This window comes from Micromonospora xinjiangensis (genome assembly GCF_056150165.1).
Genome location: NZ_JAXCFO010000013.1, coordinates 55577 through 99439, shown reverse-complemented (window position 1 = coordinate 99439; position 43863 = coordinate 55577). Strand labels below are relative to the sequence as shown.

At 74.2% G+C, this 43863-nt stretch carries 41 protein-coding genes and 1 rRNA gene (1 of these 42 running past the window's edge); 31 read left to right on the top strand and 11 right to left on the bottom strand.

Annotation, left to right across the window (positions count from 1 at the left end; translation table 11 throughout):
- Window positions 1-98 (top strand): 5S ribosomal RNA (gene rrf, locus SM573_RS29650); the annotation flags it as partial.
- Between the two features lie 343 nt (window positions 99-441).
- Here rrf and SM573_RS29645 read toward each other — a convergent pair.
- Entirely contained in the window at window positions 442-1125 is a 684-nt protein-coding gene (locus tag SM573_RS29645; RefSeq protein ID WP_474614633.1) for a hypothetical protein, read from the bottom strand.
- 70 nt (window positions 1126-1195) lie between these two features.
- Between SM573_RS29645 and SM573_RS29640 the strand changes: the two genes are divergently transcribed.
- Genes SM573_RS29640 through SM573_RS29630 form a run of 3 tightly spaced genes read left to right on the top strand, consistent with a single transcriptional unit; the run spans window position 1196 to window position 5501 of the window.
- Window positions 1196-3814 (top strand): valine--tRNA ligase, encoded by a 2619-nt coding sequence (locus tag SM573_RS29640; protein ID WP_474614632.1) that lies wholly within the window; start codon window positions 1196-1198, stop codon window positions 3812-3814.
- On the top strand, window positions 3811-5145 hold the full coding sequence (locus SM573_RS29635) for a bifunctional folylpolyglutamate synthase/dihydrofolate synthase (RefSeq protein WP_474617548.1): 1335 nt from the start codon (window positions 3811-3813) through the stop codon (window positions 5143-5145). Before SM573_RS29640 ends, SM573_RS29635 begins: the two co-directional genes overlap by 4 nt.
- Window positions 5142-5501, top strand: coding sequence for a DUF4233 domain-containing protein (locus SM573_RS29630; protein WP_474614630.1), 360 nt, complete (start codon window positions 5142-5144; stop codon window positions 5499-5501). The genes SM573_RS29635 and SM573_RS29630 overlap by 4 nt, the downstream gene beginning before the upstream one ends.
- Before the next feature lie 48 nt (window positions 5502-5549).
- On the opposite strand, the gene SM573_RS29625 is transcribed toward SM573_RS29630, so the two are convergent.
- Window positions 5550-6896 (bottom strand): VOC family protein, encoded by a 1347-nt coding sequence (locus tag SM573_RS29625; protein ID WP_474617547.1) that lies wholly within the window; start codon window positions 6894-6896, stop codon window positions 5550-5552.
- A 143-nt stretch (window positions 6897-7039) separates the two neighbouring features.
- Between SM573_RS29625 and ndk the strand changes: the two genes are divergently transcribed.
- Complete coding sequence (gene ndk / locus SM573_RS29620) at window positions 7040-7465, top strand: nucleoside-diphosphate kinase (protein ID WP_474614628.1); 426 nt, start codon at window positions 7040-7042, stop codon at window positions 7463-7465.
- Between the two features lie 66 nt (window positions 7466-7531).
- Here ndk and sigJ read toward each other — a convergent pair whose 3' ends face one another.
- Both sigJ and SM573_RS29610 read right to left on the bottom strand, forming a co-directional pair.
- On the bottom strand, window positions 7532-8452 hold the full coding sequence (gene sigJ, locus SM573_RS29615; protein ID WP_474614627.1) for an RNA polymerase sigma factor SigJ: 921 nt from the start codon (window positions 8450-8452) through the stop codon (window positions 7532-7534).
- Entirely contained in the window at window positions 8449-8889 is a 441-nt protein-coding gene (locus SM573_RS29610; RefSeq protein WP_474614626.1) for a carboxymuconolactone decarboxylase family protein, read from the bottom strand. The genes sigJ and SM573_RS29610 overlap by 4 nt, the downstream gene beginning before the upstream one ends.
- A 327-nt stretch (window positions 8890-9216) precedes the next feature.
- On the opposite strand from SM573_RS29610, the gene SM573_RS29605 reads away from it, so the two are divergent.
- Complete coding sequence (locus SM573_RS29605; RefSeq protein WP_474617546.1) at window positions 9217-9912, top strand: lysophospholipid acyltransferase family protein; 696 nt, start codon at window positions 9217-9219, stop codon at window positions 9910-9912.
- A 51-nt stretch (window positions 9913-9963) separates the two neighbouring features.
- On the opposite strand, the gene SM573_RS29600 is transcribed toward SM573_RS29605, so the two are convergent.
- Window positions 9964-11724, bottom strand: coding sequence for a hypothetical protein (locus tag SM573_RS29600; protein ID WP_474617545.1), 1761 nt, complete (start codon window positions 11722-11724; stop codon window positions 9964-9966).
- Between the two features lie 205 nt (window positions 11725-11929).
- Here SM573_RS29600 and SM573_RS29595 point away from each other — a divergent pair, with 205 nt between their 5' ends.
- From SM573_RS29595 to SM573_RS29545, 11 genes are all read left to right on the top strand, one after another.
- Window positions 11930-13915 (top strand): TIGR03960 family B12-binding radical SAM protein, encoded by a 1986-nt coding sequence (locus tag SM573_RS29595; RefSeq protein ID WP_474617544.1) that lies wholly within the window; start codon window positions 11930-11932, stop codon window positions 13913-13915.
- A 177-nt stretch (window positions 13916-14092) separates the two neighbouring features.
- Entirely contained in the window at window positions 14093-14536 is a 444-nt protein-coding gene (locus SM573_RS29590) for a hypothetical protein (protein WP_474614622.1), read from the top strand.
- A gap of 10 nt (window positions 14537-14546) precedes the next feature.
- Window positions 14547-16043, top strand: coding sequence for a hypothetical protein (locus tag SM573_RS29585; RefSeq protein ID WP_474617543.1), 1497 nt, complete (start codon window positions 14547-14549; stop codon window positions 16041-16043).
- 10 nt (window positions 16044-16053) lie between these two features.
- A complete protein-coding gene (mycP, locus tag SM573_RS29580; RefSeq protein ID WP_474614620.1) occupies window positions 16054-17490 on the top strand; it encodes a type VII secretion-associated serine protease mycosin in 1437 nt (478 codons plus the stop codon).
- A 244-nt stretch (window positions 17491-17734) separates the two neighbouring features.
- Window positions 17735-18448, top strand: coding sequence for a TIGR03936 family radical SAM-associated protein (locus SM573_RS29575; RefSeq protein WP_474614640.1), 714 nt, complete (start codon window positions 17735-17737; stop codon window positions 18446-18448).
- Between the two features lie 135 nt (window positions 18449-18583).
- Window positions 18584-21700 (top strand): Rne/Rng family ribonuclease, encoded by a 3117-nt coding sequence (locus tag SM573_RS29570; protein ID WP_474617542.1) that lies wholly within the window; start codon window positions 18584-18586, stop codon window positions 21698-21700.
- 157 nt (window positions 21701-21857) lie between these two features.
- The gene (locus SM573_RS29565; RefSeq protein ID WP_474617541.1) at window positions 21858-22376 is read left to right on the top strand and encodes a hypothetical protein; all 519 of its coding nucleotides are present in this window, start codon (window positions 21858-21860) and stop codon (window positions 22374-22376) included.
- A 165-nt stretch (window positions 22377-22541) separates the two neighbouring features.
- On the top strand, window positions 22542-22856 hold the full coding sequence (gene rplU, locus SM573_RS29560; RefSeq protein WP_120331153.1) for a 50S ribosomal protein L21: 315 nt from the start codon (window positions 22542-22544) through the stop codon (window positions 22854-22856).
- A gap of 11 nt (window positions 22857-22867) precedes the next feature.
- The gene (rpmA, locus tag SM573_RS29555; protein WP_474614617.1) at window positions 22868-23122 is read left to right on the top strand and encodes a 50S ribosomal protein L27; all 255 of its coding nucleotides are present in this window, start codon (window positions 22868-22870) and stop codon (window positions 23120-23122) included.
- A gap of 87 nt (window positions 23123-23209) precedes the next feature.
- Entirely contained in the window at window positions 23210-24673 is a 1464-nt protein-coding gene (obgE, locus tag SM573_RS29550; RefSeq protein WP_474614616.1) for a GTPase ObgE, read from the top strand.
- Window positions 24674-24743: 70 nt separating this feature from the next.
- Window positions 24744-25193: a GNAT family N-acetyltransferase gene (locus SM573_RS29545; RefSeq protein WP_474614615.1), complete on the top strand. Its 450-nt coding sequence runs from the start codon at window positions 24744-24746 to the stop codon at window positions 25191-25193.
- Between the two features lie 23 nt (window positions 25194-25216).
- On the opposite strand, the gene SM573_RS29540 is transcribed toward SM573_RS29545, so the two are convergent.
- Together SM573_RS29540 and SM573_RS29535 are read right to left on the bottom strand one after the other, a co-directional pair.
- Window positions 25217-25891: a DUF6766 family protein gene (locus SM573_RS29540; protein ID WP_474614614.1), complete on the bottom strand. Its 675-nt coding sequence runs from the start codon at window positions 25889-25891 to the stop codon at window positions 25217-25219.
- Between the two features lie 125 nt (window positions 25892-26016).
- On the bottom strand, window positions 26017-26499 hold the full coding sequence (locus SM573_RS29535) for a DUF4383 domain-containing protein (RefSeq protein WP_474617540.1): 483 nt from the start codon (window positions 26497-26499) through the stop codon (window positions 26017-26019).
- Window positions 26500-26756: 257 nt separating this feature from the next.
- On the opposite strand from SM573_RS29535, the gene SM573_RS29530 reads away from it, so the two are divergent.
- From SM573_RS29530 to SM573_RS29510, 5 genes are all read left to right on the top strand, one after another.
- Window positions 26757-27518 carry a hypothetical protein gene (locus SM573_RS29530; RefSeq protein ID WP_474617539.1) on the top strand — a complete coding sequence of 254 codons (762 nt, stop codon included), beginning with the start codon at window positions 26757-26759 and terminating at the stop codon, window positions 27516-27518.
- 32 nt (window positions 27519-27550) lie between these two features.
- Window positions 27551-28000, top strand: coding sequence for a phage holin family protein (locus tag SM573_RS29525; protein ID WP_474614611.1), 450 nt, complete (start codon window positions 27551-27553; stop codon window positions 27998-28000).
- Window positions 27997-28647, top strand: coding sequence for a DUF3618 domain-containing protein (locus SM573_RS29520; protein WP_474617538.1), 651 nt, complete (start codon window positions 27997-27999; stop codon window positions 28645-28647). Before SM573_RS29525 ends, SM573_RS29520 begins: the two co-directional genes overlap by 4 nt.
- 185 nt (window positions 28648-28832) lie before the next feature.
- Window positions 28833-29468 (top strand): SRPBCC family protein, encoded by a 636-nt coding sequence (locus SM573_RS29515; protein WP_474617537.1) that lies wholly within the window; start codon window positions 28833-28835, stop codon window positions 29466-29468.
- Window positions 29465-30640 (top strand): zinc-dependent alcohol dehydrogenase, encoded by a 1176-nt coding sequence (locus tag SM573_RS29510; protein ID WP_474614608.1) that lies wholly within the window; start codon window positions 29465-29467, stop codon window positions 30638-30640. The genes SM573_RS29515 and SM573_RS29510 overlap by 4 nt, the downstream gene beginning before the upstream one ends.
- 16 nt (window positions 30641-30656) lie before the next feature.
- Here SM573_RS29510 and SM573_RS29505 read toward each other — a convergent pair whose 3' ends face one another.
- Complete coding sequence (locus SM573_RS29505) at window positions 30657-31904, bottom strand: cytochrome P450 (RefSeq protein WP_474617536.1); 1248 nt, start codon at window positions 31902-31904, stop codon at window positions 30657-30659.
- A 351-nt stretch (window positions 31905-32255) separates the two neighbouring features.
- On the opposite strand from SM573_RS29505, the gene SM573_RS29500 reads away from it, so the two are divergent.
- On the top strand, window positions 32256-32690 hold the full coding sequence (locus SM573_RS29500; protein ID WP_474617535.1) for a hypothetical protein: 435 nt from the start codon (window positions 32256-32258) through the stop codon (window positions 32688-32690).
- A 19-nt stretch (window positions 32691-32709) separates the two neighbouring features.
- Here SM573_RS29500 and SM573_RS29495 read toward each other — a convergent pair whose 3' ends face one another.
- Window positions 32710-32928 (bottom strand): DUF397 domain-containing protein, encoded by a 219-nt coding sequence (locus SM573_RS29495; protein ID WP_474614605.1) that lies wholly within the window; start codon window positions 32926-32928, stop codon window positions 32710-32712.
- 68 nt (window positions 32929-32996) lie between these two features.
- Here SM573_RS29495 and pepN point away from each other — a divergent pair, with 68 nt between their 5' ends.
- The gene (gene pepN, locus SM573_RS29490) at window positions 32997-35513 is read left to right on the top strand and encodes an aminopeptidase N (RefSeq protein WP_474617534.1); all 2517 of its coding nucleotides are present in this window, start codon (window positions 32997-32999) and stop codon (window positions 35511-35513) included.
- A gap of 127 nt (window positions 35514-35640) precedes the next feature.
- On the opposite strand, the gene SM573_RS29485 is transcribed toward pepN, so the two are convergent.
- Together SM573_RS29485 and SM573_RS29480 are read right to left on the bottom strand one after the other, a co-directional pair.
- A complete protein-coding gene (locus SM573_RS29485; protein WP_474617533.1) occupies window positions 35641-36846 on the bottom strand; it encodes an FAD-dependent monooxygenase in 1206 nt (401 codons plus the stop codon).
- A 161-nt stretch (window positions 36847-37007) separates the two neighbouring features.
- Window positions 37008-37655 (bottom strand): PadR family transcriptional regulator, encoded by a 648-nt coding sequence (locus SM573_RS29480; RefSeq protein WP_474617532.1) that lies wholly within the window; start codon window positions 37653-37655, stop codon window positions 37008-37010.
- 164 nt (window positions 37656-37819) lie between these two features.
- On the opposite strand from SM573_RS29480, the gene nadD reads away from it, so the two are divergent.
- The 7 genes from nadD to SM573_RS29445 all read left to right on the top strand — a co-directional run.
- Complete coding sequence (gene nadD / locus SM573_RS29475) at window positions 37820-38416, top strand: nicotinate-nucleotide adenylyltransferase (protein ID WP_474614601.1); 597 nt, start codon at window positions 37820-37822, stop codon at window positions 38414-38416.
- Window positions 38417-38526: 110 nt separating this feature from the next.
- Window positions 38527-38937 carry a ribosome silencing factor gene (gene rsfS, locus SM573_RS29470; protein ID WP_474614600.1) on the top strand — a complete coding sequence of 137 codons (411 nt, stop codon included), beginning with the start codon at window positions 38527-38529 and terminating at the stop codon, window positions 38935-38937.
- On the top strand, window positions 38934-39563 hold the full coding sequence (locus tag SM573_RS29465) for a histidine phosphatase family protein (RefSeq protein ID WP_474617531.1): 630 nt from the start codon (window positions 38934-38936) through the stop codon (window positions 39561-39563). Before rsfS ends, SM573_RS29465 begins: the two co-directional genes overlap by 4 nt.
- A 60-nt stretch (window positions 39564-39623) precedes the next feature.
- Window positions 39624-40496 carry a DegV family protein gene (locus tag SM573_RS29460; RefSeq protein ID WP_474614598.1) on the top strand — a complete coding sequence of 291 codons (873 nt, stop codon included), beginning with the start codon at window positions 39624-39626 and terminating at the stop codon, window positions 40494-40496.
- A 163-nt stretch (window positions 40497-40659) separates the two neighbouring features.
- Entirely contained in the window at window positions 40660-41427 is a 768-nt protein-coding gene (locus SM573_RS29455) for an SDR family NAD(P)-dependent oxidoreductase (RefSeq protein WP_474617530.1), read from the top strand.
- 126 nt (window positions 41428-41553) lie between these two features.
- Complete coding sequence (locus SM573_RS29450) at window positions 41554-42498, top strand: ComEA family DNA-binding protein (RefSeq protein ID WP_474614596.1); 945 nt, start codon at window positions 41554-41556, stop codon at window positions 42496-42498.
- Between the two features lie 173 nt (window positions 42499-42671).
- On the top strand, window positions 42672-43863 hold the 5' portion of the coding sequence (locus SM573_RS29445; protein ID WP_474617552.1) for a ComEC/Rec2 family competence protein. The gene runs 1160 nt beyond the window's last position; 1192 of the gene's 2352 nt are visible here — the first part of the coding sequence; it begins with the start codon at window positions 42672-42674; the stop codon falls past the right edge of the window.

Sequence of the window (43863 nt, the reverse complement as noted above, 5' to 3'; positions counted from 1 at the left end):
GGGAAACGCCCGGTTACATTCCGAACCCGGAAGCTAAGCCCTCCAGCGCCGATGGTACTGCACTCGTGAGGGTGTGGGAGAGTAGGACACCGCCGGACATCTTCCTTGTCAGGGCCATCCCGGTATCGGGATGGCCCTGACACGTATTTGGGGTCGACCCGCCGACGTCCACGAGCGAGGCTCCCGCAACATCCCCGAGCGTGTCGCCGCCGGTCTTCCGGAGACGGAATCTCCGGCATATCGCGCCGGCCCTCAGGAGTGGTGCGGGTTCCGTAGTGACCGTGACGTCGCATTCCCGGTGCCCCAGGGAAACGATGGGCCTCCGAAGGTGGAGAGGGCCGCTGGCTGCTCGACCGGACGGCGAGCGCGGGCGCGGGCGATTGCTGCCGGCAGGCCGGGTGCAGGGCGCCGCCGTGGTACGGAGGTGAGCCGGCGGGTCCGTCAGCCGCGGGTCTGGATCGTGTCCCGGATGTCGCGGAACATCGTGCCGGCGGCGTCCACGGTGCGCCCGGGGAACATCCCCATCACCACGCTGCCGTGGTCGGCCCACCCGCACACCGCGAAGTCCCCGCCGTCGCCGCTGGTCGTACCGCACTTCATGACGCCACCGAGGTCTCCGGCCGGGACCTCGCGAAGCCCCGTGACCTTGCCCGTCTCGTCGGCCATGAGGTTGAACAGGGTGTCCAGGTCGCGCTCGGGCTGCCACAGCAGTGTCGTGCCGCCGAAGAGGAGCACCGACCGCTTCTCGTCCGCCGGGTCCCGGTAGACCGTGCCGAAGCTGCGGTCCAGGTCGATGTCGGCGGCGAAGCCGCTGCGGAGGTAGTCCGCCGTGCTGCGGGCCCGCTCGCTGTCGTCGCGGGTCAGACCGGCCACCCCGTCCGGGCTCGCGATCTGGGTGTCCTTCTGCTGCGCGATCCGCCAGCCGAACGCACCGAACGCCCCGGCGCCGGCGAGCCCCACCACCAGCGCCACGGCCCAGATGATCCGCCGCCGCCGGGACCGGCCCGCCCGCCCCTCGGAGTTGCCCCCAGGGTCCCGATTGCTCAGCTGGATGGGCTCCTCGCTCAGCTCGACGGGCTCCGGTCCGTCGACGAGCTCGCGTTGGGTGAGATTTGCGTCGGACATAGCCGACACCGTACGCGAATGACAGGTGGTGCACGTCGGGTCCGCGGAAGCCCTCCGTAGACTTTCTCGGGTGACCGAGAGACTGGATGCCCGACGCCCCGACGCCCCCACCCTGCCCGGCCAGTACCAGCCGGGCGAGGTAGAGCAGCGACGGTACGAGCAGTGGGTAGCCGCCGGCCACTTCCGGGCGTCGGCGGAGAGCGACAAGCCCCCGTTCACCATCGTCATCCCCCCGCCGAACGTCACCGGTTCACTGCACATGGGGCACGCGTTCGAGCACACCCTCATGGACGCGCTGAGCCGCCGTAAGCGGATGCAGGGCTTCGAGGCGCTCTGGCTGCCCGGCATGGACCACGCCGGAATCGCCACCCAGAACCTGGTCGAGCGGCAGCTCGCGGGTGAGGGCCTGTCCCGCCACGACCTGGGCCGCGAGAAGTTCGTCGAGCGGGTGTGGCAGTGGAAGGCCGAGTCCGGCGGCGCGATCCTCGGCCAGATGCGGCGTCTCGGCGACGCGGTCGACTGGGACCGCGAGCGCTTCACCATGGACGAGGGCCTGTCCCGGGCCGTCCAAACCATGTTCAAGAAGCTCTTCGACGACGGTCTCATCTACCGGGCCAACCGGATCATCAACTGGTGCCCGCGCTGCCTCACCGCGCTCTCCGACATCGAGGTGGAGCACACGGACGACGAGGGCGAGCTGATCTCTATCCGCTACAGCGACGAGGTCGTGGTGGCGACCACCCGGGCGGAGACGATGCTCGGCGACACCGCGGTCGCGGTGCACCCCGACGACGAGCGGTACAAGCACCTGATCGGCACGGAGGTGGCGCTGCCGCTCACCGACCGGCGGATCCCGATCGTCGCCGACGAGCACGTCGACCCGAGCTTCGGCACCGGCATGGTCAAGGTGACGCCGGCGCACGACCCGAACGACTTCGAGATCGGCCAGCGCCACGACCTGCCCTCGCTCACCGTCATGGACGAGCGCGGCATCATCACCGCACCCGGCCCGTTCGAGGGCCTGGACCGGTACGAGGCCCGGCCGGCGATCGTCGCCGCCCTGCGCGAGCAGGGTCTCATCGTCAGCGAGAAGCGGCCGTACGTGCACGCGGTGGGCCACTGCTCGCGGTGCAAGACGACGGTCGAGCCGCGGCTGTCGCTCCAGTGGTTCGTCAACACCTCGCCGCTGGCCAAGGCGGCCGGCGACGCGGTCCGTGACGGGCGGGTGAAGATCGAGCCGGCCGAGCTGGCCAAGCGGTACTTCGCCTGGGTGGACAACATGCACGACTGGTGCATCTCCCGTCAGCTCTGGTGGGGGCACCGCATCCCCGTCTGGTACGGGCCGAACGGCGAGATCGTCTGCGTCGGCCCCGACGAGGAGCCGCCGACGGGGGAGGGCTGGCGACAGGACGAGGACGTCCTGGACACCTGGTTCTCCAGCGGGCTGTGGCCGTTCTCCACCCTCGGGTGGCCGGAGCGCACCCCGGACCTGGCGAAGTTCTACCCGACCAGCGTGCTGGTCACCGGGTACGACATCCTCTTCTTCTGGGTCGCCCGGATGATGATGTTCGGCCTCTACGCGATGGACGGCGTGCAGCCGTTCGACGTGGTGGCCCTGCACGGCATGGTCCGCGACGAGCACGGCAAGAAGATGTCCAAGTCCTTCGGGAATGTCGTCGACCCGCTGGACTGGATCGACCGGTTCGGCGCCGACGCCACCCGGTTCACCCTCGCCCGGGGCGCCAACCCGGGTCAGGACGTGCCGGTCAGCGAGGAGTGGTGCCAGGGCTCCCGCAACTTCTGCAACAAGCTCTGGAACGCCACCCGGTTCGCCCTGATGAACGGCGCGCACACCGAGGGGCCGCTGCCGGCCACCGAGCAGCTGTCGACCGTGGACCGGTGGATCCTCTCCCGGCTTGCGCACGTCACGGCCGAGGTGGACGAGCAGTTCGAGGCGTACGAGTTCGCGAAGGTCTGCGATCTGCTCTACCACTTCGCGTGGGACGACGTCTGCGACTGGTACGTGGAGCTGAGCAAGCCGGTGCTGGCCGAGGGCGGGCCGGCCGCCGAGCGCACCCGCCGGGTGCTGGGCCACGTGCTGGACCAGCTGCTGCGACTGCTGCACCCGGTGATCCCGTTCGTGACCGACGAGCTGTGGACGGCGCTCACCGGCGGGGAGAGCGTCATGGTCGCCGCGTGGCCGGTGGCCGACCGTACGCTCGTCGACGACGCCGCGGAGAGCGAGGTCGGCACCCTGCAGCGGGTGGTGACCGAGGTGCGTCGGTTCCGCTCCGACCAGGGGCTGCGGCCGACCCAGCGGGTCGCCGCCCGGCTCGACGGTCTCGCGGCGGCGGGCATCGCCGCGCACGAGCCGCTGATCCGGTCCCTGGCCCGGCTCGACGCCGTCGCCGACGGCTTCCAGGCGAGCGCGACGCTCGCCATGCCGGGCGAGGTGAGCGTCGCCCTGGACACCCGGGGGTCGATCGACGTCGCCGCGGAGCGGGCGCGGCTCACCAAGGACCGGGCCGCCGCCGAGAAGGAGGCCGCGCAGGCCCGGGCGAAGCTGGACAACCCGGCGTTCGTGGGCAAGGCCCCCGACCACGTGGTCGCCAAGATCCGGGAGCGGCTCGCGGTCGCGGAGGCAGACCTCGTCCGCATCGACGCCGCGTTGGAGGCGCTGCCCTCGTGACCGATCACAGCGCCTTTGCGGAGGTCGAGGCCGAGCTGGCCGAGCGGGGCTTCACCCGGATGGTCTTCGAGCTGGACCGGATCGAGTCCCTGTTGGATCTGCTCGGCAGCCCGCAGCGGGCGTACCCGTCGATCCACCTGACCGGAACGAACGGCAAGACGTCGACGGCCCGGATGATCGACTCGTTGCTGCGGGCGTTCGGCCTGCACACGGGCCGCTACACCAGCCCGCACCTGGAGACCGTCCGGGAGCGGATCAGCCTGGACGGGGAACCGGTCAGCGAGGAGCGGTTCGCGGCCACCTACCGGGAGGTCGCACCGCTCGCCCGGCTGGTCGACGAGCGCTTCTCGGAGCCCCTCACCTACTTCGACATGACCACGGCGCTGGCGTTCGCGACGTTCGCCGACGCGCCCGTCGACGTCGCCGTGGTCGAGGTGGGGCTCGGCGGCGCGGAGGACTCGACGAACGTGCTCCAGGCCGGCGTCGCGGTCATCACGCCCATCGGGTTGGACCACACCGAGTGGCTCGGCGACACCCTCGAGGACATCGCCCTGCACAAGGCCGGGATCATCCACACCGGCGCCACGGTCATCGCCGCGGCCCAGGAGGAGGAGGCGGCCCGGCCGCTTCTGGAGCGGTGCGCCGAGGTCGGCGCCACCATCGCCCGGGAGGGCTCCGAGTTCGGCGTGCTGCGCCGGGCCGTCGCCGTCGGCGGTCAGGTGCTGACCCTCCAGGGCCTCGGTGGCGTCTACGAGGAGGTGTTCGTACCGCTGCACGGCGCCCACCAGGCGCAGAACGCGGCGGTCGCGCTCGCCGCGGTCGAGGCGTTCCTCGGCGCCGGGGCCCGGCGTCAGCTGGACATCGAGGCGGTGCGGGAGGGGTTCGCGTCGGCCAGCTCGCCGGGGCGGCTGGAGCGGGTACGCAGCGCTCCGACGATCCTGCTGGACGGCGCGCACAACCCGCACGGCATGGCCGCCACCGTCACCGCGTTGCAGGAGGAGTTCGCGTTCAGCAAGCTCGTCGCGGTGGTGGGGGTGCTCGGTGACAAGGACGCGCCCGCCCTGCTGGAGCTGCTGGAGCCGGTCGTCGACCAGGTCGTGGTGACCCGGAACAGCTCACCGCGGGCCATGCCGGCCCGCGAGCTGGCCGCGCTGGCCGCCGAGGTGTTCGGCCCGGAGCGGGTGGAGGTGGCCGAGGAGATGCCGGACGCGATCGAAGCGGCGGTGGCGCTGGCCGAGGAGGACGTACCCGGCGAGTTGAGCGGGGTGGGCGTGCTGATCACCGGGTCGGTGGTGACCGTGGCCGACGCCCGCCGGTTGCTGAAGCGATGACCGGGCCGGAACAGCCGCGCCGGTCGGGGCTGCGCAACCCGGAGCGCGCCGTACGCGGCCTCGGCGCGGCGACGCTCAGCATCGAGGCGCTGGTGCTGCTGCTCGCCATCCAACCGATCCGGGTGGTCGGCGGTGACCTCGGCGCGCCCGCGATCGGCGCCGTCGTGGCGCTGGCCGTGGCGGCCGTGGCGCTGGCCGGGATGATGCGTCGCGCCTGGGCCTGGCACGCCGGCACCGTCCTCCAGGGACTGTTGATGCTCTCCGGCCTGCTGCACTGGTCGCTGCTCGTGCTCGGCATCATCTTCGCCCTCGTCTGGGGCTACGCCCTGCACGTACGCCGGGTCATCCTCGGCTGACGCCCCGCGCCGCCGCGGCGCGCCACGGCCCGGCCGGTGGCGCGCGCGTCAGGCGTCGGCGCGTTCCCGCCACTGGGTGAGCGCGATGCCGTGGCCGTCGGGGTCGCGGAAGGCCGCCGCCCACACCTCGAGCTTCGTGCCCCGGTTGACCACACGCGGGGCGTACGTGAAGCGGACACCGGAGCCGCGCAGCCGCTCGTAGGCCGCCTGGATGTCGTCGACCTCCAGGTTGACGTGCACGAGCCGGCGGCTGACCGGCGCGGCCTCGGTGACCTGGCGCAGCACCAGCCGGGTCGTGCCGGAGGAGAGGATGGCGTTGCCCGTGCCCCGGTCCACCTCGCTGAAGCCGAGCACGTCCCGGTAGAAGTCCAGCGAGCGCGACAGGTCGGTCACCAGCAGGGTGAGGCCCACCCCGCTGATCGGCGCGGCGGGGTCGACGGGCTCGTCCGCCGTGTCCTCCGCCGGGTCGTAGCCGAAGATCGCCTCGTCCAGGTCGGCCGGGTCGATCGCCTCGTCCCGCGTCTCCCGGGGCGGGTTCGGGTCGTCGAGCGGCAGGTCCAGCGGGTCGAGTGGGTCGTCCCGGCCGGGGGTGGCGGCCGCCGGGGCCGGGGTCTCGAAGTGCTCCTCGGCCGGCGGTCGCGGGGCCGGCGTCGCCCGCCGCGGCAGCGGGTTGGCCGACGGCGGCTCGACGAGCGTCCCCTCCAGCACGACCGGGCCACCGGGGCGCTGGTGCACCACCACCGGCTCGCGCTCCTCGGGCGGGACGGGCGGGTCGTCGCGCCGGGGCTCGCCGGCCAGCGGGTCGCCGAGCGGGTCGCGTACGGGATCCCCGAAGGGGTCGCGGAAGTCGTCGTCGGCGGAGCGGCCCGCCCACGGCGGGGCGTCCTGCTGGATGAGCACCTCGTCGACCGGGACCGTGTCCGCGTACTCCGGTGGCAGGTCGGCGGCGGCCGCCGCGGCCGTCTCGGCGTGCGTGGGCACCTCGTCCCAGAGCACCCGCACGTGCCGCTGGTCGTCGAGCGCCACCCGGATCGGCAGGGTCTGCCCGAGCGAGGGCCACTTGGACACCGGCACCCGCGGCTCGATGATCTTCTTGCTCCGCGGTGGCAGCCCCGGCGCGTCGATGACCAGTTGCAGCTCGCACCGGCCGAAGGCGTACTGGGTCGGCGGCTCGGACGCGCTGTGCACGTGCCCTTCGCCGACCACCCAGGTGCGGCCCCCGGCGCGCACCGTCGCGAGCGCGACTGCCAGCACCAGCAGGGCGGCGCCGAGCGCCACGATGGCCCAGCTCGTCATGCCGAGGCCGAACAGCATCACGAACGTGGCCACGGTGCCGAGCACCGCGGCGATCAGCTTGCGTACCGGCGCGATGGGTCGGCTCCCGCCATTCGCCACAGTGGACCTCCCGGGGGTCAAGGGCCAGGCTAGGCCGGAGGGGCTGCCGGGGGAAAGGCCAGCCGCCGCCCCGGCGCCGGGACCGGGTCGCTAGGCTGACCGTACCCAGCCAGACCCGCTTCCGCGCACAGGAGGAACTCAGCGTGTCCAGCAGCAGCCCGGATGAGCGCACGCTCGTACTGATCAAGCCCGACGCGGTACGCCGCGGGCTGGTCGGCGAGATCATCGCCCGCTTCGAGCGTAAGGGGCTGCGGATCGACGCCATGGTGACGCGGACGATGGACGCCGCGCTCGCCGACGAGCACTACGCCGAGCACGTGGACAAGCCCTTCTACCCGCCGCTGAAGGCCTTCATGACGGGCGGCCCCCTGGTCGCCCTGGTGCTCTCCGGGGACCAGGTCATCGAGGTGGTGCGTGGTCTCGTCGGCGCGACCGACGGGCGCCGGGCGGTGGCCGGCACCATCCGCGGCGACCTCTCCCTCTCCAACCGGGAGAACCTGGTGCACGCCTCCGACTCGGTCGACAGCGCGAAGCGCGAGATCGCCCTCTGGTTCCCCGAGCTGGCCTGACCCCGGCGGTCGGGTCCGACCCCGGCGGCGTCCCGGGCCCCCGTCGTCGGGTCGGACGGCGGGGGCTCACCCGACCGGTTCGGGCAGCTTCTCCGGGTTGCCGATGAGGTAGAGGCCGGTGATCAGGCCGTCCGCGGCGGCCAGCGTCACGGCGTAGGTGCCGGCGCCGGCGCGCTCGATGAGGGCGCCCGGCTGGCCGTTGAGCTCCACCCGGCGCACCGTGACGTCGTGCCCGGGGCCGTAGACGCCGGCGATGAAGCGGGCCACGCGGTCCGCGCCGACGACCGGCTTCCGGGCGGCCTTCACCCGCCCGCCGCCGTCGCTCCAGGCGATCGCGTCCCGGGCCACGAGCCGGGTCAGCGTGGCGAGGTCACCCTCGCGCGCCGCCGCGAGGAAGGCCTCCAGCAGCCGCCGCTGCTCCGCCCGGTCCGCGGTGAACCGGCGCCGGTCCTCGCGTACGTGGGCCTCGGCCCGGTGGTGCAGTTGCCGGCAGTCGGCGGGAGACCGGTCCAGGATCTCGGCGATCTCGCCGTACGGCAGGTCGAAGGCGGTGTGCAGCACGTAGACGGCCCGCTCCGGCGGGCTGAGCCGCTCCAGCACGTGCAGCAGCGCGGTGGCGAGGGAGTCGCGCTGCTCGGCCCGGTCGAGCGGCCCGAACGGGGACGGCTCCGTCGGCACCGGTTCGGGTAGCCACGGGCCCACGTACGTCTCCCGGGCGGCCTGCCGGGCCCGCAACCGGTCCAGGGCGAGCCGGGTGACCACCCGGGCGAGGTAGCGCCGGGGCTCGACCACCGCCGCCCGGTCGGCGTGGAGCCAGCGCAGGTACGTGTCCTGCAGCACGTCCTCCGCGTCGTGGCGGCTGCCCAGCAGGCGGTACGCCAGGCCGAGCAGCATCGGCCGGTGCGCGTCGAGCGCGTCGGCTGCCGCCACGGCGTCGGCGGCGACCGACCTTCCGTCGACCGCCGCCGGCGCGTCCGTGGGGCTCACTCCTCGGTCGGGGGCTGCTTCCGGGTCGGCACCGCGATCCTGTTCCACACGTTGATTGTGGCGATGGCGATGAGCAGATCGGCGAGTTCCTTCTCCGACCAGACCGCCGCGGCCGCGTCCCAGACGTCGTCGGGCACGCCGTGCTCGCCGAGGCGGGTGACGGCGTCGGTGAGCGCCAGCGCGGCGCGCTCCCGCTCGGTGAAGAAGGGCGCGTCCCGCCAGGCCGACACGGCGAAGAGCCGCCGGCTCGACTCGCCGGCGCGCAGCGCGTCGGTGGTGTGCATGTCGACGCAGTACGCGCAGCCGTTCAGCATCGACGCCCGGATCTTGATCAGCTCGTACACCGTGTAGTCGACGTTCGCCCGGGCGTACTTCTCCAGGCCCAGCACGGCGCGGTAGCCCTCCGGCGCCACCTCGGCCGCGTCCAATCTCTGCATGGCAACCTCCCTGGTCCGTCTGCCACCGCTACGACGGGCCGGCCGGGGCGGGGCGTGACAACCGGACCTGTGACGCCGATCATGCCCGTCGGCGGTTCGCGGTCCGGGCCGGTCGCCGGGGCTCGGGGCGGAGGTTCCGGCGGCACCTGCGGGTGACGCCGCCGCCGTACGCCGCGTACCGGGCCCGCCGATCGGGTACAGAGAGACGCGGCCACGTGCGGGGACGCGCCCGGGGACCAGCTCTCGGGCGGCCCGCCACCCGTTCGGGGCTCCGGGGCGGCGTCCGCTACCGTGACACCGCCCGCTCTCACATTCGCCGGAGGACCAGTGCCGCTGCTCTACACCATCGGCAAGCTCACCGTGGCGCCCGCGCTGCGGCTGGCGTTCCGTCCGACCGTGGAGGGGTTGGAGCACGTTCCGGAGACCGGCGGAGCGATCTTCGCGGGCAACCACCTCTCGGTCGCAGACGAGCTGTTCCTCGGCACGGTGGTGCCCCGGCACCTGGCCTTCTGGGCCAAGTCCGAGTACTTCAAGGGCGTCGGAGTCAAGGGGGCGTTCTCGAAGTTCGTCCTCACCGGGCTCGGCGCGATCCCGGTCGAGCGGGCGGGTGGGCGCGCGGCGCTCTCCGCCTTCGACGCGGCCATCCCGGCGCTGAAGGCCGGCGACCTGGTGGCGGTCTACCCGGAGGGGACCCGGTCGCCGGACGGCCGGCTCTACCGGGGGCGCACGGGCGCCGTCCGGCTGGCCGTCGCCGCCGGGGTGCCGATCATCCCGGTCGGCATGATCGGCACCGAGAAGGTGCAGCCCATCGGCGCGCGGGTGCCCCGTCCCGGCGCCGCCAAGATCACTGTCCGGTTCGGCAAGCCACTCGACTTCACCGGCCGCTCGGACGACCGGGCCTCGCTGCGGGCGATGACCGACGAGGTGATGAGCGAGATCCAGAAGCTCACCGGCCAGGAGTACGTCCCCCGCTACGCCCCCCCGCGCGCCCACCCGGACCCGACGCGCGACGGCCCGGCCTGACCCGTCGCGTCGGCGTGCGGGCGCGCGACCGCCGGTCGGCGGCGTCGCCGGCTAGTTCCCGTCGGTGGTAACGATCTGCCCGCGGAGGGTGTCGAGCAGCGCGGCGCTGTCCTGGACCGAGAGGCGGGTGAACACGGCGGTGGCGATGCTGCCGTGGTCCAGGGAGGTGCACACCACCACCGCGTCGCCGTCGGTACGCCCCACCGCGCAGCGCTGGTGCCGGCCGCGCACACCGGTGTCGACCTTCTGCACGGCGCCGAGCTGGTACTCCCCGCTCAGCCGCGCGATCTCGTCGTCCGCGGCGGACTCCGGGTTGAGCCGGAAACCCGTGCCGCCGAACACGACCACCCGCTTGCCGCTCGGGTTGGTGTAGATGCCCGCGAAGGTGTCCTCGGCCAGCAGGTGAGCCTCGCGTACCTCGGTCTCCAACTGCCGCGCCGCCTGCGTGCTGCGGGTGTCCTCGCGCAGCGAGAGGTCGGCCACCTGGGCCGGGAGCGCGGCGTGGGCCGGGTACTGCGACCAGATCGGCATGCCGTAGTAGGCCGGGCAGCCGCAGCAGCAGGCCAAGGTGAACAGCAGCAGCCACGGCCAGCGGCGCCGCCTGCGCACCGGGACCGGGACGTACCCCTTGGGGGCCTGCCAGCCGGGCGGTGGTGCGGCCGGCGGCGGGGGGCGCCGCTTCGACCGGCGTTGCTTCGGCGGCGCGGGAGGCGGTGTGACCGGCTGCGGAGCCCGTTGCGGTCCGACCGGCGGCGGGGCGGCCGGCGGCGCGGGGTGGGCCGGCGGTGACAGGTGGTGGGCCGGCGTCCCGGCGTGGGGCGACGGTGGCGACACCGGGCGGGCCGGCGGCGCGGGGTGGGCCGGCGGTGACAGGTGGTGGACCGGCGTCCCGGCGTGGGGCGGCGGCGACACCGGGCGGGCCGGCGGTGGCGAGACCGGGTGCGCGACCGGGGGCGGCGGCGACGGGGGCGCGCTGTAGGGCCGGGTCGGCGGCGGCGCCGGGTAGGGGGCGGTCGGTGTCATGGGCGGCAGCGGCGGCAGCTCGGCCGAGGGCAGGTCCCAGCCACCGGTGTCCGCGCCGGCCCACGGGTCGACCGGCACCTGGTGCTCCGGCTGCTCCGGCACGGCCGGCGGCGGGGGCGTGGGCTCGGCTGACTCGCCCCACGCGCGCCGCCGCGGCGGTGGGGGCGGGACCGGCGCGGAGCCGCTCCAGCGGGGCGCCGGGTCGGAAATCTCGACCGCGGGCATCCGGCGCGTGCCGGACGGGCCCACCGGTGGGGAGTCGGCCGCGCCGGCCGCCGGCGCCGACCCGTCGAGCCGCCGGGTGCCGTCGGCGCCGGCCGGGCTGTCGGTCGGGGCGGGGTCGTCGAGTCGGCGGGTGCCGTCGAGGCCGGTCGCAGTGTCGGTCGCGGCGGCGTCTTCGACCCGGTTGGTGCCGTCGGGGTCCCCGGCGCGTTCGGCGCCCGGGTCGGCGGCGAAGTCCGCGACTCGCCGGGTGCCGTCCGTGGCGGCGCCGTCCGGAACCGGATCGCCGCCGGTCGGGGCGCCGTCCGGATCGCCGCCGGTCGGGGCGCCGTCCGGATCGCCGCCGGTCGGGGCGCCGTCCGGGTCGCTCTCGGGAGAGGCGTCGTGGGCCGCGTCGTCACTGGCGGGGGTGTCGGAGGGACCTGCGGCCCGGCCCGCGCCGGCCACCTGCTCTGGCGGTGCGGGGGAGGAGGTCGGGCCCCCGACGGTGGCCGGATCACGGTCCGGCCCCGTGCCCGGGGGGCTCCCGTGGGCCGGCCGGTCCGCCCCCGGCTGCGGCTCCGGCATCGCGGCAATCTCCTCTCGCGCCGACCCGAGGTTAGTACCGCGTCGCCACCGGCGGGGAGCCGCCCACCGCGCTCCGGTGCGCCCGGAGCCTGCACCGGGCCGCTGAGCAGGGGCGGTACGGGACGGGCGGCCACTGGTCGGCCACCCCGGTCTCTGACCGCCGTGCGCGTGGCCGCGGTCCGGTGGACGCGTACCCTTGGGCATCATGAGCGTCCAGTCCACGACGCCGCGCCCTGTCGCGGCCAACTCCGTCTGGCCCCAGCTGGAGCCGCTGCTGCCCCAGGTGACCAAGCCCATCCAGTACGTCGGTGGCGAGCTGGGGGCGGTGGTCAAGGACTGGGACGCGGCGGCCGTGCGCTGGGCGCTGATGTACCCCGACGCGTACGAGGTGGGCCTGCCCAACCAGGGCGTGCAGATCCTCTACGAGGTGCTCAACGAGCTGCCCGACGTGCTCGCCGAGCGGACCTACGCGGTCTGGCCGGACCTGGAGAAGCTGATGCGGGCGCACGGCGTGCCGCAGTTCACCGTCGACGCGCACCGCCCGGTGCGCGACTTCGACGTGTTCGGCATCTCCTTCGCCACCGAGCTGGGCTACACGAACCTGCTCACCGCCATCGACCTGGCGGGCATCCCGCTGCTCGCCGCCGACCGCACCGAGGCCGACCCGGTGGTCCTGGCCGGCGGGCACGCCGCGTTCAACCCGGAGCCGATCGCCGACTTCGTCGACGCCGCCGTGCTGGGCGACGGCGAGGAGGCGGTCCTGGAGATCACCGCGATCGTCCGGGAGTGGAAGGCGGAGGGCCGCCCGGGCGGGCGCGACGAGCTGCTGCTGCGGCTCGCCCGCACCGAGAGCGTGTACGTGCCGCGCTTCTACGACGTCGACTACCTGCCCGACGGGCGGATCCAGCGGGTCGTGCCGAACCGGCCCGACGTGCCGTTCCGGGTGCACAAGCGCACGACCATGGACCTGGACGCCTGGCCGTACCCGAAGAAGCCCCTCGTGCCGCTCGCCGAGACGGTCCACGAGCGGTACGCGGTGGAGATCTTCCGCGGCTGCACCCGCGGCTGCCGGTTCTGCCAGGCCGGGATGATCACCCGGCCGGTGCGGGAGCGCTCGATCACCACTGTCGGTCAGATGGTGCAGCAGGGGCTGGAGTTCTCCGGCTTCCACGAGGTGGGCCTGCTCTCCCTCTCCTCGGCAGACCACTCCGAGATCGGCGACATGTGCTCGGGCCTGGCCCAGCAGTACGAGGGCACCAACGTCTCGCTCTCCCTGCCCTCCACGCGGGTGGACGCGTTCAACATCGACCTGGCGCAGGAGCTGTCCCGCAACGGCCGGCGCACCGGTCTGACCTTCGCGCCCGAGGGCGGGTCGGAGCGGATCCGCAAGGTGATCAACAAGATGGTGTCGGAAGAGGACCTCATCCGCACCGTCGTCACGGCGTACACCAACGGCTGGCGGCAGGTGAAGCTGTACTTCATGTGCGGCCTGCCCACCGAGACCGACGAGGACGTGCTCCAGATCGCCCGGATGGCGCACGAGGTCATCAAGGCCGGCCGCGAGGCGACCGGCTCGAAGGACATCCGGTGCACCGTCTCGATCGGCGGCTTCGTCCCGAAGCCGCACACGCCGTTTCAGTGGGCGGCCATGGAGCGCCCCGAGGTGATCGACAACCGGCTCAAGCTGCTCAAGCAGGCCATCAACGCGGACCGGTCGCTCGGCCGGGCCATCGGCTTCCGCTACCACGACGGCGAGCCATCGCTGATCGAGGGCCTGCTCAGCCGTGGTGACCGCCGCGTCGGCGCGGTGATCCGCAAGGTCTGGGAGAACGGCGGCCGGTTCGACGGTTGGAGCGAGCACTTCTCCTACCAGCGCTGGGTCGACGCCGCGGCCGAGGTGCTGCCCGCGTTCGGCGTGGACCTGGACTGGTACACCACCCGCGAGCGCGACGAGCTCGAGGTGCTGCCCTGGGACCACCTGGACTCCGGGTTGGACAAGGACTGGCTCTGGCAGGACTGGCAGGACGCGCTCAGCGAGTACGAGCAGGACGACTGCCGGTGGACGCCGTGCTTCGACTGCGGTGTGTGCCCCGCGATGGACACCGAGATCCAGATCGGGCCGACCGGGAAGAAGCTGCTGCCACTGACCCCGGTCAACGGCCTGAAGCTGCCGAGCGGCGCGCAGCGGTAGCGCCGACACGTCCGGAGCGCGGGAACCCGTCGGGGTTTCCGCGCTCCGTCGTCTCCGGTGGCCCGCCGTCGCGCGAACGTCCCGTGACGCGGGGTGGGGATGCCCCGACTGGCCGTCAATGGATACGCTGCCTCCCACATGGACTGATCGGCGGGTACGCACGGGGAGGGCAGCGCTATGGGCGACATCAGTCCGCCGAGCGTCGGGGATCTGAGGGTCAGCGTCGAGGACCTGGACGCCGCGGCGGCGTACGTCGAGAGACTGAAGCAGTACGTCGACGACACCATCATCTACGAGATGGACCGCATCAAGGAGCGGATGAAGGGCGACGGGACGAACGCGCAGACCGTGCCCAACGGCACGCCCTTCGGGGCGTACGAGGACGCCCGGATGCAGTGGCAGACGCTCACGACGTCGACGGCCAACATGGAGGGTCACCTGAAGCGGCTCTCCCAGAAGCTCGACGCGCTCAAGAAGGGCACCGAGGACATCGCGCAGGCGTTCCGCGACGTCGAGGCGCGCAACGCCGCCACCGGCAAGGAGATCGAGCGGATGCTCGAGTCCGCCGCGCCGCCGCCCGAGGCCGGCGCCACGCCGCCCACCTACCCGTACAACGGCTGAGGGGACGACCATGGCTGGAGGAACCTGGGAACGCTGCGTCCGCGAGGTGACGCTCTCGGCCGACCCGGAGACGGTCGGCTCGGTCGGTGCGGGTTGGCACAACCTCAGCGCCGGTCTCGGATATCTGCGCGACGCGCTCGTCGGCCGGTCGTTCATCGGCCCGGTCGCGACCGGTACGGAGCGCCCGCACACCGGCGGCCTGCCCGCCATGCTGGCGGGATGGAAGGGCAGCGGCGGTGACGCCTATCGGGAGCACCTCAGTGAGATCGGCAAGGAGATCGAGGATCTCATCACCAACGCGAGCAACGTCAGTGGGGCGCTGACGCGAATCGAGGGCGACATCCGCAAGGCGGTGGCCAGCATCCCGATCCCGCTGATGGACGACTTCGGTCTCAACGAGTGGAGCCTGCCCAACGGCACCGAGCTCGACGACGCCCGCGACGGCGAGAGCGCGTCGGGCTTCCTCGCCGCCCTGCGGCAGGACTACCAGAACAACCCGGCGTCCTACGCCGACGGGGCGTTCCGCGACAAGGCCGACGACCTCGAAGCGACCATGAAGATCGACGGTCGGGCGGCCGACAACGAGCGGGGCGGACTCTGGGACACCAGCTCCCACCTGGACAACTGGTACCGGGACAACCAGCAGGCGGCGAACGGCGCGATGTCGCCGCTGCCCAAGGCGGTCGTGGACGAGCGGCCGAAGCTGGCCGTGCCGGAGCCGAAGTGGGACGCGTCCGACGACTACCGTCCGGAAGAGCGGGTGCCCCCGACGGGCCGGCCGGACATCGGCGGCGGCTTCGACAAGCCGAACATCGGCAGCGAGCGTCCCTCCGTCGGTGACATGCCGAACATCGGCGACACCAGTCCGCCGCCCCCGCCCTCCTCCGTCGAGCCGGGGCCCTTCTCCCCGCCCTCGACGACCGGGCCGGGGGATCTCGGCGGCAGCGCCCCGCCGCCCGGTGGCTCGTACACGCCCCCGTCGACCGGGTCCGGCTACCCCGGCTACCCGGGAAGCGACGACGACTACGGCACCGGTCTGGCCGGTGCCGCGCCGAGCACCATCGGCGGTGGCGGTCTCGGCGGCAGCGGTCTCGGCGGCGCCGGGCTGGGCAGCGCGGGGCTCGGTGGGGCCGGTCTCGGCGGTGGTGCCGGTCTCGGCGGTGGTGCCGGCGTCGGCGCGGCCGGCGGTATCGGTGCCGGCGGTGGCGTGGGCGTGGCCGGCGGCATGATGGGCGGTATCCCCGGCATGGTGGGAGGCGGCAACGGCAAGGTGCCGCCGATGACCAGTGCGGCCACCGCATTGCGCAACGCGGCCGGTGCGGCCGGAGGGGCCGGTGCCGGGGGCGCCCGTGCCGGCATGGGCGCCGGGATGATGGGCGGCGGCATGATGGGCGGCCACGGGGGCGCCGGGCATGGCGGCGGCGGCAGCGAGCACTCGTCGTGGTTGACTGAGGACGACGATCCGTGGGGCACCGATGACGGTGCGTCCCCGGGCATCCTGCGGTGAGGATGGACGGATGAGGGTGAACGTCCTCCGGCCGGTCACGGCCGGGCTGGCGGCCGTGCTCATGGTGGTGGGGGCCGCCCAACCGGCGGCCGCCGCCGACCGGCGGGGCGAGCAGTGGTACCTGGACGAGCTTCGGATCGACCAGGCGCACGAGCTCTCCACCGGTCGTGGCGTGGTCGTCGCGGTGGTCGACAGCGGTGTGGACGCGACCCACCCCGACATCCGTGGCCAGGTGTTGCGCGGGGCGCAGAGCTTCGGCGCGTCCGGCGACGGCCGGACGGACGAAGAGGGGCACGGCACCCACATGGCCGGCATCATCGCGGCGACGAACGCCGCGCGAGACGGCGTGGACGGTATCGCCCCGGCCGCGAAGATCCTGCCCATCAGGATCTACAAGGACCGGGAAGGGATCGACACGAGCGCCTCGGCCCGGGGCATCCGCGCGGCCGTCGACGGCGGCGCGAAGGTGATCAACCTGTCCTTCGGTGGGCCGGGTGCCGCCGGCGCCGACGTGGAGAGCGCGATCGCGTACGCCCTGGAGCACGACGCGGTCGTGGTGGCCGCGGCCGGTAACACCGCGCGCGGGAGCGTCGAGGTCGACGCCCCCGCCAAGGTCCCCGGCGTGATCGCCGTGACCGGCACCACGCGGGGCGGCCGGTTCTGGTCGGGATCCGCGTCAGGGCCGGAGGCGGTGATCGCCGCACCCGGCGACAGCATCTTCAACATCGGCCCCGACCACGGCTACGGCTGGGGTGACGGCACCTCCGACGCCACGGCCGTCGTCTCCGGTGTCGCGGCCCTGATTCGGGCCAGGTATCCCGATCTCGACGCGCCGAACGTGATCAACCGGATCATCCGTACGGCCCGTGACGGCGGCGCGCCGGGTCGGGATCCGCAGTTCGGGTTCGGCCTTATCGACCCGGTCGCCGCGCTGCGCGCGGAGGTCCCGGCGGTCACCGCGAACCCGTTGCTCGACCCGGACGCCGCGGGCAGCCAGGGGCCGGCCCGGTCGGCCGGTGAGGACGAGGAGTTCGACGTCACGGAGTACGGCGACCGCGGCGGCCCCAGCGACCAGCAGGTCATGGTGATCGCCATCGGTGTCGCGGTGGCGGTGCTCGTGCTGCTGGGGCTGGTGATCTTCCTGATCTGGAACCGGCGCAGGTACCGGCGCGAGGCGAGCCTGGCGGCCGGGCTGGACGACCGGGCGGGCGGGGCCGGGCACGGGCCGACACCCGTCCCCGCCGGGCACGTCCCGTCGGGCGTACCGCCTGCTCCGGGCGGCTACGGCCCGCCCGGCGCGGGTCAGGCGACCGCCCAGGGCGGCGGCTACGCCCCGCCGTCCGGGTACGCCCCACCTCCCGGTTACGGATCCCCCTCGGCTCCGCCGGGGACGCCGCCCGCGCCGCCGGGGACGTACCCGCCGCCGGGGAGCGGCAACCAGCCCTGACCGTGGAAGGCCGGCCGGTGACCAGAGGGTCATCGGCCGGCCTTCGGCGTTCCCGGCCCCGCGCAGGTGGGACTCCCTGACGGGTCTGTCCCGGTTCGTCGGGGCACTCCGACCGCCCCGGCTGCGTACCGTCACGAGCCCTGCGCCAGGATGGGACGGACACACAGGTACACCCGAGGAGCTCACGATCGCCAGAAAGCCTCAACCCGAGGGCGGCCAGGCGCCGGTCGTCCAGCGGGTCCGGATCCGGTACGCCAAGCGTGGACCGCTGCGGTTCACCTCGCACCGGGACTTCGCCCGGGCCTTCGAGCGCGCGCTGCGCCGGGCCGGCGTACCGATCGCCTTCTCCCAGGGCTTCACCCCCCACCCGAAGATCTCGTACGCCTCGGCGGCCCCGACGGGGGTGGCGAGCGAGGCCGAGTACCTGGAGATCGGCCTGCGGGAGCGGGTCGACCTGGCGCAGCTGCGGGCCGCCCTGGACGCGGCGCTCTCGCCCGGGCTCGACGTGCTGGACGCGGTGGAGGCCGCCGGCGGGAGCCTGGCCGACCGGATCGAGGCGTCGCGGTGGCGGATCGAGCTGCCCGAGGTGGACCGGGGCGCGCTGGAGCGTGCTGTGGCGGCCTTCACCGCCGCCACGGAGATCCAGGTCGAGCGGATGACCAAGCAGGGACGGCGTACCTTCGACGCGCGGGCGGCCGTCATCGGCATCGATGTGCGGGAGCCGTCGGAGACGCCTTCCGGGGCACCGGCCGTACCGTGTGCGATACTCGAAGTGGTCGTGCGGCAGGTCACCCCGTCCGTACGACCCGATGACGTCCTTTCCGGCCTCCGCGTGGTGGCCGACCTGGAGCCGCCGGTTCCGCCACGGGTGATCCGGCTGGCTCAGGGCACGCTGACCGCGCAAGGCGAGATCGCGGATCCGTTGGATGCGGACCGCGACGGGGCAACCATCGTGTGAGCGCTGACCGTCGGTCGGTGCTCAGGTAGGCAGACTTCGGCGGTCGCGCACCAGCGCGCCGGCGGAACACTTTTGCGGCGACCCTGCGTGGCAGCGCTCACCCGCGCCCGGGGCAGCCAGAACTGGAGAACGTCCATGCTCGAGAACGAGCCCGAGGGCGGCGAACGGACCGGTTCACAGCCGGCCGGCGAGACCGCCGAACAGCACCACACCGCCGTCGCTGGCGCGGTGGAGAGCGGTGACGCCGCGGAGGGCACGGTCAGCGAGGCCGCCGCCGAGGTGGCCACCGAGAGCGCCCAAGCCGCCGGCGAGGGCGCCGCCGAGATCACTCCGCCCGCGCCGGCCCGGCGTGCCCGCGCCAGCAGGAAACGAGTCGCGCCGGTGACCCCGGCGGAGCAGACCGACGCCCCGGTCGAGGCGTCCGCCGCCGGCACGGGCAGCGGGGAGTCGCCGCAGGCCGAGGTCCTCGCGCCCGTCTCCGGTGACCTCGACTCCGCTCCGAAGACGCCGCGGCGCCGCCGCAAGGCGACCGCCGCGAAGACCGTCGAGGAGCCGCTCGTCGTGGCGTCCGCCGAGGAGGCCTCCGCGGAGATCCTCCCGCCGGTCAAGGTCACCCGCACCCGGCGGCGGAAGAGCACGCCGGCCGCCGAGGAGACGCCGACCGAGGCCGTCGACACGCCGGCCGAGCCGGTGCCCCCGGCGGCCGAGGCAGCGCCCCCGGTCGCGGAGGTGGCCGAGCCGGAGCTCCCGGCCGACGAGACGACCCCCGGGACCGGAGCGGGTCGGCCGGGTGCCGAGGCCGCCACCGAGCCCGCGGAGGCGCCGGGTGACGTGTCGCCCGGTGCCGCCGTCCCCGGCGTCAGCGAGCGGCTCACCGAGGCGGCCGAGGCGGCCGAGGTGGAGCAGCCGCGCACCCGCCGTCGGCGTGCGGCGCTCACCGCGCCCACGGTCCTGTTCATGCCCCCGCAGCCGGAGGCGGCACCGGTCGTCCGGGCCGTCGAGCCGGCCGCCGAGCCGACCGCCGAGGAGCCGGCCGAGCCGTCCCGGCGCCGCCGGCGCGGCCGGCGCGACGCCGAGGTGGCGGAGCCGGTCGAGGCGGAGCCGGAGCTGACCGAGGAGGCCGTCGAGGAGGCCGAGGCCGCCGAGACGGACGAGGACGAGGACGACACCGCCGCCGGCCGTCGGCGCCGTCGGCGCGGTCGTCGTGGCCGGGGCCGAGGCAAGGGCGGTGCCGACGAGGCCGAGGACGAGGAGTCCGAGGAGGCGGCTCAGGTCGTCGAGGCGGAGGCCGAGGACGAGGAGTCCGAGGACGAGGAGTCCGAGGACGGGATGACCCGCCGCCGGCGGCGTCGCCGCCGCCGGGGCGCCGGTGACGTCGAGGCCGGGGCGGACGACGGCGTCCCGACCGTGGTCAAGATCCGCGAGCCTCGTCGCACCGTGGACGAGGTGCAGGGGGTGTCCGGCTCCACCCGGCTGGAGGCGAAGCGCCAGCGCCGCCGGGACGGCCGGGAGCAGCGCCGTACGCGGCCGCCGATCCTCAGCGAGTCGGAGTTCCTGGCCCGCCGCGAGTCGGTGGACCGGGTGATGGCGGTCCGCCAGCGCGGCGACCGTACGCAGATCGCGGTGCTCGAGGACGGCGTCCTGGTCGAGCACTACGTCACCCGCAGCTCCTCCGGCACCATGGCCGGCAACGTCTACCTGGGCAAGGTGCAGAACGTCCTGCCCAGCATGGAGGCGGCCTTCGTCGACATCGGCCGGGGCCGCAACGCGGTGCTCTACGCCGGCGAGGTCAACTGGGACACCACCGGCCTCGAGGGGCGGGCGCGCTCGATCGAGCAGGCGCTGAAGTCGGGCGACTCGGTGCTGGTGCAGGTCACCAAGGATCCGATCGGGCACAAGGGCGCCCGGCTGACCAGCCACATCGCGCTCTCCGGCCGGCACCTGGTCTACGTGCCGAACGGCAACGCGTCCGGGATCAGCCGCAAGCTGCCGGACACCGAGCGCAAGCGGCTGCGGGACGTGCTGAAGAAGCTGGTCCCCGACGGCGCGGGCGTGATCGTCCGGACGGCCGCCGAGGGCGCCAGCGAGGACGAGCTGGCCCGGGACGTGAAGCGGCTCCAGGCGCAGTGGGAGGACATCCAGGCGAAGGCGGCCGAGGGCGGCGCCCCGGTGCTGCTCTACGAGGAGCCCGACCTGGTCATCCGCGTGGTCCGGGACCTGTTCAACGAGGACTTCCGTGAGCTGGTCATCGAGGGCGACGAGGCGTACGACATGGTCGACTCGTACCTGTCGCACGTCTCGCCGGACCTCGTCCCGCGACTGCGCCGGCACGCCGGCACCGCCGACGTCTTCGCCGAGTACCGGATCGACGAGCAGATCCTCAAGGGCCTGGACCGGAAGGTCTTCCTCCCCTCGGGCGGTCACCTGGTGATCGACCGGACCGAGGCCATGACGGTGGTCGACGTCAACACCGGCAAGTACACCGGTGCCGGCGGCAACCTGGAGGAGACGGTCACCCGGAACAACCTGGAGGCGGCCGAGGAGATCGTCCGTCAGCTCCGGCTGCGCGACATCGGCGGCATCATCGTGATCGACTTCATCGACATGGTGTTGGAGTCGAACCGCGAACTGGTGCTGCGCCGGCTGACCGAGTGCCTGGGCCGGGACCGCACCAAGCACCAGGTCACCGAGATCACCTCACTGGGTCTGGTGCAGATGACCCGCAAGCGGATCGGCGCGGGGCTGCTGGAGGCGTTCAGCGAGACCTGCGAGTGCTGCAAGGGCCGTGGCGTGATCATCCACACCGAGCCGGTGCCGGAGAAGCCGCGTACCGGCGGGGCGGGGGAGAAGGTCAAGGCGGTGGCCTCCGCGGTCGCCGGCCCGGCCGCCGAGACCTCCGGCACGTCGCGGCGCCGGGCGCGCAAGAGCGCTCCGGTGGAGCGGGCGGTGGCCGAGGTCACCGAGGCCGACACCGCCGCCGCGGCGCCGGTCAGCGGAGGTGCGGACGCCGTCACGGGCGCCGACACGACCACCGACGCCGACTACTTCGACACGATGGGCTACGACCTGTCGCGGTACGAGTCGGACACCGAGGCCGCGCCGGCGGTCGCCGACAGCCAGGAGGGCGACTCGGCCCGGCTGGCCGCGGCGGACGACCCCGACGCGATCGGCGACGACGGCGACGAGGCCGAGGGGAGCACCGGCCGACGCCGGTCCCGCCGCGGGGGCGCCCGGCGGCGTACCCGTCCCTGACGTGGCCTGACCGGCGGGGCGCGGCGTGCGCCGCCGCCCCGCCGGATGGACGGCACGGCCCCTACCCGGCATCCTGGCGGGGTGGGGGCCTCGCTCGTCCGGGTGGGGCGTCCCGGCCTCGACGCCGAACCGCGCGCCCGGCAGCGGAGGGAGCGGCATGCGCCGGCTGCTCGTCGCGACCGTACTGGTCGCCGCCGCCTGGCTGGTCGCGGGCTGCGACGGCGCGGAGCCGGTGACCGCGCCGACCGGAGACGCCGCCCCGACCGCACCCGCCGCGCCGACCGGAGGTGCCGCACCGGCGTCCACCGCACCGGCGGGGAGCACCCCGGGCGGCACCCTGACGGGCGGGAACACCCGTGAGGTCTGCGCCGCGGTCCGACTGGTGGAGGCCACCGCGCTGCGGAGGTACGACGAGGAGCTGGGCCGGATGGTCGCGGCGGTCGGCGCGAACAACCACGCGGCGGCCGATACCGCCCGGCGGAACGCCGAGGCGGCGCTCGCCGAGTGGCGGGCCGTGCTGCGCGAGCAGGCGACCCGGGCCACCGACCCGGAGCTGGGCGCCCTGATCCGCGCCCTGAGCGCCGAGGTGGAGGCGTTGGGCGCCGACGTCGGCGGGCTCGACGAGACCGCGCTGGACCGCCTGCGGCAGCGCTTCGACCTGCTCTGCCGAGGCTGATCGGCCGGGTCGGTTTGGGTACCGGCCCGGGCATGGCGTACTCTTGCCTGCGGTGCACTCTTGTGCGCCGAGTTCCCGCGTGCCCGCGCCGCCGTGCCACTGCTACCCGGCGAGCCGCCGTGGGGACGACCACCAGCAGCCTCAACGACAGGGAGTCCGCCTCCGATGTACGCGATCGTCAAGACCGGCGGCAAGCAGTACAAGGTCGCCGAGGGCGACGTGATCGAGGTCGAGAAGCTCGCCGGCGCCCCCGGCGACGCGGTGCAGCTGACCGCGGTGCTCCTCGTCGACGGTGACGACCTGGTGACCGACGCGGCCCAGCTCGCCAAGGTCGCGGTGTCCGGCGAGATCGCCGCGCACACCAAGGGCCCCAAGATCCGGATCCACAAGTTCAAGAACAAGACCGGCTACCACAAGCGCCAGGGTCACCGCCAGCCGCTGACCCAGGTCAAGGTGACCGGCATCTCCAGCGGGAAGTAGGTCGTCCTCAGATGGCTCACAAAAAGGGTGCGTCCAGCTCGCGTAACGGTCGTGACTCCGCGGCCCAGCGGCTCGGCGTGAAGCGCTTCGGTGGTCAGGTGGTCAGCGCCGGCGAGATCCTCGTCCGGCAGCGGGGCACCAAGTTCCACCCCGGTGACCTGGTCGGCCGCGGCGGCGACGACACGCTCTTCGCTCTGGCCGCCGGTGCGGTGCAGTTCGGCACCAAGCGCGGTCGCAAGACCGTCAGCATCGTGCCGCAGCAGTAGTTCTGCAGGCGTCGCGGGCCGGGGCTGGTGTCCCGGCCCGCTTCGTTTTTCTCGTGCGGGAGTTCTCCCGCTGGAAGGATTGACAGCGTGACGACGTTCGTTGACCGGGTCGTCCTGCATCTGCAGGCCGGCGACGGCGGGCACGGCTGTGTCTCGATCCACCGGGAGAAGTTCAAGCCGTTCGGCGGCCCGGACGGCGGCAACGGCGGGCACGGCGGAAGCGTGTCGCTGGTCGTCGACCCGCAGGTGCACACGCTGCTGGACTTCCACTTCCGCCCGCACGTCAAGGCGCCGAACGGCAAGGGTGGCGCCGGGTCGCACCGGGACGGCGCGAACGGCACCGACCTGGTGCTCAAGGTGCCCAACGGCACCGTGGTGCAGGCCCTCGACGGCACGGTGCTCGCCGACATGGTGGGCGCGGGCACCACCTTCGAGGTGGCCCGGGGCGGCCGGGGCGGTCGCGGCAACGCGGCGCTGGCCAGCTCCCGGCGCAAGGCGCCCGGCTTCGCCGAGCTGGGCGAGCCCGGCGACCGGCTCGACGTGGTGCTCGAGCTGAAGAGCGTCGCGGACGTCGGCCTGGTCGGCTTCCCGTCGGCCGGCAAGTCGTCGCTGATCTCGGTGATCTCCGCGGCCAAGCCGAAGATCGCGGACTACCCGTTCACCACCCTGGTGCCCAACCTCGGCGTGGTGCGGGTCGACAACCACACCTTCACCGTCGCCGACGTGCCGGGCCTCATCCCGGGTGCGGCCAGCGGCAAGGGCCTGGGGCTGGAGTTCCTCCGGCACATCGAGCGCTGCGCGGTGCTCGTGCACGTCATCGACACCGCGACGCTGGAGCTCGGCCGGGATCCGCTGGCCGACATCGAGGCCATCGAGTCCGAGCTGAACGAGTACGGCGGGCTCGCGGACCGCCCCCGGCTGGTGGCCCTCAACAAGATCGACGTGCCGGACGGCCGCGATCTCGCCGAGATGGTCCGCCCCGACCTCGAGGCGCGCGGCTTCCGGGTGTTCGAGGTCTCCACCGCCACGCGGGAGGGGCTGAAGGAGCTCACGTACGCGATGGCGGAGGTGGTCGAACAGGCCCGCGCCGCCGCGCCGATCGTGGAGCCGACCCGGATCGTGATCCGGCCGGCCGCCGTGGACGACGCCGGCTTCACCATCGAGGCGGAGGCGGACGGCTCGTACACGGTGCGCGGGGCGCGGCCGGAGCGATGGGTCCGGCAGACGAACTTCGACAACGACGAGGCGGTCGGCTACCTCGCCGACCGGCTGGCCCGGCTCGGTGTGGAGGAGAAGCTCGCCAAGGCCGGGGCCCAGCCGGGCGACCTGGTCCGCATCGGTGAGCGCGAGTTCGACTGGCAGCCGACGCTGTACGCGGGGGTCGACTTCGTCCCCGGTGTCCGCGGCGCGGACCAGCGGCTGGAGGAGAAGCCGACCCGGGCCAGCGCGGCGGAGCGGCTCGCCGCCCGCAAGGCGCGCCGGCAGCGGCCCGCGGACGAGATCGAGGCCGACGCGGCGGACGACACCGACGACGTCGACGACGCCGAATAGCTCGCTACCGTCCGCGATCGGGTCGATTGGCGGAAACCTGGCGGAAATCCGCCCGGCCTACCGTGAAGTGGTGCTGATCGAGTCCCGTGCCGTCACCGACCCGGAAGTCGCCGCGCTGGTCGCCGCCCAACAGCGTGAGCTGCGTGAGGCCGACGGCGGGCTGGACGGGCAGGTGACCGTCACGCACGACGACATCCGCTACCTCGCCGTGGTGGTCAACGGCCGGGCGGTCGCCTGCGGCGGGCTCCAGGCGCTCGACCCGGAGACCGGCGAGGTCAAGCGGATGTACGTCCGGCCGGCGTACCGGGGGCGGGGCATCGCCCGGCAGCTGCTCGCGGCGCTGGAGGAGCTGGCGTACCGGTCGGGGCACACCCGGATCTGTCTGGAGACGGGGACGTACCTGCCGGCGGCGATCGGGCTCTACACGTCGTGCGGGTACGAGCCGATCCCGGTGTACGGCGAGTACGTCGGCAACCCGTACAGCGTCTGCTTCGCGAAGCGGCTGCCCGTGCCGGCCTGACGGCGCGGGTCCGGTCGTCGCCGTCAGGCGCCCGTCTCGGCGTGTGCCCGGGTGACCGGCTTCGACTCCGGCGAGGCGTGCTGCCGCAGGAAGATGCTCAACACGATGAGCGTGCCGACCGCCAGGAACTCGCTCTGCCAGTTCTGCATCGACTGGAACCAGAAGTCGCTGGTGCCGAGGAACTGCCAGGCGCTGATCGGCGGCGCGCCGCTCTGCAACGCCTGCTCCGCGTTGTACGCCGCCGTGCCGCCGAGCAGGTGGCCGAGGAACGAGCCTCCGAAGATCAGCAGCAGCGCGAGGGACAGGCTGTTCCGGTAGATCACCAGCGGCAGCCCGCCGACGCGTACCGGCCACGGTGACGCCGGGGTGGCCCGCCGCTCGTCGTCCTCGGGCCGGTCGGTCTGGTCCTCCGGCTTCGACTCCGCCGACCCGCGCTGGACCAGATACGCGGTCAGCAGGACGTAGCCGCCCATCTGGAGGAACTCCGACTCCCAGTTCTCGAAGACCGCCTCGGCGAAGTGCCCGGTGCCCAGGTACGCCGGCCAGCTCAGCGGCGCGGCGCCGAACTCGACCAGCTCCTCGTTGTGCGTCTGCCATCCGAACACGCTCTGCAGTGCCAGGAAGACGAAGAACGCGCCGAACATGGCGATCGTCAGGGCGTTGTTCCGCAGCCAGCGCGGCATCTCGACCTCCCTCACCGGACGATCCGGTGACTCTCCGTTGCCCCACGGCGTCGTCGATCAAACGCGACCCAGCGCGGACGGGCGCAGGAGGAGTCCGGCGGACGCCGACGGCGGGTCGGGCGCGGGTGTCGGGGCGGCGCTCAGGGACGGTCGACCGGCGTGTCGAGCCGGCCGCCGGTGCCGTACCGGTTGGAGAGGAGCAAGCCGAGGCTGAGCATGCCGAAGCCCAGCCCGAGGTGCAGCCAGTTGTCGGGGTTGTTCACCGGCAGGAAGTTGGCCGCCCCGTCCTTGTTGATGGCGAAGCCGTAGAGCCAGATGCCGAGATACGCCGCGCCGCCACCGGCCAGGTAGAGCCGGGCGGCGCCCAGGGTGCGGGCCATCACCAGGCCCAGCAGGCCGAAGAACAGGTGCACCGCGTTGTGCAGGATCGAGATCTGGAACACGCCCAGCAGCTTGGCCTCGGAGTGGTGCCCGGCGGCGGCCAGCTCGTCGTAGTTGGTGGTCACCCCCGGGATGAACCCCAGCACGCCGGCCAGGAGGAAGACCGCGGCGACCACCACGGCGGCCAGCTGGACCCGGGGCTTCGGGCCCGCCGGTCGGCCACCGCGTGCGTCCCGTGCCATCGATGCCACCTCCGAGGATTCGTCCCGCCGCGGCTGCCGGGCCCTGATCGTGAGGACCACTCGTCTCGCGGTCCGTGGCGGCGACGTGACGCAGCCCGACGATCCTCCATTTTGAAGTTACGGCCGCCGGTGGCGCAGAGAAATGCCGGAACAGGTATGGACGCGGCGACGGAGGGTAGGTGAATCCGCGGCGGTGAGACGTCCCGCCACGGATTCCCCCAGCACAACCGCGACGACTTCCGAGCGGAAGGGACATCATGACTTACGATCTGTCACCCACGGCTACTCCGTACGGGCAGGAGTCGACCAACGGCGGCGGCGTGCGCGAGCAGGCCCGCCAGGTCGGCGCCGAGGCCGCCCACGCGGGCGGCGCCGTCGCCGAGACCGCCCGCGAGCAGGGCCGGGAGGTCGGCCGCGAGGCCGCCCGCCAGGCCCGTGACCTCTACGGCGAGGCCCGCACCCAGCTCGCCGCGCAGACCGGTGAGCAGCAGCGCCGCGCGGCCGGCGGGCTGCGGTCGCTCGCCGAGGAGATGCGCACCATGGCCGAGCACGGCGGCCAGTCCGGCCCCGTCACCGAGCTGGCCCGCCAGGCCGCCGACCGGGTGCACGGGGTGGCCGGCTGGCTGGAGGCGCGTGAGCCCGGCGACCTGATCTCCGAGGTGCGCGACTACGCCCGGCGGAACCCGGGCACCTTCCTCGTCGGCGCGGCCGTCCTCGGCGTCCTCGCCGGTCGCCTGACCCGCAACCTCTCCGCCGCCGGCGGCGACTCCGGCACCCCCGCCCACGCCGCCTACGACGACGACCCGGAGCGGACCGCCGTCCTCCCGACCCCGACCCCCGGACACGTGCGGAAACAGGTGCCGGGCGGCTACCTCGACCCGACCCCGGCCGCCTACCCCGACCCGGGGACGACCACCGGCTACGCCGACCCGGCCGGCGGCACCGGCCAGCCGCTGCCCCCGGTCACCCGCACGGATCCGCTGCCCGGCGTGCCGACCAGCGGCACGGTGCGTCCGTGACCGGGCGGGCAGACGCGAGGGGAGGCGGGAGCATGACGATGCCGACGCAGGCGCCGGGGCCGGACGCCGGTACCGCGCAGACCGCGGACGAGGTCCGGGGCAGCTCCATCGGCGAGCTGATGCGCCAGGTCACCACCGACCTGTCCACGCTGATGCGGCAGGAGGTGGAGCTGGCCAAGGCCGAGATCCGCCAGGAGGGCCGCAAGGCGGGCAAGGCCGCCGGGCTCTTCGGCGGCGCGGGCTTCGGCGGCTACATGGTCGCCCTCTTCCTCTCGCTCGCGCTCTGGGCCGGCCTGTCCAACGTGATGGACGCCGGCTGGGCGGGGCTGATCGTGGCCGTCATCTGGGCCGCGATCGCCGCGCTCCTCTACTCGATGGCGAAGCAGCACGCCCGGCGCGTCCGCGGTCTCCCGCGGACCAGCGACAGCGTGCAGCGGATCCCCGAGGCCCTCAAGCCCCGTCCGGAGGGAGTCACCCGATGAGCACCGATCCCGACCAGATCCGCCGGGAGATCGAAGCCACCCGCAACAACCTGAGCTCCGATGTGGACGCGCTGGCGTACAAGGTCAGCCCGGGCCGCATCATCGACGATCGCAAGCAGCGGGTCCGTACCGCGATGCAGAAGGTGAGGGACAGCGTCATGGGAACCGCGTCGGATCTCGGCCACAGCACCGGCCACGCCGCGCACTCGGTGGGCGACCGCGCCGCGTCGGCCGCGTCCGCGGTGGGGGACGCCGCGCAGTCGGCCGCCTCGACGGTGGGCCACGCCGCGCAGCGCGCGCCGCACGCCGTCCGGCGTACGTCGGAGGGGAATCCCCTCGCCGCCGGCCTCATCGCCTTCGGTGTCGGCTGGCTGGCCTCCTCGCTGATCCCCGCGACCCGCCGTGAGCAGCACGTCGCCACCCAGGTCCGGGAGAAGGTCAGCGAGCACAGCGGGGCGGTCACCGGGAAGCTGACCGAGGTCGCGAGCGAGCTGAAGGAGGAGCTGCGGGAGCCCGTCCAGCACGCCACCCAGTCGGTCAGGGAGACCGCGCAGGAGGCCGTGTCGACGGTCAAGGAGGACAGCCGGTCCGCCGCCCACGACGTGCGGGAGCAGGCGCAGCAGGCCCGCCAGAACGTCGCCTCCTGACCACCGGTCGCACGCCGCAGCTCGCGGCCACTCTCGCTGACGGGGCAGTGGCCGCGAGCTGCCGTGTGCGCCCGACGCCCGCCACCACAGTCCCGGTGCCGCGTGGTCGTTTCGACCGGTCGCTGCCGGGTAGCGCTGCCGGTACGGGCGTTCCGTCCCCGAGGACGCCCGGTCGAGGAGGCGTGATGACCAGCAGGGCGACGAGATGGGCACTGCTCGGCGCCGGCGTGGTGACCGTGGTCGGTGCGGGCCGGGTGGTGGCCCTGCGACGACAGCGGCACCAGCCGGAGCGACAGGACGGCTGGTACGTGGTGCGGCGCGGGATCACCGTGGACCGGCCGCGGGAGGCGGTGATCGGCTTCTGGACCGACCGGGAGCGGTTGGACCGGGCGCTGGCCGAGTGGGCGACCCTGGAGCGGCTCGACGGCGACCGGTGGCGGTGCGTGGCGAGGGACGCGGCCGGTGGTGCCGAGTGGCGGGCCGAGATCACGGTCGAGGGGCCGGGGGTGCTGCGGTGGCGGGTCACCGACGGCCCCGTCCCGCAGGAGGGGCGGGTGGAGCTCGTCGATGCCCCGCAGGACCGGGGCACCGAGATCCGCGCCGAGCTGCGCTACCGCTCCGGGCCGGTGCGCCGGGCGTTCGGCCTGGCCGCCGGGGACGAGCCGGACCTCCGGCTGCGGGACACCCTGCGCCGCGTGAAGTCCCTGATCGAGTGCGGCCAGGTGATCGAGACGCGGCGGGATCCGTCCGCGCGCAGTGAGCGGCAGGAGCGGGCCACCGACAAGGTGCGCGAGAAGCTGACGACGGGAGGCCGGGCATGAGGGCCCTGTGCTGGGAGGGCGTCGGCAAGCTGGCCGTACGCGACGTGCCCGAGCCCCGGATCCGCGCGGAGGGCGACATCATCGTGCGGGTGGGGGCGAGCAGCGTCTGCGGCTCCGACCTGCACCTGATCAACGGCTACCTGCCGGCGATGCGGGAGGGCGACGTCCTCGGCCACGAGTTCATGGGCGAGGTGGTGGAGACCGGCCCCGGTGTGCGGCGGCTGCGTGTCGGCGACCGCGTGGTGGTGGGCTCGGTGGTCGCCTGCGGCGGCTGCTGGTACTGCCGCACCGAGCAGTACTCACTCTGCGACAACTCCAACCCGCAGCCGGTCTTCACCGAGAAGCTGTGGGGGCACTCGCCGGCGGGCATCCTCGGCTACTCGCACGCCGCCGGTGGCTACGCCGGCAGTCACGCCGAGTACATCCGGGTGCCCTTCGGGGACGTGGGCGCGTTCCCGGTGCCGGACGGGGTGGCCGACGACGCGGTGGTCTTCGCCTCCGACGCCATGCCCACCGGCTGGATGGCCGCCGACTTCTGCGGCCTGAAGGGCGGCGAGGTGGTCGCCGTCTGGGGCGCCGGCGGGGTGGGCCAGATGGCGGCGCGCAGCGCCCAGATCCTGGGCGCCGAGCGAGTGATCGTCATCGACCGGCTCCCGGAGCGGCTCGCCACCGCGGCGGCGCGGCTCGGCGTGGAGACCATCGACTACGCCCGCACCGACGTGCTCGACGCGCTGCGGGAGATGACCGCCGGGCGGGGCCCGGACGCCTGCATCGAGGCCGTCGGCATGGAGTCGCACGACGTCGGGCCGAGCTACGCGTACGACCGCGTGAAGCAGGCGGCCCGGTTGCAGACCGACCGGCTGACCTCGGTCCGCCAGGCGATCATGGCGTGCCGCAAGGGCGGCACGGTGAGCATCGTCGGCGTCTACGCGGGCCTGGTCGACAAGTTCCCGCTCGGCGCGGCGATGAACAAGGCACTGGTGCTGCGGATGGGGCAGATGCACGCCCAGCGCTACATCCCGATGCTGCTGGACCGGATCGCCACCGGCGAGATCGACCCCGGTTACCTGGCGACCCACCCGCTACCGCTGGAGGAGGGGGTGCGCGGGTACGAGATGTTCGAGAAGAAGCGGGACGGCTGCCTGCGCGCGGTGCTGCACCCGCACGGGTGAGCCCGACCGGCCGGCGTCAGGCGGTGCGGCGGACGTTCGTCATGACGAAGCCGCTCGACGGCAGCGTCGGCATCCGCCGCAGGCTCACCGCGAGGTCCTGCGGCGGGACGTCGTACCGCATGGCGCCGGTCAGGTTGGCGACCGCCCGCCTCATCAGCTCGATGGTGAGCCACTCGCCCGCGCAGCGGTGCCCGGTGGTGTGCTCACCGCCGCCCTGCGGGACCAGGGCGAACGGGTCCGGCTCGCGGCCCGCGAAGCGTTCCGGGCGGAACCGCTCCGGCTCCGGCCAGACCTCGGGGTCGTGGTTGGTGCCGTACAGGTCGAGCAGCACCCGGCGGCCGCGCGGGAAGTGGTAGCCCCGCCAGTCGAACGATCGCCGTACCCGCGCGGCGGCGGCCGGGAAGAACGGGTAGTAGCGGCGCACCTCCTGGACGAACAGGCCGGCGGCCCCCTCGTCCTCCCGCACCCGCTGCCGCCACGTCGGGTGGTCGTGCAGCGCGAGCGCCGCGAAGACGATGAACCGGTCGACGGCCAGGGTCGGCCGCAGCACGTTGAGCAGTTCCACCGCGGCGATGCGCCGGGGCAGCGGCCGGCCCCGCTCGTCGCGGTGCTCGGCGATCACCCGCAGCGGGCTCCCTGCGGGCGCCGGCAGCGCCCCGGCCCGGGTGCGGTCGACGAGCTCGGCCAGCCAGTGCTCCCCCCGGCGCCGGGCCAGCCGCCCCTTCCAGTGCCGCGGGCCGATCGCGGCGCCGCTCTCGATCATCGAGTGCAGGTCGGCGGTACGCCGGTCGACCTGGGTCGTGGCCAGGGGCACCCCCGCCCACGCGCAGACCGCCCGGGTCAGCATCGGGCCCAGCTCGCGGTAGAGCACGACGGGCCCGGCCCCCTCCCAGACCGGGATGCGGGCCCGCCACTCGTCGTCGAAGAGCTGGCCCAGGTGCCGGATCGCGGTCGGCGTCATGAGCGACATCAGCATCGCCTTGCGGTCGCGGTGCGCCGCGTCGTCGAGGCCCTGCACCCCGCCGCGCCCGGTCAGCGTCCGCTGCACCCGCATCGGCATGGCGCCCGCCCGTTCGAACCGCTCCGGGTCGTAGAAGAGCTCCGCGGCGTCCCGCCCGCGCAGGCAGATGGTCCGCCGGAGCAGCAGCCGGGTCTGGACGACGTCGCTGCCCTGGCGGTCGCAGCGCGTACCGATGAACCGGTAGCCGTGGCGGAGCAGCGCGAGGCTGCTCTCCGGGCTGCGGTCGGCCGGGATGCTCGCCATCGGGCCTCCTCGGGTGGCGGCGGGTGCCGATCTCCTCGGCCGAGTGGCGTCTACCCAGGTCCGGGGCCGCTGAATCCCGCCGGTGGGGATCTCCCGGTGGCCCGGCGCCGGGCCGCCCGGACGGCCGATGACGGGGCGGCCGGTGCGGGAGGGGGCCAGCCCCGACGGGCGCCGGAGGGCGGATGACGGGTGGCCGGCGGGGGAGGGGGCCAGCGGATCACGACATCCGCTGGCCCCTCCCCGGAGCGCGGAAACCTGGTTGGCTGCGACGAGAACGGCCCGACCGCTGGGCGTCGACCCGGATGGGCGGGTGGGCGCGGCGGGGTCGGCGGTGTGATGGCGGGAGGCGAAATGCGGGCGAACGACTCGTCCCGGTGGCGACGGTGGCCCACCATCGGCGTGGCCGGTGCCGGACCGGGCGGCAGACCCGGAGCCGGGCCGTTCCGCCCCGCGCCGGGCGTGGCGGAGGCGCCGCTGTTCGCGCCGCCACGGCGGACCGCGCCGCCGCCGCGCTTCTTCACCGTGCACCTGGGCTTCACCGCGGCCGGCCTCGAGCTGGCCCGCGAGCTGGCCGTGGGCTATGCCGAGGCGCTCAGTCTGCTCCGGCCCGAGCTGGCGCTCGGCGCCGCCGCCCTCTCGCCCGCCGACGCCTGGCATCGGGCCGAGCGCCTCTTCTGCGGCGCGGTGGGCCCCGACGGCGAGCAGTGCGCGGACGTCGCCGGCCACCCGGGCTTCCACCACGCCCCCGGCCCGGGCGGCCTCGGCTGGGGCGACGGTGACGCGTGACCGCCCGGCGTGGGCGGCGTCAGTCCAGGTCGAACTCGCCGTCCTGCGCGCCCGCGACGAAGGCGTCCCACTCGGCCTGCGTGAACACCAGCACCGGCCCGTCCGGTTCGGCGGAGTTGCGCATGCCGATCAGGTCGTCGACGAACGCGACCTCCACGGCGCTGTCGGAGGCGTCACCCTCGGCCCGCTGCCAGACCGCGCGGGACAGGTCGAAATCGCCCTTGGGGTGCTGCGCCATGGTCAATCCTCCAGTGCACACGTCGCTGGGGGGAACACGTGCGGATCCCCATCGGGCAGGATAAGCGGATGTCCAGCCTGAGCCGTGTAGAGGCGACCGCGCGTGGCGCGGCGATCACCGTCGAGTCCTACGAGGTGGACCTCGACCTGACCGGCGGGGGAGACCGGTTCCGGTCCCACGTGACGATCCGGTTCCGGGCCACCCCCGGCGCCGAGACGTTCGCCGAGGTCAAGCCCGCGAAGCTGCTGACCGTACGCCTCAACGACGGCGACCTCGACCCCGCCGCGTTGACCGACAACCGTCTGCCGTTGGCCGGGCTGCGCGAGCGGAACACGCTCACGGTCGAGGCGGAGATGGCGTACTCGAACACCGGCGAGGGCATGCACCGCTTCGTCGACCCGGCCGACGGCGAGACGTACCTCTACGCCATGTCGTTCCTCGACGACGTGCAACGTATCTTCGCCGCCTTCGACCAGCCCGACCTGAAGGCGCCGGTCACCCTGACCGTCACGGCGCCACCGGAGTGGACGGTCGCGGCGAACGGGCAGCTCGCGGCCACGCCGCGGCCCGGGCGCTGGGAGTTCGCGCCGACCGCGCCGCTGGCCACGTACTTCTTCTCGGTGATCGCCGGGCCGTACCACGTCCGCCGCGACGAGCACGACGGCATCCCGCTGGCCGTCTACTGCCGGCGCTCCCTCGCCGAGCACCTCGACGCGGACATCGAGGAGATCTTCACCGTCACCCGGCAGTGCCTCGACCGGTTCCACCAGCTCTTCGCCGAGCGCTACCCGTTCGGCAAGTACGACCAGGCGTTCGTGCCGGAGTTCAACGCCGGCGCCATGGAGAATCCGGGCCTGGTCACGCTCCGCGACGACTACGTGTTCCGCTCGGCCGTGACCGACAGCCAGCGGGAGTTGCGGGCCACCACGATCGCCCACGAGATGGCGCACATGTGGTTCGGCGACCTCGTCACCATGCGCTGGTGGGACGACCTGTGGCTGAACGAGTCCTTCGCCGAGTACCTCGGCACCCGGGTGACCGCGGAGGCGACCAGGTTCGACGGCGCCTGGACGACGTTCGCGCTGCGCCGCAAGGCGTGGGGGTACGCGGCGGACCAGCGCCCCTCGACCCACCCGGTCGCCCCGGAGGAGATCGTCGACGCCGCGCAGGGCCTGCTCAACTTCGACGGCATCTCGTACGCCAAGGGCGCCAGCGTGCTGCGGCAGCTGGTCGCGTGGCTCGGCGACGACGCCTTCCTGGCCGGGCTGAACGCGCATTTCGCGGCGCACCGGTTCGGCAACGCCACCCTGGCCGACCTGCTCGCCAGCCTCTCGGCGGCCAGCGGCCGCGACCTGACCGGGTGGGCGGAGCGCTGGCTGCGGGAGGCGCAGGTCAACACCCTGCGCGCCGAGGTCGCCGTCGACGCGGACGGGAGCTACGCCGAGGTCGCCGTGGTGCAGACCGCCCCCGAGTCGCACCCGGTGCTCCGTCCACACCGGATCGGTGTCGGCCGGTACGCCGCCGACGGCACGGTCGACCGGATCGAGGTGGACCTCGACCCGGATGTCGACGGGGGCCGCACCGTGCTCCACGAGCTGACCGGGGTGCCGGCCGCCCGGCTGCTGCTGCTCAACGACGGCGACCTCACCTTCGCCAAGGTGCGCCTCGACCCGGCCTCGGCCGAGGCGGTGCCGCAGGTCCTGCCCGGCCTGACCGACCCGCTGGCGCGGGCACTGCTGTGGCGGGAGGCGCTGGACGCGGCGACCGACGGGGAGCGGCCGGTGGGCGGGCTGGTATCCCTCATCGCCACGACGCTCCCGGCGGAGACCGAGGTGATCGTCACCGAGGACGTGCTGACGCTGAGCCGGTCGCTGGTCGACCGCTACCTCGACCCGGCCGGCCGCGAGACCGCGCTCGCCCAGATCGCCGAGGCCTGCGCCACGGTGCTGCGCGGCGCGCCGCACGGCGGCTCGTTGCAGCTCGCCGCCGCGCGCGGGCTGATCGCCAGCACCACCGACGCCGACCTGCTGACCGGCTGGCTCGCCGGCCGAGACGTGCCGTCGGGCCTGGCCGTCGACGCGGAGCTGCGCTGGGCGGTGCTCCGTCGCCTCGTGGTGCTCGGCGCGGCGGGCGAGCCGGAGATCGCCGCGGAGGCGGCGGCCGACCGCAGCGCCGTGGGCGAGCAGCAGGCCGCGCGATGCCGCGCCGCGCTTCCCGACGCCGAGGCCAAGCGCGCGGCCTGGGAGATCATCGTGTCCAGCACGGAGCTGTCCAACCGGCTGGTCGAGGCGACCGCGGAGGGGTTCTGGCAGCCCGAGCAGGCCGAGCTGACGGCCGCGTACGTGGACCGGTACTTCGCCGAGATGCCGGGCGCCGCGCGGCTGCGTACACCCTGGACGGCCGATCGGGTGGCCGGGCTGGCCTTCCCCCGCTACGCCGTGGCGCAACCCACCCGGGAGGCGGCCGCGGCCCTGCTGGCCCGCGACGACCTGACGCCGGGCCTGCGCCGGGTGGTCACCGACGCCGACGACGACCTGCGTCGCGCGCTGGTCGCCCGCACCGCCATCGCCGCCACGGTGGCGTGAGGCCGTGGGGCGGCCCGGGGCTCGCGTTGCGCGCCCGGGGCCGCCCCACGACGCGCGCCGGCACACATGGGCGCCCGGACGTACGCGCCCGGTGCCGGGCGCGCACCCCGCCCAGTGCGCCGCCGCCTCAGCGTGCCGCCGGTCCGGCGGTCACCGGGGCGTCCCAGTCGATGACGTAGCGCTGCTCGTGCCCCATCGTCCGCTCCGGGTTCATGGCGATCCGCATGAGCAACGGCATGAGCAGCGGCATCAGGGTGCGGCCCACCGGGCCCGGCGCCTTGGCGTGGTTGATCCGCGCCGCACGGGCGGCGACTCCCTCGACCCGGTCGCGCCGGAGCCGCTCGTAGGCGGCGAACGCCGACGCCGGGTCGGGCAGGTCCCGCAGGCAGCGGGCAAGCTGCACGGCGCTCTCGATCGCCAGCGACGCGCCCTGTCCCGAGCTGTTCGACGGCGCGTGCGCCGCGTCGCCGACCAGCACCATCCGGCCGCGGTGCCAGTGCGGCACCGGCGGCATGATCAGCAGTGAGCCCACCACCTGGAGACCGGCGGGGTCGCTGCTGCGCATGAGCTGCGCTCCGGGGTCGTCGTCGCCGTACGTGGCACGCAACGTGCGCAGCCACTCCTCGGCGGGCACCGCGCGCGCCTCGGTGAGCGTCATCGGCCGTTGCTGGGGCAGGTTCGCACCCCACCGGGTGCCGCCACCCGGCTCCGGCCAGTAGAGGTAGTAGGCGCGCCGGCCGAACGCGAACGTCATCGTGCCCGGCTCGACGGGCACCTCGTGGCGGGCCACCGCCTCGAAACCGAGCAGGCCGGTGTGGCGGGGGCCGGGCGCGGCCGGGTCGATGAGCCCGCGGACCGTCGAGCGGACCCCGTCCGCGCCGACGAGGACGTCGGCCGTGGCGGTGCTGCCGTCGGCGAAGACGGCGGTGACGGCAGCACTGTCCTCGCGGACGTCGACCAGCCGCTTGCCGTGCTCGATCGCCACCCCCTCGGCGCGGGCGCGGTCCTGCAGCACGCGGTAGAGCGCGGGGCGGTGCACCACTTGCAGAGGAGGCACGTCGGCCAGCGCCGGCAGGGCGATCCGTTTGCGGCCGACGGCCATCACGGTGCGGTGGATCGGGGTCGCGATCGCGGTCACGGCGCGGTCCGCGCCGACGACCCGCAACGCGGCGACGCCGTTGGGCGCGAGCGCGAGCGTGCCGCCGATCCCGTCGGCGGTGCTCGGGTACGCCTCGTAGACGGTGGCCGCGATGCCGGCGCGGCGCAGCGCCAGCGCGGTCACCGGGCCGGCGATTCCGCCGCCGATGACGATGGCCGTCCTGACTGTGGTCATGGTTCTCTCCCTGTGGTCGATGCGCGTGCGGTGGCACCGACCTGGGAGGGAGCCCGGCTATCCTCGTGATTGCCGCTTCGGGGCCGAGCACCTTCCCAGGTGCGGTACCGAGGTAAGGGCTCCGGCGCGGTGTTGGCGCACCGCGCCGGAGCCGTCCGTCGTCAGTGCGTGTCGCCGCCCCTCTCGGCGAGATCGGTCAGCTCGGGCGGCAGTTCGCCGGTCTCGTGGAAGGCCCGCCACTGGTCGAGCCCCGGGTAGGTGCCGGCGGTGAACTCCGCGAGCAGCCCGCGCACCCAGGCGGCCTCGGCCTCCCGGATGGCCAGGTCGTACTCCGACTCCACCAGGAACAGCCGCGGGATCTGTCGCAGGTGGGCGGTGAGGGCCTCCCGCCCGGCCCGGATCCCGTCCTCCAGCAGCGCCAAGCGCCGGCGTAGCAGCTCCGTGGCCTCGTCGGGGTGCAGGACGGCCAGGACGCTGAGCCCGGCGCGGAAGCGGGGATGCTCCGGCTCCGGGGTGGACACCAGCTCGCGGGCCCAGTCGATCAGCTCGGCCCGCCCCGCGTCGGTGATCCGGTAGACGGTCCGTTCCGGGCGTCGGCCGGCCCGGACGCTCTCCACGGCCGTGATCAGACCGTGCCGGTCCATGTTGCGGATCACCGTGTAGAACGACCCCCACTTGATCTCCATGTCCTGGTCCTTGCCCCAGGAGCGCAGGGTGTTGGCGATCTCGTACGGGTGCATGGGCCGCTGCGCGAGGGCGGAGAGCACGGCCAGGGCCAGCAGATTGCCGACCTTGCGCTGTTTCGCCATCGCACACCCCTCGGTTGCTCGGAGGCGATTACTCGCATACGAGTATACGGGCACGAGCAACGGCCCGGAAGAGCACGACGTACGGCGTCTGCGGGGGCGTGACGTGGTGCGTTCCACGTCACCGTCGGCGGTGACCGCGCCGGCGTCCGGCCTACGATCACGGAGTGGAGGAAGATATCCGGCGGATCGGGATCATGGGTGGCACCTTCGACCCGATCCACCACGGCCACCTCGTGGCGGCCAGTGAGGTGGCGGACCGGTTCGGGCTCGACGAGGTCGTCTTCGTGCCGACCGGGCAGCCGTGGCAGAAGGCCGACGTGCCGGTGAGCCCGGCCGAGGACCGCTACCTGATGACGGTGATCGCCACCGCCTCCAACCCCCGCTTCCAGGTGAGCCGGGTGGACATCGACCGGGGCGGGCCGACGTACACCGTCGACACCCTGCGGGACCTGCACACCGAGTACGGCCCGAAGGTCCAGCTCTACTTCATCACCGGCGCGGACGCGCTGGAGAAGATCCTCTCCTGGAAGGACCTGGACGAGATCTTCGAGCTCGCCCACTTCATCGGGGTGACCCGGCCCGGCTTCGAGCTCACCGACAAGCACCTGCCCGCCGACACGGTGAGCCTCATCCAGGTGCCGGCGATGGCCATCTCCAGCACGGACTGCCGTGACCGGGTGGCCCGGGGAGAGCCGGTCTGGTACCTGGTGCCCGACGGTGTGGTGCAGTACATCGCCAAGCGCGGCCTCTATCAGCGCTGATCGTGACCGGTATGTCCCGCCCCGGGCGGGTTACCGACCAGAACTGACAAGTCGGGACGACGCGACGTGTGAGACGCTTGGAGGGTCGCACGGTTGATCGAAGGAGAACGGTGACAGTTTCCGAGCGCGCGTACGAGCTGGCGACCGCCGCGGCCCAGGCCGCCGCGGACAAGAAGGCACAGGACATCGTCATCATCGACGTCGGCGACCAGCTCGCCATCACCGACGCGTTCCTGCTCGCCGCGGCCCCGAACGAGCGTCAGGTGCTCGCCATCGTCGACGCCATCGAGGAGCGCCTGCTGGAGCTGCCCGAGAAGGCCAAGCCGGTGCGGCGCGAGGGTGAGCGCGGCGGGCGCTGGGTGCTGCTCGACTACGTCGACGTCGTGGTGCACGTCCAGCACACCGAGGAGCGGGAGTTCTACGCCCTCGACCGGCTCTGGAAGGACTGCCCCACCATCCCGTTCGTCGACCGTGACCTGGTCGACGCCGAGTCGGGCGCCGGCTCCGCCGCCGCCGAATGACCCGCCTGATCGTCTGGCGGCACGGCAACACCGACTGGAACGCCGCCAACCGGGTCCAGGGCCAGACGGACGTACCCCTGAACGACCTCGGCCGGGAGCAGGCCCGCGGCGCGGCGCCGCTGCTCGCGGCGCTGCGTCCGGACGTCATCGTGGCCAGCGACCTCAGCCGGGCCGCGGAGACGGCCGCCGCGCTGGCCGCCGTGACCGGGCTTCCGGTCCGCGAGGACGCCCGCCTGCGAGAGCGCCACTTCGGCGGCTGGCAGGGCCTCACCCTCAGCGAGGTTGCCGAGCGTTTCCCGGACGAGTACGCCCGCTGGCGTGCCGGTGACCCCGACCCGGGCGCCGGGATCGAGACCCTCGACGACCTCGGCAAGCGGGTGGGCTCGGCGTTCGCCGACGCCGCGGCGCTGGCGCCGGGCGGCACCGTCGTGGTGGCCACCCACGGCGGCGGCGCCCGCCAGGGGGTGGGCCACCTGCTCGGCTGGGACGCGGCCGTGCTGCGGGCCGTCGGCTCCCTCCAGAACTGCCACTGGACCGAACTGCGCCACGACGACGTGCGGGGTTGGCACCTGCGGGCGCACAACGTGGGTCTGGTCGTCGCCCCGGCCGTCGCCGACGCCGTCTGAGGCGGCTCCGCGACCGGCGCGGCCTCGTCGTGACGCCCGCCATGGGCTAGCGTGCCGGGCATGCCCGTCGCGGTCGTCACCGACTCCACCGCCTACCTTCCGCCCGAGTCGGTGCGCGCGCACCGGCTGACCGTGGTGCCGTTGACCGTCGTGCTCAACGGCGCGGAAGGACTGGAGGGGGTGGAGATCTCCCCGGCCGACGCGACCCGGGCGCTCAGCGGCAGGCGGGTGTCGGCGAGCACCTCCCGGCCCGCCCCGGAGCAGTTCGCCCAGACGTACCGCCGGTTGCTCGACGAGGGCGCGGACGGTGTCGTGTCGGTGCACCTGTCGGCGGAGCTCTCCGGCACCGTCGAGGCGGCGCAGTTGGCCGCCGAGGGGCTGGACGGTCGGGTCGCCGTGGTCGACAGCCGCTCCACCGGGCTCGGCCTCGGCTTCCCGGTGCTCGCGGCCGCTGCGGCCGCCGAGCGTGGCGCCGACCTCGCGGGGGTACGCCGTGCCGCGCTCGACGCCGTGGGCCGGACCACCATCTACTTCTACGTGGACACGCTGGAGTTCCTCCGCCGGGGTGGTCGGATCAACGCGGCCGAGGCGCTGCTGGGCACCGCCCTGTCGGTGAAGCCCATCATGCACATGCCGGACGGGGCGATCGTCCTGCGGGACAAGGTGCGTACCGGCAGCCGGGGCGTGGCCCGCCTCGTCGACCTGGCCGTCGAGGCGGCCGGTGACGCGGAGGTGGACCTGGGGGTGCACCACCTCGCCGCGCCGGAGCGGGCCGAGACGCTGCTCGACGCGTTGACCGGTCGGCTGGGCGACCGGGTCCGCGAGACGTACGTGTCGGAGGCGGGCGCCGTGGTGGCCGCTCACGCGGGGCCGGGCCTGGCCTGCGTCGTGGTGCACCGGCGGCCCGACCCGACGGCGGAGGAAACCGGCTGACGACCCCGGCCGGGACGCCGGTTCTTCCTTTCCGCCGTGGACGCTGTCGAGCTGCCCCAGATCTGGGACGGTGACGCCGGTGGATCGGCGTCGGGGACGGGACCACCGGGCACTCGACGCGGATCGACCCGGCCGGGGCCGGCATCGACGAGAGGAGTGACGAGTGTCGTACGTCGTGACCGGCGGCGGCCGGGGCGTGGGTCGGGCGGTGGTCGAGCGGCTGGTCGCCGCCGGTGACACGGTGGTGGTGATGGAGCGAGACGCCGGGGCACTCGACTGGCTGGCCGGGCATCCGGCCGAGGACCGGCTGGTGGGGCTGGTCGGCGACGCGGGCGACGAGACCGCCGCGGGGCGTGCCGCGGACCTCGCCGAGCGGGCGGGGCCGCTGACCGGGTGGGTCAACAACGCGGCGGTGTTCCGGGACGCTTCCGTGCACTCCGCACCGGTCGCCGAGGTCGCCGATCTGATCGCGGCCAACCTGCGGCCGGCTCTGGCCGGCGCCGCGACGGCGGTGCGCCGGTTCCTCGCCGCCGGCACCCACGGCGCGATCGTGAACGTCTCCTCCCACCAGGCCACCCGACCGGTGCCCGGCTGCCTGCCGTACGCGACGGCGAAAGCCGCGGTGGAGGGGCTGACCAGGGCGCTGGCCGTGGAGTACGGGCCGTGTGGCATCCGGACCAACGCGGTCGCGCTCGGGTCGATCGCCACCGAGCGGCACGCCGCCCTGATCGCCGGCCAGACGCCCGCCGGGGCGGCGCGGATCGACGCGGAACTCGCCCGTCTGCACCCCCTCGGCCGCATCGGCCGGGTCGACGAGGTGGCCGACGCGGTCGCCTGGTTGCTCTCCCCGGCCGCCGGTTTCGTCAACGGTGCGATCCTGCCGGTCGACGGGGGACGGGCGGCGCTGGGGCTGGACCCGGAGGCTCACTGACCTGCCCCGACAGCTGCCCTAGCAGACGCCGACATGATCAGGGCGTTGTCCACAGGGGGAGGACGCGTCCACAGGGTGAAGGACCGCTCGACCCGCGGGAGAGGTCCGCACCCCTAGCGTCACGTCGTGTCCCACGACGACGAGACCGTACGCCGCCGCCTGTCACGGCTCACCGCGCAGCCGCCGTCCGGGCCGGCGCCGGCCGGCGGTTCGTCGCCGACGGACGTTCCCCTGACGCTGTCCGGCCCGCCATCGGCGGCCGACGGCGACACGAGTACGGCGGCATGGTCACCGGTCGACGGTCGGCCGCCGTGGGACGCGCTACCCGCAGGTGCGCGTCCGGTCCGCCCCGCCGCGAGCGCGTCGGACACCCCGGCGGCGGGCGATCCGCCACCGACCCCCCACGCCGGGGCGGGCGAGCCCGGGCGGTTGCCGGGCCCGGGCGCGTTCGATCCGGGTCGGCGCGGGGTGCGCGCCCTGGCGGCCGTCGCCGTGGTGGTCGTCCTGGGTGCCGCCCTCTGGGCCTGGCGCTCGCGCCCCCGCGCGGAGCCGGTCCCGCCGGCGGTGAACGCCACCGTGCCCGTGGCGGAGGACGTCGCCGAGCCGGCCGCGAGCCCGACGGTCGAGCTGGTCGTCGCGGTCGCCGGCAAGGTGCGCCGGCCCGGTCTGGTGCGACTGCCGGCCGGCGCCCGGCTCGCCGACGCCGTCCAGGCGGCGGGCGGGGCGTTGCCGGGGGTGGACGTGGCACTGCTGAACCCGGCCCGCAAGGTGGTCGACGGCGAGCTGATCGTGGTCGGCGTGTCCCCGCCGCCGGCCGCCGCGGGCCAGCCGGCCGCGCCCGGGGGCGCGTCGGCGGCGGGCACGGTGCCGGGCGCCGGAGGGCGGGTCAACCTCAACACGGCGGATCTCGCGCAGCTCGACGCGCTGCCCGGGGTCGGTCCGGTGCTCGCCCAACGCATCCTCACCCACCGGGAGCAGCACGGCGCCTTCCGGTCGGTCGGCGACCTGCGGCAGGTCGACGGGATCGGTGACGCCCGCTACGAACAGCTCAAGGACCTGGTGACGGTGTGAGGTCGCGACCGGATCCGAGAGCCGTCCGTGGCCGGTGTCCCCGCCCGGCCCGCCGGCTCGCGGCCCCCGACGACGGGCGGGCCACGGGCACCACCCCGAACGCGCCACCGCCACCCGGCGTCCTGGTCACACCCGCCCCGAGCACCGGCGAGGCGGTGGCGACACCCGACGGGATGCCGGACCTGCGGCTGGCCGGGCTGGCCGTGGCCGCCTGGCTCACCGCGCTGGCCGGGCTGCACCTCGGCGCGTCGACCGTACTCCTGATCGCGGCGCTGACGGCGGTGTGCTGCGCCGCCGGCGCGCTGCACCTTCTCGGCCTGCTCGGCCGCCCCGGGCACCGCGCCCGGCGGCACGGCTGGATCGCCGTCGCGGTGGGCATCGGCATCGTCTGCGGCGGCACGGCCAGCGCCGCCCGGCTGGCCGTACGCGACGGCGCCGCGTTGCGCGCCCTCGCCGACCAGCGGGCGACCGTCACCACCGAACTCGTGGTCCGGGACGATCCCCGGCCGATCCGGGGTGCCCCGGGCCGTCCCGCCACCCTGCTGGTGCACACGCAACTGGTCCACCTCGACGGGCCGGACGGTCGGCGGATCGCCGCGCCGGTCCGCGTCCTGGTGCTGGCCGCCGACCCCGGTTGGCGGGGACTGCTGCCCGGGCAGCGTCTCACCGCCCAGGGACGCCTCGGCGTCCCGCGCGGCGGCGACCTCACCGCCGCCGTGCTGGGTGCCACCGGGCCACCGGCCCGGCACGGGCCACCATCCTGGGCGCAGCGCGCCGCCGGGTCGCTGCGGGCCGGGCTGCAACGTGCCTGCGCCCCGCTCCCCGACGAGCAGGGGGGACTGCTGCCCGGGTTGGTCGTGGGCGACACCAGTCGGCTGCTGCCCACGGTCGAGGAGGACTTCCGTGCCACCGGCATGACCCATCTCAACGCCGTGTCCGGCTCCAACGTGGCCATCGTGCTGGGCGCGGTGCTGCTGCTTGCCCGCTGGTGCCGGGCCGGCCCGTGGCTCGCCGCCGGGCTCTGCGGAGTCGCCCTCGTGGGCTTCGTGATCCTGGTCCGCCCCTCGCCGAGCGTGGTCCGTGCCGCCACGATGGGCGCCATCGGGCTGGCCGCACTGGCCGCCGGCCGGCCGCGTGCCGCGCTGCCCGCGCTGGCCGCCGCGGTCACCGTGCTGGTGCTCGTCGACCCGGCCCTGGCCGGCGACGCGGGCTTCGCGCTCTCCGTGCTCGCCACCGGCGGGCTCCTGCTGCTCGCCCCGCGCTGGCGTGACGGGCTGCGACGGCGCGGCGTACCGGCCGGGCTGGCCGAGGCGCTCGCGGTGCCCGCCGCCGCCCAGCTCGCCTGCGCTCCCGTGGTGGCCGCGC

Coding starts and splice junctions, on each gene's coding strand:
- SM573_RS29645 (WP_474614633.1), bottom strand. CDS start 1,125: ATGTCCGACGCAAATCTCACCCAACGCGAGCTCGTCGACGGACCGGAG.
- SM573_RS29630 (WP_474614630.1), top strand. CDS start 5,142: ATGACCGGGCCGGAACAGCCGCGCCGGTCGGGGCTGCGCAACCCGGAG.
- SM573_RS29610 (WP_474614626.1), bottom strand. CDS start 8,889: ATGCAGAGATTGGACGCGGCCGAGGTGGCGCCGGAGGGCTACCGCGCC.
- SM573_RS29600 (WP_474617545.1), bottom strand. CDS start 11,724: ATGCCGGAGCCGCAGCCGGGGGCGGACCGGCCGGCCCACGGGAGCCCC.
- SM573_RS29595 (WP_474617544.1), top strand. CDS start 11,930: ATGAGCGTCCAGTCCACGACGCCGCGCCCTGTCGCGGCCAACTCCGTC.
- SM573_RS29590 (WP_474614622.1), top strand. CDS start 14,093: ATGGGCGACATCAGTCCGCCGAGCGTCGGGGATCTGAGGGTCAGCGTC.
- SM573_RS29585 (WP_474617543.1), top strand. CDS start 14,547: ATGGCTGGAGGAACCTGGGAACGCTGCGTCCGCGAGGTGACGCTCTCG.
- mycP (WP_474614620.1), top strand. CDS start 16,054: ATGAGGGTGAACGTCCTCCGGCCGGTCACGGCCGGGCTGGCGGCCGTG.
- SM573_RS29570 (WP_474617542.1), top strand. CDS start 18,584: ATGCTCGAGAACGAGCCCGAGGGCGGCGAACGGACCGGTTCACAGCCG.
- SM573_RS29565 (WP_474617541.1), top strand. CDS start 21,858: ATGCGCCGGCTGCTCGTCGCGACCGTACTGGTCGCCGCCGCCTGGCTG.
- rplU (WP_120331153.1), top strand. CDS start 22,542: ATGTACGCGATCGTCAAGACCGGCGGCAAGCAGTACAAGGTCGCCGAG.
- rpmA (WP_474614617.1), top strand. CDS start 22,868: ATGGCTCACAAAAAGGGTGCGTCCAGCTCGCGTAACGGTCGTGACTCC.
- SM573_RS29535 (WP_474617540.1), bottom strand. CDS start 26,499: ATGGCACGGGACGCACGCGGTGGCCGACCGGCGGGCCCGAAGCCCCGG.
- SM573_RS29530 (WP_474617539.1), top strand. CDS start 26,757: ATGACTTACGATCTGTCACCCACGGCTACTCCGTACGGGCAGGAGTCG.
- SM573_RS29525 (WP_474614611.1), top strand. CDS start 27,551: ATGACGATGCCGACGCAGGCGCCGGGGCCGGACGCCGGTACCGCGCAG.
- SM573_RS29520 (WP_474617538.1), top strand. CDS start 27,997: ATGAGCACCGATCCCGACCAGATCCGCCGGGAGATCGAAGCCACCCGC.
- SM573_RS29515 (WP_474617537.1), top strand. CDS start 28,833: ATGACCAGCAGGGCGACGAGATGGGCACTGCTCGGCGCCGGCGTGGTG.
- SM573_RS29510 (WP_474614608.1), top strand. CDS start 29,465: ATGAGGGCCCTGTGCTGGGAGGGCGTCGGCAAGCTGGCCGTACGCGAC.
- SM573_RS29505 (WP_474617536.1), bottom strand. CDS start 31,904: ATGGCGAGCATCCCGGCCGACCGCAGCCCGGAGAGCAGCCTCGCGCTG.
- SM573_RS29500 (WP_474617535.1), top strand. CDS start 32,256: ATGCGGGCGAACGACTCGTCCCGGTGGCGACGGTGGCCCACCATCGGC.
- SM573_RS29495 (WP_474614605.1), bottom strand. CDS start 32,928: ATGGCGCAGCACCCCAAGGGCGATTTCGACCTGTCCCGCGCGGTCTGG.
- pepN (WP_474617534.1), top strand. CDS start 32,997: ATGTCCAGCCTGAGCCGTGTAGAGGCGACCGCGCGTGGCGCGGCGATC.
- SM573_RS29485 (WP_474617533.1), bottom strand. CDS start 36,846: ATGACCACAGTCAGGACGGCCATCGTCATCGGCGGCGGAATCGCCGGC.
- SM573_RS29480 (WP_474617532.1), bottom strand. CDS start 37,655: ATGGCGAAACAGCGCAAGGTCGGCAATCTGCTGGCCCTGGCCGTGCTC.
- SM573_RS29465 (WP_474617531.1), top strand. CDS start 38,934: ATGACCCGCCTGATCGTCTGGCGGCACGGCAACACCGACTGGAACGCC.
- SM573_RS29460 (WP_474614598.1), top strand. CDS start 39,624: ATGCCCGTCGCGGTCGTCACCGACTCCACCGCCTACCTTCCGCCCGAG.